The sequence below is a fragment of the Allofournierella sp. genome, from assembly GCF_048388525.1.
GTDB lineage: Bacteria > Bacillota > Clostridia > Oscillospirales > Ruminococcaceae > BQOK01.
The window spans coordinates 1-56,822 of the sequence record NZ_DBGCTQ010000092.1 but is presented as its reverse complement, the minus strand read 5'-3'; the positions used below and the strand labels follow the sequence as shown (position 1 = coordinate 56,822).

49 protein-coding genes, 1 tRNA gene and 2 pseudogenes (1 of these 52 running past the window's edge) are annotated in these 56,822 nt (G+C 59.8%); 15 read left to right on the top strand and 37 right to left on the bottom strand.

The window, feature by feature from the left end; translation table 11 throughout:
• From rplD to ACMLHZ_RS10965, 12 genes are all read right to left on the bottom strand, one after another.
• On the bottom strand, positions 1 to 623 hold the 5' portion of the coding sequence (gene rplD / locus ACMLHZ_RS11020; protein WP_177564698.1) for a 50S ribosomal protein L4. Its footprint begins 1 nt before the window's first position; only the first 623 of its 624 coding nucleotides appear in the window; its start codon is at positions 621 to 623; the stop codon is cut by the window's left edge — 2 of its three bases fall inside, at positions 1 to 2.
• Positions 624 to 637: 14 nt separating this feature from the next.
• Entirely contained in the window at positions 638 to 1,270 is a 633-nt protein-coding gene (gene rplC / locus ACMLHZ_RS11015) for a 50S ribosomal protein L3 (protein ID WP_177564696.1), read from the bottom strand.
• 157 nt (positions 1,271 to 1,427) lie between these two features.
• On the bottom strand, positions 1,428 to 1,739 hold the full coding sequence (gene rpsJ, locus ACMLHZ_RS11010) for a 30S ribosomal protein S10 (RefSeq protein ID WP_177564694.1): 312 nt from the start codon (positions 1,737 to 1,739) through the stop codon (positions 1,428 to 1,430).
• Positions 1,740 to 2,235: 496 nt separating this feature from the next.
• Positions 2,236 to 2,832 carry a zinc ribbon domain-containing protein gene (locus ACMLHZ_RS11005; RefSeq protein ID WP_418667764.1) on the bottom strand — a complete coding sequence of 199 codons (597 nt, stop codon included), beginning with the start codon at positions 2,830 to 2,832 and terminating at the stop codon, positions 2,236 to 2,238.
• Between the two features lie 77 nt (positions 2,833 to 2,909).
• The gene (locus ACMLHZ_RS11000; protein ID WP_418667763.1) at positions 2,910 to 4,649 is read right to left on the bottom strand and encodes an Rqc2 family fibronectin-binding protein; all 1,740 of its coding nucleotides are present in this window, start codon (positions 4,647 to 4,649) and stop codon (positions 2,910 to 2,912) included.
• Positions 4,650 to 4,753: 104 nt separating this feature from the next.
• Positions 4,754 to 5,389 carry a hypothetical protein gene (locus ACMLHZ_RS10995; RefSeq protein WP_418667762.1) on the bottom strand — a complete coding sequence of 212 codons (636 nt, stop codon included), beginning with the start codon at positions 5,387 to 5,389 and terminating at the stop codon, positions 4,754 to 4,756.
• Between the two features lie 15 nt (positions 5,390 to 5,404).
• Entirely contained in the window at positions 5,405 to 6,154 is a 750-nt protein-coding gene (locus ACMLHZ_RS10990; RefSeq protein WP_418667761.1) for a Nif3-like dinuclear metal center hexameric protein, read from the bottom strand.
• Positions 6,155 to 6,158: 4 nt separating this feature from the next.
• Positions 6,159 to 6,842, bottom strand: a complete 684-nt coding sequence (locus ACMLHZ_RS10985; RefSeq protein WP_418667772.1) for a class I SAM-dependent methyltransferase — start codon at positions 6,840 to 6,842, stop codon at positions 6,159 to 6,161.
• Positions 6,835 to 7,035, bottom strand: coding sequence for a DUF1858 domain-containing protein (locus ACMLHZ_RS10980; RefSeq protein ID WP_177562924.1), 201 nt, complete (start codon positions 7,033 to 7,035; stop codon positions 6,835 to 6,837). The genes ACMLHZ_RS10985 and ACMLHZ_RS10980 overlap by 8 nt, the downstream gene beginning before the upstream one ends.
• 120 nt (positions 7,036 to 7,155) lie before the next feature.
• Positions 7,156 to 9,420, bottom strand: a complete 2,265-nt coding sequence (locus ACMLHZ_RS10975) for a DUF2142 domain-containing protein (RefSeq protein ID WP_418667760.1) — start codon at positions 9,418 to 9,420, stop codon at positions 7,156 to 7,158.
• Between the two features lie 114 nt (positions 9,421 to 9,534).
• Positions 9,535 to 9,813: a zinc-ribbon domain containing protein gene (locus ACMLHZ_RS10970; RefSeq protein ID WP_177562922.1), complete on the bottom strand. Its 279-nt coding sequence runs from the start codon at positions 9,811 to 9,813 to the stop codon at positions 9,535 to 9,537.
• Positions 9,814 to 9,937: 124 nt separating this feature from the next.
• Positions 9,938 to 10,495 carry a sigma-70 family RNA polymerase sigma factor gene (locus ACMLHZ_RS10965; RefSeq protein WP_418667759.1) on the bottom strand — a complete coding sequence of 186 codons (558 nt, stop codon included), beginning with the start codon at positions 10,493 to 10,495 and terminating at the stop codon, positions 9,938 to 9,940.
• A 310-nt stretch (positions 10,496 to 10,805) separates the two neighbouring features.
• Here ACMLHZ_RS10965 and ACMLHZ_RS10960 point away from each other — a divergent pair.
• Both ACMLHZ_RS10960 and ACMLHZ_RS10955 read left to right on the top strand, forming a co-directional pair.
• Positions 10,806 to 10,892: transfer RNA gene (locus tag ACMLHZ_RS10960), tRNA-Leu, on the top strand.
• A 370-nt stretch (positions 10,893 to 11,262) separates the two neighbouring features.
• Complete coding sequence (locus ACMLHZ_RS10955; protein WP_418667758.1) at positions 11,263 to 14,199, top strand: AAA domain-containing protein; 2,937 nt, start codon at positions 11,263 to 11,265, stop codon at positions 14,197 to 14,199.
• Positions 14,200 to 14,476: 277 nt separating this feature from the next.
• Here the strand turns inward: ACMLHZ_RS10955 and ACMLHZ_RS10950 are convergent, their stop codons facing one another.
• The 6 genes from ACMLHZ_RS10950 to ACMLHZ_RS10925 form a co-directional block, all read right to left on the bottom strand.
• The gene (locus ACMLHZ_RS10950; protein ID WP_418667757.1) at positions 14,477 to 16,009 is read right to left on the bottom strand and encodes a glycoside hydrolase family 31 protein; all 1,533 of its coding nucleotides are present in this window, start codon (positions 16,007 to 16,009) and stop codon (positions 14,477 to 14,479) included.
• 115 nt (positions 16,010 to 16,124) lie between these two features.
• The gene (locus ACMLHZ_RS10945) at positions 16,125 to 17,360 is read right to left on the bottom strand and encodes a Gfo/Idh/MocA family oxidoreductase (protein WP_418667756.1); all 1,236 of its coding nucleotides are present in this window, start codon (positions 17,358 to 17,360) and stop codon (positions 16,125 to 16,127) included.
• Entirely contained in the window at positions 17,357 to 19,003 is a 1,647-nt protein-coding gene (locus ACMLHZ_RS10940) for a DUF4091 domain-containing protein (protein ID WP_418667755.1), read from the bottom strand. The genes ACMLHZ_RS10945 and ACMLHZ_RS10940 overlap by 4 nt, the downstream gene beginning before the upstream one ends.
• A gap of 95 nt (positions 19,004 to 19,098) precedes the next feature.
• Entirely contained in the window at positions 19,099 to 20,712 is a 1,614-nt protein-coding gene (locus tag ACMLHZ_RS10935) for an extracellular solute-binding protein (RefSeq protein ID WP_418667754.1), read from the bottom strand.
• An 88-nt stretch (positions 20,713 to 20,800) separates the two neighbouring features.
• A complete protein-coding gene (locus ACMLHZ_RS10930; RefSeq protein ID WP_418667753.1) occupies positions 20,801 to 21,679 on the bottom strand; it encodes a carbohydrate ABC transporter permease in 879 nt (292 codons plus the stop codon).
• A gap of 19 nt (positions 21,680 to 21,698) precedes the next feature.
• Complete coding sequence (locus ACMLHZ_RS10925) at positions 21,699 to 22,640, bottom strand: ABC transporter permease (RefSeq protein ID WP_418667752.1); 942 nt, start codon at positions 22,638 to 22,640, stop codon at positions 21,699 to 21,701.
• Positions 22,641 to 22,877: 237 nt separating this feature from the next.
• Between ACMLHZ_RS10925 and ACMLHZ_RS10920 the strand changes: the two genes are divergently transcribed.
• The gene (locus ACMLHZ_RS10920) at positions 22,878 to 24,665 is read left to right on the top strand and encodes a sensor histidine kinase (RefSeq protein WP_418667751.1); all 1,788 of its coding nucleotides are present in this window, start codon (positions 22,878 to 22,880) and stop codon (positions 24,663 to 24,665) included.
• Complete coding sequence (locus ACMLHZ_RS10915) at positions 24,659 to 26,044, top strand: response regulator transcription factor (protein ID WP_418667750.1); 1,386 nt, start codon at positions 24,659 to 24,661, stop codon at positions 26,042 to 26,044. The genes ACMLHZ_RS10920 and ACMLHZ_RS10915 overlap by 7 nt, the downstream gene beginning before the upstream one ends.
• A gap of 99 nt (positions 26,045 to 26,143) precedes the next feature.
• Here ACMLHZ_RS10915 and ACMLHZ_RS10910 read toward each other — a convergent pair whose 3' ends face one another.
• From ACMLHZ_RS10910 to ACMLHZ_RS10885, 6 genes are all read right to left on the bottom strand, one after another.
• Positions 26,144 to 28,093 (bottom strand): FtsX-like permease family protein, encoded by a 1,950-nt coding sequence (locus ACMLHZ_RS10910; RefSeq protein WP_418667749.1) that lies wholly within the window; start codon positions 28,091 to 28,093, stop codon positions 26,144 to 26,146.
• Positions 28,080 to 28,838 carry an ABC transporter ATP-binding protein gene (locus tag ACMLHZ_RS10905; protein ID WP_418667748.1) on the bottom strand — a complete coding sequence of 253 codons (759 nt, stop codon included), beginning with the start codon at positions 28,836 to 28,838 and terminating at the stop codon, positions 28,080 to 28,082. Before ACMLHZ_RS10905 ends, ACMLHZ_RS10910 begins: the two co-directional genes overlap by 14 nt.
• Positions 28,839 to 28,915: 77 nt before the next feature.
• Positions 28,916 to 29,926 carry a sensor histidine kinase gene (locus tag ACMLHZ_RS10900; RefSeq protein WP_418667747.1) on the bottom strand — a complete coding sequence of 337 codons (1,011 nt, stop codon included), beginning with the start codon at positions 29,924 to 29,926 and terminating at the stop codon, positions 28,916 to 28,918.
• Complete coding sequence (locus tag ACMLHZ_RS10895) at positions 29,923 to 30,588, bottom strand: response regulator transcription factor (RefSeq protein ID WP_418667746.1); 666 nt, start codon at positions 30,586 to 30,588, stop codon at positions 29,923 to 29,925. The genes ACMLHZ_RS10900 and ACMLHZ_RS10895 overlap by 4 nt, the downstream gene beginning before the upstream one ends.
• A 181-nt stretch (positions 30,589 to 30,769) precedes the next feature.
• Complete coding sequence (locus ACMLHZ_RS10890) at positions 30,770 to 31,345, bottom strand: hypothetical protein (protein WP_418667745.1); 576 nt, start codon at positions 31,343 to 31,345, stop codon at positions 30,770 to 30,772.
• Entirely contained in the window at positions 31,342 to 31,899 is a 558-nt protein-coding gene (locus tag ACMLHZ_RS10885) for a DUF1836 domain-containing protein (RefSeq protein ID WP_418667744.1), read from the bottom strand. Before ACMLHZ_RS10885 ends, ACMLHZ_RS10890 begins: the two co-directional genes overlap by 4 nt.
• Positions 31,900 to 32,056: 157 nt before the next feature.
• On the opposite strand from ACMLHZ_RS10885, the gene ACMLHZ_RS10880 reads away from it, so the two are divergent.
• Entirely contained in the window at positions 32,057 to 33,325 is a 1,269-nt protein-coding gene (locus ACMLHZ_RS10880) for a chloride channel protein (protein WP_418667743.1), read from the top strand.
• A gap of 59 nt (positions 33,326 to 33,384) precedes the next feature.
• Here ACMLHZ_RS10880 and ruvX read toward each other — a convergent pair whose 3' ends face one another.
• The 7 genes from ruvX to ACMLHZ_RS10845 form a co-directional block, all read right to left on the bottom strand.
• A complete protein-coding gene (gene ruvX, locus ACMLHZ_RS10875; RefSeq protein ID WP_418667742.1) occupies positions 33,385 to 33,813 on the bottom strand; it encodes a Holliday junction resolvase RuvX in 429 nt (142 codons plus the stop codon).
• A 90-nt stretch (positions 33,814 to 33,903) separates the two neighbouring features.
• On the bottom strand, positions 33,904 to 34,569 hold the full coding sequence (gene pgmB, locus ACMLHZ_RS10870; RefSeq protein WP_418667741.1) for a beta-phosphoglucomutase: 666 nt from the start codon (positions 34,567 to 34,569) through the stop codon (positions 33,904 to 33,906).
• A 50-nt stretch (positions 34,570 to 34,619) separates the two neighbouring features.
• On the bottom strand, positions 34,620 to 36,614 hold the full coding sequence (locus ACMLHZ_RS10865; protein WP_418667740.1) for a TIM-barrel domain-containing protein: 1,995 nt from the start codon (positions 36,612 to 36,614) through the stop codon (positions 34,620 to 34,622).
• A gap of 5 nt (positions 36,615 to 36,619) precedes the next feature.
• Positions 36,620 to 37,462 (bottom strand): carbohydrate ABC transporter permease, encoded by an 843-nt coding sequence (locus tag ACMLHZ_RS10860; protein WP_418667739.1) that lies wholly within the window; start codon positions 37,460 to 37,462, stop codon positions 36,620 to 36,622.
• Positions 37,452 to 38,372 (bottom strand): carbohydrate ABC transporter permease, encoded by a 921-nt coding sequence (locus ACMLHZ_RS10855; RefSeq protein WP_418667738.1) that lies wholly within the window; start codon positions 38,370 to 38,372, stop codon positions 37,452 to 37,454. The genes ACMLHZ_RS10860 and ACMLHZ_RS10855 overlap by 11 nt, the downstream gene beginning before the upstream one ends.
• 59 nt (positions 38,373 to 38,431) lie before the next feature.
• On the bottom strand, positions 38,432 to 39,751 hold the full coding sequence (locus ACMLHZ_RS10850) for an ABC transporter substrate-binding protein (RefSeq protein WP_418667737.1): 1,320 nt from the start codon (positions 39,749 to 39,751) through the stop codon (positions 38,432 to 38,434).
• A gap of 155 nt (positions 39,752 to 39,906) precedes the next feature.
• Positions 39,907 to 40,929 (bottom strand): LacI family DNA-binding transcriptional regulator, encoded by a 1,023-nt coding sequence (locus ACMLHZ_RS10845; protein WP_418667736.1) that lies wholly within the window; start codon positions 40,927 to 40,929, stop codon positions 39,907 to 39,909.
• 209 nt (positions 40,930 to 41,138) lie between these two features.
• On the opposite strand from ACMLHZ_RS10845, the gene ACMLHZ_RS10840 reads away from it, so the two are divergent.
• From ACMLHZ_RS10840 to ACMLHZ_RS10795, 10 genes and pseudogenes are all read left to right on the top strand, one after another.
• Complete coding sequence (locus ACMLHZ_RS10840; protein ID WP_418667735.1) at positions 41,139 to 42,935, top strand: glycoside hydrolase family 125 protein; 1,797 nt, start codon at positions 41,139 to 41,141, stop codon at positions 42,933 to 42,935.
• Entirely contained in the window at positions 42,928 to 45,090 is a 2,163-nt protein-coding gene (locus ACMLHZ_RS10835) for a glycosyl hydrolase family 65 protein (RefSeq protein WP_418667734.1), read from the top strand. Before ACMLHZ_RS10840 ends, ACMLHZ_RS10835 begins: the two co-directional genes overlap by 8 nt.
• 142 nt (positions 45,091 to 45,232) lie before the next feature.
• Positions 45,233 to 45,358, top strand: a complete 126-nt coding sequence (locus tag ACMLHZ_RS10830) for a hypothetical protein (protein ID WP_418667733.1) — start codon at positions 45,233 to 45,235, stop codon at positions 45,356 to 45,358.
• Positions 45,309 to 45,782, top strand: coding sequence for a hypothetical protein (locus ACMLHZ_RS10825; protein WP_418667771.1), 474 nt, complete (start codon positions 45,309 to 45,311; stop codon positions 45,780 to 45,782). Before ACMLHZ_RS10830 ends, ACMLHZ_RS10825 begins: the two co-directional genes overlap by 50 nt.
• A 458-nt stretch (positions 45,783 to 46,240) precedes the next feature.
• Positions 46,241 to 46,978 (top strand): helix-turn-helix domain-containing protein, encoded by a 738-nt coding sequence (locus ACMLHZ_RS10820; RefSeq protein WP_418667732.1) that lies wholly within the window; start codon positions 46,241 to 46,243, stop codon positions 46,976 to 46,978.
• Between the two features lie 92 nt (positions 46,979 to 47,070).
• Positions 47,071 to 47,481, top strand: a complete 411-nt coding sequence (locus tag ACMLHZ_RS10815; RefSeq protein WP_418667731.1) for a DUF3788 family protein — start codon at positions 47,071 to 47,073, stop codon at positions 47,479 to 47,481.
• A gap of 25 nt (positions 47,482 to 47,506) precedes the next feature.
• On the top strand, positions 47,507 to 48,331 hold the full coding sequence (locus ACMLHZ_RS10810) for a nitroreductase family protein (RefSeq protein WP_418667730.1): 825 nt from the start codon (positions 47,507 to 47,509) through the stop codon (positions 48,329 to 48,331).
• 88 nt (positions 48,332 to 48,419) lie between these two features.
• Positions 48,420 to 48,719 (top strand): hypothetical protein, encoded by a 300-nt coding sequence (locus ACMLHZ_RS10805; RefSeq protein WP_418667729.1) that lies wholly within the window; start codon positions 48,420 to 48,422, stop codon positions 48,717 to 48,719.
• A gap of 315 nt (positions 48,720 to 49,034) precedes the next feature.
• A complete protein-coding gene (locus tag ACMLHZ_RS10800; RefSeq protein WP_418667728.1) occupies positions 49,035 to 49,397 on the top strand; it encodes a serine hydrolase in 363 nt (120 codons plus the stop codon).
• Positions 49,396 to 49,896, top strand: a pseudogene (locus ACMLHZ_RS10795) (site-specific integrase); the annotation flags it as partial. The gene ACMLHZ_RS10800 and the pseudogene ACMLHZ_RS10795, both read left to right, overlap by 2 nt.
• Positions 49,897 to 50,063: 167 nt before the next feature.
• On the opposite strand, the gene ACMLHZ_RS10790 reads toward ACMLHZ_RS10795, so the two are convergent.
• The 6 genes and pseudogenes from ACMLHZ_RS10790 to ACMLHZ_RS10765 all read right to left on the bottom strand — a co-directional run.
• Positions 50,064 to 50,300, bottom strand: a complete 237-nt coding sequence (locus ACMLHZ_RS10790; protein ID WP_418667727.1) for a hypothetical protein — start codon at positions 50,298 to 50,300, stop codon at positions 50,064 to 50,066.
• The gene (locus ACMLHZ_RS10785; RefSeq protein ID WP_418667726.1) at positions 50,287 to 50,571 is read right to left on the bottom strand and encodes a hypothetical protein; all 285 of its coding nucleotides are present in this window, start codon (positions 50,569 to 50,571) and stop codon (positions 50,287 to 50,289) included. Before ACMLHZ_RS10785 ends, ACMLHZ_RS10790 begins: the two co-directional genes overlap by 14 nt.
• A gap of 420 nt (positions 50,572 to 50,991) precedes the next feature.
• Positions 50,992 to 52,527: a lysine--tRNA ligase gene (gene lysS, locus ACMLHZ_RS10780; RefSeq protein WP_418667725.1), complete on the bottom strand. Its 1,536-nt coding sequence runs from the start codon at positions 52,525 to 52,527 to the stop codon at positions 50,992 to 50,994.
• 149 nt (positions 52,528 to 52,676) lie between these two features.
• Positions 52,677 to 53,162 (bottom strand): transcription elongation factor GreA, encoded by a 486-nt coding sequence (gene greA, locus ACMLHZ_RS10775; protein WP_418456044.1) that lies wholly within the window; start codon positions 53,160 to 53,162, stop codon positions 52,677 to 52,679.
• A 256-nt stretch (positions 53,163 to 53,418) separates the two neighbouring features.
• Positions 53,419 to 55,500, bottom strand: a complete 2,082-nt coding sequence (locus ACMLHZ_RS10770; protein ID WP_418667724.1) for an elongation factor G — start codon at positions 55,498 to 55,500, stop codon at positions 53,419 to 53,421.
• A gap of 291 nt (positions 55,501 to 55,791) precedes the next feature.
• Positions 55,792 to 56,822 (bottom strand): annotated as a pseudogene (locus ACMLHZ_RS10765) (cell envelope biogenesis protein OmpA); the annotation flags it as partial.

The window sequence follows — 56,822 nt, the reverse complement described above, 5'->3', positions numbered from 1 at the left end:
TAGCCCAGAACCTCCTCAAGTTTCTTGGCCGCGTCCACGCTCAGGATGAACTTGTCGGCGTTTACCACGTCGTAGGTGTTCACGCTGGTGGCAACGGTGGTGGCCACGCCGGGGATGTTGGCGGCGCTCTTCACAAGCTTTGCCTCCACCTCAGGGGTGACGATCAGGTTCTTTTTGCCGGCGCCCACGGCGGCCAGCATGCCGATCACGGCTTTGGTCTTGTACTCGGCCACGGCCAGGCTGTCGATCAGGATCATGTCGCCCGCGGCGGCCTTGGCGCTGATGGCGCTCAGGATAGCCAGGCGCTTGACCTTGCGGTTCAGCCGGTAGCTGTAGTCGCGGGGCTTGGGACCCAGCGCAACGCCGCCGTGCGTCCACTGGGGGGCGCGGGTGGAACCCTGCCGTGCATGGCCGGTGCCCTTCTGGCGCCAGGGCTTGCGGCCGCCGCCGGAAACCTCGCTGCGGGTCTTGGTGCTCTGGGTGCCCTGGCGCTGGTTGGCCAGGAAGTTCACCACAGCGGCGTGGACGGCCTTCTCGTTGGGGGTGATACCGAATACGGCGTCGGAAAGCTCTACGGTGGAAACTTTCTTGCCGTTCATATCCAAAACGTCAAATTGTGCCATTGTGCTTTCCCTCCTTACGCCTTCACGCTATCGCTGATGCAGACCACGGCGCCCTTGGGGCCGGGGACCGCGCCTTTGATGGCGATCAGATTGTTCTCGGGGTCGACCTTGACGACGGTCAGGTTCTGAATGGTGACCCGCTCAGCGCCCAGGTGACCGGGCAGCTTTTTGCCTTTGAACACGCGGCTCGGCGTGGAGCAGGAGCCCATGGAGCCGGCGTGACGGGAAACGGGGCCGGTGCCGTGCGATTCGCGCAGGCGATGGCCGTTCCAGCGCTTGATGGTGCCGGCGTAACCCTTGCCCTTGCTCACACCCACCACGTCGATGTGCTCGCCGGTGGCGAAAACGTCGGCCTTCAGGATGTCGCCCACATTCAGGGCGCTGATGTCGGCCAGGCGAAACTCCCGCAGGGTGCGCTTGGGGGCGACGTCGGCCTTGTCGAAGTGCCCCTTGAGAGGCTTTGTGACCTTCTTGGCCGCAATGTCGCCATAGCCCAGCTGCACGGCCTGGTAGCCGTCGCTCTCGAGGGTCTTCTTCTGCACCACGGTGCAGGGTCCGGCCTCGATCACGGTCACGGGCACGACTTTGCCGTTTTCATCAAACAGCTGGGTCATACCGAGCTTTTTGCCGATGATACCTTTTTGCATTTTTCTTTCCTCCTGTAAAAGGTTATTGGTTGACGCCGCGAGTAACTTTACAGCGCCAACATGACCTCTCCGCAGCTTTCGGCAGCGGGATCGGTTCTGCAAACTCCCTCAGCAGTTGGCGGCTCGGGGGCCGCCCTTACTGATTTAAAAGGTGGGGTTACAGTTTGATCTCGATGTCTACGCCGGCGGGGAGCTGCAGGCTCGTAAGAGCCTCGACCGTCTTGTTCGACGGCTTCAGGATGTCGATCAGGCGCTTGTGGGTACGGTTCTCAAACTGTTCGCGGCTGTCCTTATACTTGTGAACAGCGCGCAGGATGGTCACCACTTCCTTGTCGGTGGGGAGAGGAATGGGGCCGGACACGCGGGCGCCGGTGCGCTTCGCGGTCTCCACGATCTTCTCCGCAGCGGCGTCGACCAGCTGATGATCGTAGCTCTGCAAACGAATCCTGATTTTTTCCTTGACTGCCATTTTGTTCGCCTCCTATATTTTTTGGTGCCTAGGCGAGCCGACAAATTACTGAACACAGCGCCGGGTGTTTCACAATTTGGCACGAGAAAATCCGGTGAACCGCATCCGCAGTTCCCCCGGACAGACCTGTGGCAAATTAAGTTGGACATTGGTACGCCGCGCGGAATGCGACAGAGTACGTATCCCTTTGCTCTCAGTAATTCTTTCGCCCGGTTCTAGATCGGACATACTCCGCGGAAAAACCCGTATTACTACGGCAACCTCCCGCATCAACGCATATCGCGGCTTGCGCAGCTTGCTACACAAGCCATTTGCAGCCAAGTGCTATTGTAACACACAGGCCCGGGCGTTGCAAGGCTTTTTTGTAAAAAAGTTAGAATTTTTTTGGCACTTTTCTCTGTTTTGCTCAAAAGCGCCGTCCGCTGATTTTTCAGCGCCGCAAGGCGCCAAACGCCCCCTCCGGCCCTGGCCGGAAGGGGCAGCGTCCGTGTTTTTTTCAGAAATAATATCCCGTGCCCACGCCCACCAGCGCAATAATGAACACTAGGATGTAAAACGCCACGGCTGCGGCACTGAAAATCAGCATGGCCCGCGCCCAGTTGCGCTTGCCGATCTTGGTGTTCCCCCCAAACGCCCAGACGAGCAGCAAAACCAGCCCCACCAGCGGGATCACGCTCACAAGGATGGTCCACACCCATTCCCCGGTTCCCACCGGCTCCTCTGGAGGCGGCGGCGCGTAGGCGTGGCGCGCATAGGCGGGCGCCTGGTAGCCCTGCGGCGGGTAAGCGCCCTGCTGGTAGACCGGCGGCTGGCCGGCGGGCGCGGGGCCCGGCCGCTGCTGGTACGCCGGTCCGGCGCCCTGGGGCTGCGGGGCGGGCGGCGGCGCTGCCTCGGGCGCAGTGGGCAGCGGCGGCGCTGCCGGGGCCGGCGCGTGGCCCGCAAAGGGGTCGCCGGGGGCAGCCGCAGGCGGGGCGGCGGGCGGCACAGCCGCCCCCTCCCCGGGCCGCGCGGCGGGGGCGCTCACGGGTGCGCCGCAGGCGGTGCACACCAGGGCGTCGTCGGGTAAGTACGCGCCGCATTTTTTACAGTACATACTGGTTCACTCCTCTTTTGGGGCGGCTTTCTCCCCTTTTTTTCAGTATACCAGATAAAGGGGCGGTTTGTCATCCGCTATTTGAGCCGCAGCTTTTCCTGCAGGCCCTCCTCCGGGGTCACGTAAGCGGTCTCGTAGCTGTCATACAAAACCATGCCGGGTTTCAGATCGCCGGTTTTGCGGATGTTCTTCACAATCGTGTAGTCCACCGGCACCTTTACCCCGCCCGCAAGGCTGGAATGCAGCACCGCCAGCTGCGCCGCCTCGTTCCGGGTGGCCAGCGGGATTTCCTTTCCCTCGCTCATCACCACCGTGTGGCTGCCGGGGGCGTTCTTCACATGAAACCACAAATCCCTGCCCCGCGCGGTATGCAGGGTGAGCTTTTCGTTTTGCAGGTTGTTGCGGCCCACCAGAATCAAAAAACCTTCGGTGGAGCGGTAGCGGTAAAAATCGGCGGGCTTTTGCTTTTTGTCCCGCAGCTTATAGTATTTCAGGTATCCCTGGCTCTTGAGCTCGGCCCGGATCTCGCCCAGCGCCTGCTCGCCCGGCGCCGATTCCACCTCGTACAGCACGGTGGCCAGGTACTCGATCTCCTGCTCGCCCTGCTCCAGCAGCTTTACCAGCATCTTTGCGGCGGTCTGCTTTTTCTTGTACTCCTTAAAGTATTTCTGGGCGTTGGCATTGGCAGGCAGCCGCGGGTCCAGCCGGATCTCCAGGGGCTGGCCGTCGTAATAATTGGTCACGGTAACGCTGCGCGCGCCCTTTTCCACCGCCCACAGGTTTGCCTGCAGCAGCTCCCCGCACAGGCGCAGCTGATCTGCTCTGCCGCTTTGGGCCAGTTCTTCTTTGCGGGCGGCCTGCTTGCGGATGGCGCGCTCGTGCAGGTTTTTCACGGTTTTCTGCAGATCCTTGCTTTTTTGCCGCAGCCGTTCTGCCCGGTCCTTCTGGCAATAGTAAGCCTCCAGCATGCCGCTGAAAGAATCGAAGCTGTGCAGCCGCTCCTGCCCGTACTGGGTCAGGGGGGTAAAGCTGAACTCCACCGGGCGGCCGGTGTCATCCGCCGCAAGGCAGGGCCGGCCGCCGGCCTCGTAATCGGCCCGGATGGCCCGCAGCGCCGCGATCAGTGCCTCCCGCTGGCCTTCGCTCAGCGCGTCGGCCAGGTGCGCGCCTTCTCCCAATGCCCGGTAGGCCGCCTCGCGGCAAACCACCGGCCCCACCCCGGCGCAGCTGCGCATCAGCGCGTCGGCCACGGGCAGGTCCTTTTGGCAGGCCGCCGCCGCCAGCTCCTCGGCGCTCACCGAAAAGAAGTCGGGCTTCGCGGGCTTTGGCGGCAGAGTATAGGCCAGGCCCGGCAGCAGCTGGCGGATCTCCGAGTCCTCAAAATCCACCCGTTTCAGCGCGTCCACAATTCGCCCCTCCCGGGTGAGCACCAGGTTGGAATACCGGCCCATCAGTTCCACCGCCAGCACATTCTGCACCAGATCCCCCATCTCATTGGTGCACTGAAACCGAAAAAACAGCAGCCGGTCGCCCGGCTCCACCCACAGGTCCATCAGGCGGCCCCCGGTGAGGTGCTTGCGCAGCAGCATGCAGAAGCTGGGCGGCGTTTGGGGGTTTTCAAAGCTCTCGCCGGTCAGGCAGGCCCGGGCCGACCCGCTGCGGGCCGACAGCAGCAGCCGGTGGGTGTCGGTCCGGGTGCGCAGGGTAAGCACCACCTCGTCGCGGGTCGGCTCAAAGATCTTGTCGATCCGGCAGTCCCGCAGGGCGGCCTTGAGTTCCCGGGCACACAGGTCCAAAAGCGCGGCGTCCAGCGCCATAAACGATCACCTCTCTATATAATAAGGTATAACAGGCCGCCGGCCCCCCCGGCAGCAAAATACAAAAAGCGCCGTGCCGAAACAAAGGGCACGGCGCAAAGCGATCAAACCATCAGCTGGCTGCGCAGCGCGGCCTCGGCGGCGTCCACGTCCGCCAGGCCCAAAAGGTCCAGCGTCACGCTGCGGGTGTGGGCGTGCCCGTCGTTCCAGGTGGTGCGGGTCTGGCCGCCGTCCAGCACCAGATCACCGGTGCCGTCGCTGTAGTAGCGCTTCTCCACACCCTCAATGCTGCTCACAGGCCAAGCGGTCACCCGGCTCTCGGTAACGACCAGCACCCGCCGGTTGGTCACGGCATACACCGTACCGGCAAGGCGCCGTTTGCCAAGCAGATTCGGAAACACCAGCTTCAGGCCAATCAGGACAAAGGGGATCCCAAACAGTGGGAACAGCAGGCCCACAATCCCGGTGCGCAGCAGCACGGTGAGGGCGATCAGCTCCCAAAAGCAGGCAAATCCCAGCCAGACCCAGCCGAACAGCCTGCCAAAGGCGCCGCCCGCCGGGTGCAGCTTTTGCGGTTTGCCCCGCCAGATCACGGTCTCGCCGGGCCCCAGCTGCCGCTCCAGCAGATCGCTCTCCGGCACTCCGGGCAGCGGCGCGGCTTCCTCTCCCCGCCCCGGCGCAGGTTCGCCGAACATCTCTCGGTTGTAGCCAAGCTGATCTTCCTTTTTGTGACGCAGCATAGGGCACGCTCCTGTTTACAGATAGGTAAAGGGCTCCTTGTTGCGGCGGCTGCACAGCACCCGCACGCCGTTAAAGCGCTTGGCCAGCTTGTCGGCCAGCACCGGTACAATGGGGAATTCCGTCGAGTAGTGCCCGGCGGCGATCAGGCTCACGCCCAGGCGCTTTGCCTCCAGCGCGTCGTGGTGCTTCGCCTCGCCGGTCAGCAGCGCGTCGGCCCCCGCGGCCGCCGCCGCGGCCAGCATATCACCGCCGCTGCCGCCCACCACCGCCAGGGTGGAGATGGGCCGGCCGGTATCCACCAGCTTTACGCTGGGGGCGTTCAGGGTCGCCTTGCACTGGGCCGCCAGCTGCGCCGCGCCGGTGGTGCGCACCTGCCCCACCCGGCCCAGATCCCCCTCGCCAAAGGGGCGCGCGGAACCCACGCCGAACAGTTTGCACAGGATGTCGTTCACGCCGCCCTCGGCCGCGTCCAGGTTGGTGTGGGCGCACAGGGCGGAAATATTCTTCTTGATCATGCGGAAGGGCACGTCGCCCCGGCCGATGCGGCTCATGGGCTTAAAGATCACCGGGTGGTGCGCCACGATCAGCTGGCAGCCCTGGATCTCGGCCTCGGCCACCACCTCGTCGGTGATGTCCAGCGAGACCAGGATGCTGGTCACGTCGGCCGCGCAGTCCACCAATACCCCCACGTTGTCCCAGGGGGCGGCAAGGCCTGCCGGGGCAAGCTGCTGCAAAAACTGCTGCACTTCTTCGATCTTCGCCATCGCTTTATCTCTCTCCTCGCTCTTGTTGCCGCAACTCACACAGCAGCGCGTCCACCTCTGCCGCCCGGGCGGGGTAGTGCGAAAGGCCCCTGCGGTACTTCTGCAGTTTTTCGGTCTCCTGCCGCCGGTATTCATCCGCACCCGGCTGGCCGTATGTAAGCCCCAGCAGGCATTCCATTCCGCCCGGCTCGCGGGGCGTGCCGCAGTATTCGGCGCACATAGCGGTGTACCAGCGGCCCGCCGCGCGGGCCAGGGTTTCCTGCCGCAGCGCGAACCCCTGCCGCCACAGCCAACCGCGCAGCACGGGCGCCTTGGTGGCGGGCACGCACACCAGCCGAACGGCCGCGCTGCGCACCCAAGGGGCCGCCTGCAGAATCTCGATGATGGTCTGTGCGCTGATGCCGGCCAGCACCACCGTGCCCACCTCGCCGGGGCGCACCACCTCCAGCCCGCTGCCCAGCCGCAGCTCCACCCTGTCGGCGCAGCCGCTGCCCTCGCAGGTGGCTTTTGCCGCCGCAAGGGGCCCCGGGCGTAAATCGCAGGCGATCACTTTCGGGCAGGTCCCGGTGCAGGCCAGCCACGCCGCCAGCTTGCCGTGGTCGCAGCCCACGTCCGCCGCGGGCAGCCCCGGCTTTACCAGCCGGGCGGCCGCCAGCAGGCGCGCGTCCAGCCGGGGGGCTTCAGGCATTGCCAAAATGGGCGTTCAGCCGGGCCACCAGCTCGTCCGGGTCGGTGCCGTGCACCGCGCAGGCCTGTTCAATGGTTTCGCCCCGGCTGGCAGGGCAGCCCAGGCAGTGCATCCCGATGGCCAGGAACAGCGGGGCCACCGAATTGTCGGTATCCAGAATATCGCCGATGATGGTCTGTTTGGTAATGGTCATGGTACTTATCTCTCTTTCTCTCAAAAGCTGATCCAGCGGCCCGTTTCAGGGCCTCGGGCCGCCTGTTCCAGGCGCGTCCCGTTCTTATTACTATAGCCGATTTGCGCCATTTTTGCAACCTCACGCAGTGGCAAATAAAACCAGGCTTTCCAGCGCCGTGGCCGCCGCCAGCGCCGCGCTGCAAAAGCGCAGCCCGCGCGAGGAATCCCGTTTCAGGCAAACGGTGTCGCACTCGCCCAGCAGCAGCAGCGCCAGCGGCAGCACGGGCAGCAGATACCGCCCCTGAATCCCAAAAACGGTCGCGCTGTTGATGGGGGTCCAGCTCACGTTCGCCAGCACCATCAGCGCTGTCACCCCCAGGCACACCCCGCCCAGCAGCCAGCGGCCCCGGCCGTGCAGCCGGGGGGGCCGGCCCTGTTGCCGCAGGCAGCTGGCCAGCAGTACCAGCAGCAGCCCCAGCGTCAGGGTCCAGCTGATCTCCAGGCCGTACACGATGGGTTCGCCCGGCAGCGCCCCCACCAACCCCTGAAGGTAGGTGGGCAGCTCCCTGCCCAGGGTGTTTGCCAGCAGCTTGAAGGTCTGGGGCAGGTGTGAAACGATGTAGCCCGCGCTGAACACGTAGACCGATTCGCCGTTGGGCTGAATGCCGGCGGCATACTCCTCGGGGGTGAGCGTCTCGCCGCTGTTGCCCGCGACCCACACGGCCACCGCCGCCAGCACCGCCGCCAGCACCGCGCCGCCGATCACCGCGCCCCGGCGAAAGGCCGGGCTTTTTTTCCACCGCAGCCAGGCGGCCGCCGCCAGGACCCCCAGCACCGCCAGGGGCGCCGCTGCCAGCGCCAGCCGCTCCACATCCACACTGCGGAACATATATGCCACGGTGGCGCCGTTCGCCAACACCCAGCCCCCCAGGGCCGCCGCACATACCAGGCCCTTGTACGCCCGGCTGCGCGCCCGCCCCCCCAGGTTTTCGGGCCGGATGAAAAAGCACAGGCTCACCAGCAGGATATAAATCGCCTTGGCCGGTGCCAGCAGCGCCGCCAGCACCAGCACGCACGCCTGCGCCCCAAGGCTCATCGCCCGCTGCTCACAGGCCCCCCGCAGGCACAGCGCGCTCAGCAAAAACGCCAGGCCCAGCACCGCCGTGTCCGCCGAAAGGCTGCCTGCCAGCGCCAGGCACATGGGCAGCAGCCCCACCGCAAAGAAAATGTTCTTGCCCGCCGGGGCAAAGCGCACGGCCAGCGCTGCCAGCGCCACATAAGCCGCCAGGTTGGCAAGCCGCCCCAGCAGCAGCATGGCATAAAAGCCCAGCCCCAGCGTCCGCGCCAGCAGCATCCCCAGCGCCTGCGGCAGATACTGTACCGGCTGCACATTGTAGGGCGCCCGCACCGCCGCCGCGGCGGTCAGTGCGCCGCTGTTGCCGGCGCTGAACAGGCCGTCCGCCATTTCCTTGTAGGCAATGGCGCCGATCTCGCCCGAAACCGCGCGCATGTGGGGCGCATCGCAGGCGCGCATGGCCAGCCGGGAACGGTAGACGCCGTCTTCATCGTACGCGCTCTCCACCCCGGGCTGGCCGGTCAGCTGGCTGGCCAGAGCATAGGCTCCCGCCGCGTGCACATATTCGTCCGGCCCCGCCAGCGGCGGCGTGACCAGTGCAAAGGCCAGCCCCAGCAGCGCGGCCAGGTACGCAAAGCTCCAATGGGCCTTGGCCCGTTTCACGAACAGCAGCCACCAGCCGCCCGCCACCGCCAGCAGCACCAGGGCCGCCAGGGGCGCGAAGGCTTTCAGGGCAAAGCGCGTACCGGTGTAGTTGGTGATATACTGCAGTGCCGCTGTGCGGCCCGGCCGGTCGGGGGAAAGCGCGTCCACAAGAGGCAGCGCCGGGTCGGCCATGCTCCCCTCGCCGTATACCAGCCCCACCGCATCCTCCGGCGCTGCGGGCGCCGCGGTGACGGCAAGGCTGTAGGCCTGCCCCTGCTGCATCACCACCGGCCGGTCAAACAGAATATCCACAAACGCGCCGTCCAGCAGCGCGGTCATGTCGCTCACGCTCGTGGCCAGCAGCGTTTCTCCGCTCAGCAGCCGCACGGTCAGGCTCCCCTGCGCCACCCGGCCCCCTGTCACGAACATCAGCCGCACCCCGTACAGCGTCACCCCCGGCTCGGTGCGCAGCACCTGGGTAAGGCCCGCCGCCGGGTCTGCGGGGTACAGGCCCTGCTTTTCCACATAGCCGTCGTGCACGATCTCATACTGGCTCACGTTCTTGCAGGCGTGGTGCAGGCTGTACCCCACCCACGCCAGGCACAGGGCAGCCGCCAGGGTCACAGCGGCCCCGGCAACCAGGCGGCGGTGCGCCCGGATCCAATCGTGAACAGGCTGTTTCATCGCGTCAGGCTCCCTTTTTTGAAAGAGTTTGGTCTGGTTTATTGTACCGCAAAGCACACAAAAACACAAGAAAAGAGCGCCCCCTGGCGGGAGCGCTCTTTTTGCTTGCAAAGATTACTGCTCTTCCTTCATCTTGGCGAAGCACTCGCTGCAATACACAGGACGGTCTTCACGGGGCTGGAAGGGCACGCGGGCAACCTTGCCGCAGGCGGCGCAGGTGGCTTCGTACATCTCACGGGTACCGCGGGTGGCGTTCTTGCGGGCGTCGCGGCAGCTCTTGCAGCGCTGAGGCTCATTCTCAAAGCCACGGCTGGCGTAGAATTCCTGCTCACCGGCGGTGAACACAAACTCGTTGCCGCACTCTTTGCATACCAGGGTCTTGTCTTCGAACATGCTAGATATCTCCTCTGCATTTTGTTTTTTTGCCCGCGGAAGGATTTCAACCGTCACCTTTGGTCAGGACCAATGCTCTAAATGTTAAGCTACAGGGGCATATATGGTAAACCCAAAACCGGGTTTACAGCTTGGAAATAGGTTGTTCCTGGCGCAGCTTGCGGCGCAGACGGAACAGCGCGTTTTCCACCGCCTTGGGGGTGCGGCCCAACTGCCGGGCGATCTGCTCGTAGCTGTTGCCGTCTATAAATAGGGCGAGCACTTCCTGCTCAAAACCGGAAAGGCGGGTGTGAATGGCCTGAAAGGTGGCGTTCATCTGCTCGTTGCGGATGGCGATCTCCTCGGGACCGGGGGCGGGATGGTTTTCTTCCAGGGGCACGCTTTGATTCAGGGGGCCGTGCTTTTTGCGGCCCGCGGCCCGCTGCGCGGCAATGACCGCGTTTTGAATGCAGGTGGAGGCATAGGTCTCGAAAGCAGCGCCCCTGGAGGCGTCGAACATTTTGACCGCGCTGAACAGGCCGATGATCCCCTCCTGCACCGCGTCATCGTACTCAAGGCCAGGGCATACTCCCTGGGCGGCACAGCGGCGGAGCATGGGCATCATGTGGGCCAGCACCGCCGCAATGGCGGTTTCCTGCCCGGCCTGGGCCTGCTGCAAAAGCAAAGGCGTGAGATGCGGCATAAAGAAAACTCCGGCAAACGGCGCCTCAAAACAGCGCTCGCTGCAAAACCTTTATATTCCTTTATAGTTTACCCCCGAAAGTTCGGTTTGTCAACAGAAACTTGCCCGATCTTTCGCAAAAAAACAGACAAAATCACGGTGTCCGTCCCTGCCCGCCCCTGTCCGCCCCTGCGCCGCCCCTCCCGGGCCCATGGGTAAAAAGGCGTCTGTGCGCCCCGCAAAAGCGAAATGCTGCAGGCGGCGGCGCGCCACAAACAAATTCCCACTTGATTTTGCCGGGCGTCCATATTATAATAATACCGTTACACGCGCCGCTGTGGCGGAATTGGCAGACGCAGCAGACTCAAAATCTGCCGGTGGCAACATCGTGCCGGTTCGACCCCGGCCAGCGGCACCATGTGAAAAGAGACCGAAATTTGGAACTCAAAAGTGAGATATCCAAATTTCGGTCTCTTTTTCTATGCTATAGGCCTAGCATTTAAGCCATTTTTGAAGGTTTGTCTTTTTTCTCCAAGAGATATCTTTTATGTCAACGCTTCCCCCAAATCAAAGAATCTGTTGCACGATACACAACAGATTCTTTGTTTTTATATCAACTCTTTTTGTTAGGTTGATCGTACATCCAGATCCTAGCAGAGATCGCTATCCGAAGCCTGCCGGATACAGGTTGAAATTTCAGTTAAAATTTGGTAAAATTACAATATATACTAAAAGAGTTCAATTTCTGCGCTTTCGATATCATTTCAAACGACAAAAGGTGACCAAGCATGACAGAAAAAGGTCCGATAACTCCCAACGACTATATTCAGGAATTTATTGAAGTCTTAAAAGTCGAGCTTGAGGAGCTGAAACAATCAAAAGATAACAATATTATCTTGATGAATGGTATACTCTGTGAAAGCAAAAATGGGTACAACACCTACCAATTTGACACAGAGCAGCCATTTTTCCCTCAGGACAATGTTGTGTACAAAATAATAACGAGTTCTGCCCAATTTGATTGTGAGTATATCTCATCTGACAACTGCCGAATTCTTTTAAAAACATTTCACACTCTATCTTTGAGCCAAGAAATAAAACTCTTTCTCGACCGTACCGCTCTCCCTAAGAAACTTCTGCAATGTTTTCAGGAGAACCTGCATAACGCCGATCAGCGGTATACGATCGCGGCACGACTGTTTAATGGTCAGTTGCAGACCGGGACTAAATCTTTACCGGACTTAGCAGAATATAGTCGGATAAACGAATACCAGAAAGCCGCTGTAGTGCGTTCATTTCAGGGTGACGCCATCATTTGGGGGCCTCCGGGCACGGGAAAAACACACACAATAGCGATAGCGATCAATGAACAAATAAAGCGGGGGCGTCGCGTCCTGCTCCTTTCTCACGCAAATACTGCGGTGGATGGTGCAATGGAAGAACTGGCAGATCTTCTCCATAATGAGCCTGTTTATACAGAAGGCCATTTGGTTCGAATGGGCGTTTCACAACTGGATAAGTATCCAATGCTGTCCTTGGATGAGATTGTTCGGGTAAGATCGGAGGAGCTTAGCGTTCAAATAGAAGGTCTTGAAACAAAATTGCTGCCGATGCAGGACAAGCTCTCCGATTTTTTGAAAATACAATCTATGCGGGATGGCTACCGGCAAAAGCAGGGTGATTTATCAGAGAAAAAAGCAATATACAATCAGCAGAAGAAAGAACTCACGCAATATATGGCAGAGATTGGGCAGGATGAAACGACGTTACAATCTTTGAAAGCGGAACTATCCCGGCTGGAAACCAAAATGTTTCAAACCGGGCGTACAAAGAAGAAAATTTTATTAGCAAGGCAAAAGATTTATAAAGTGGAAAACTCCTGTGAAGAAAGGCGAAATGCTATCAAATTGCTGCAAAGCAAACAAACTGCCCTTTCTTTGGAAATTGCCGATTTGGAGAAAGTTATACAATCCGAAGCATTGAAAATCGAGTCTGCACTCACGATTGTCGGGCTTACTGAGTCAGTCTTAGAAAAAGAAATCGGAGAGCTGTCCAAGAAAGCAGATGCGATTGAACAACAAATCAGGGAGTTGGAGCGACGGATCGCTGTTGTGCGCAAGCAGGTGATCGAAGAGGCAGTGGTAATCGGCGCTACGCTGTCGATGACGTATATGTCTACCGATTTGCAGGCACAACAATATGACGTGTTGTTCATCGACGAGGTCAGTATGGCTCCATTACTGCCTATGTTTTTCGCAATGGGCCTGATCAGTTCATCCTGCACCTTCATTGGGGATTTCTTACAGCTTCCTCCAATCGGCACACAAAGTAAAACTGAATTGCTGAAAAATTGGCAGAATAGAAGTTTTTTCGACATTATTGGAATGAACTCGGTCGGCAAGGCCAGAAGCAGCGAATTCGTGAAACCGTTGAGCATTCAATACCGTATGAACCCTGCCATTGCTTCGATCCCCAACAAATTGTTTTATGGAGGTATTTTACAAAGCGGGGACAATACGAAGACCAGGGTTTTATCCGATCGTTGGGTGCAGGATCAGCCGTTGATTTTGGTGGATACTTCAGAGGGCGCTCCCTGGATGAATCGAGGGCCTAATGGGCAAAGTCGGTGCAATTTGTATCATGCAGCACTGGCAGCGGCCATGGCGCAGAACTATTTAGCGAACGAAACACAGGACAGGAAAGAAATCACAGTTGGAATAGTCGTTCCGTATCGTCCACAAAAGGAATTAATCAGTGATATTTTAGATGAATCTTTGGGGAAAAACAGCCCGGAAAGAAAACGAATCGAAGTAAATACGGTACATAGTTTTCAGGGTGGCGAAAAAGATGTTATCATCTGCGATTCTGTAGAGAGCGAAGGCACGGATGCAAAATGGTTCTTTTTTGACGAAGGTAGCAGAAAAAACCAGAGCGCTCCGCTCATGTTGAATGTCGCGGTCACACGGGCAAAATCCAAGTTCATTTTATTGGCAAATGTGAAATTCGTACAACAGAATTTCAAAGGGCATATTTTCAAGGATTTTCTGGATATTCTGCATCAACATGGAGCAACCTTATCCGTTTCCGAATTGGGAATTGGTTTCCAAACTACAGATGAAGAAAACGAAATCAAGCGGTTGAGTAAAGGAGTACCAGTTGAAGAACTGGGTCAATATAATCAAAATAGCTTCTGGGCCAAAATGATTCCGGATTTAAAAAATGCCAGTAAACGAGTGATCATTTTCTGTCCCTTTGTCCGAGAAGGCCGGATTGAAGTTTTACTGCCTGTATTTAAGGGAATCATCGAAGCAGGCGGAGAGGTGGTCGTATATACTCGGTCGGTAAGCGAACACGTAAGGCTTTATCAAAAGAAAGCCCGAGCCTTGATCGATAATTTGCGAAGGGACGGAGTCATCGTACGGATTCGCAAAAACATGCACGAAAAGGTAATACTGATTGATGACACTCTGGTTTGGCAAGGCAGCCTAAATTTGTTGAGTCACAGATCCACAACGGAACAAATGCAGCGTATGGTAAGTAAAAAGATGCAGAAAGAGGTTTCCGAACTGCTTGATCTGAATTATTATAAGAAAATTAAGATGGTCGATGATCCGGCAATGAGATGCGAATTCTGCAAGGGTCTACTGGTAAAAAGGGGAGGCGTGAACGGGGATTTTTATGGTTGCATCTCTTTCCCAGACTGTGGTTTCACAAAAGCTCTGTAAGAGTCAATAGAGGGCTGGATTCGCGTTCAAAAATAAGACATCTAAGTGTCGCCCCTTTATTGCAAGTCCATTTTACATTCATTTTTGAGGATAAAAATTCGCTTCAATTATTCCTGGGCAGTAATAGCTGAAATAATTTCCCGAATTTTTAATAGACCCAGCGGAAAAGCAGCGGTAAAAGGCCGTATGCTTCTCAAATAAGGGCAGGGGCCCGCCGCGCTGTTTTTTAAGCGAGCGGCGGGCCCCTGCCCACTTATTTTTCATTTTTTCTTCCGGCTCAATTTCCCCGCTCGAACACCAGCGGGCCCTGCTGTGCATCAAAAACCTGCCATGCGCCGCCGCTCGCAATACTTTGCGCGTTTTGCTTCCACACGCCCTTGGGAAGATACACCGTTCTCTCCTCCGCGCCCTTGCGCAGCAGAGGCGCCACCAGCAGCTCTTCCCCCAGCATGAACTGGTCCGTGACCGCATCGCACGGCTCATTGGGAAATTCGTACGCCATAGGCCGCAGGATGGGTTCGCCTGTGCGGGCACAGTGCTCCCACGCCGTGCGCAGCGCGGGCAAAAAGCGGGCGCGGGTCTCCACGGCGCGCAGCACTGCCGCAAAGTCCCGCTTCCCCAACACCCGCCAGGGCGCGGCCGAAAACTGCATCACCGGCATCAGGCAGGCCGCTTCGGCCCACCGCACGAACAGCTCCCCGTCCAATGCGCCCTGGCCGTAAAAATTCCGGTACTCCCCTCCGCCGATCATGTCCGGGCACAGGAACGGGTGCCCGGTAAGGCCCTGCACCAGCGCATCGGGCACCAGCGCCGCAAGCCCGGTTTCGCCCCAGCTGTGGTCCTTGTCGCACAGCCGCTGCAAAAGCGGCCGCCCCCCCGCGCCGGCGGTCACCCGGAATTCGTTCAGGGCATATTGTTCTCCAAAGCGCGCCCAGGCCCGCGAGTGCGCGTCGGGGCTCTCCTCGCCGCCCTCGGGGTAGTACAGGCTGTCGCCCCCGTCAAACTTGAAGCCCTCCACACCCAGGGCCGCAAGGGCGTCCAGCCGCTCTTTCAGCCAGGCGCATGCCTGGGGGCGGGTCATATCCAAAATGGCCGACCAGCCGTTCCACCAGTGGGCGATGTGTACCTCGCCCTGGCCGTTTTTTACCAGCAGCCCCTTCTGCTCCAGCTCCCGGTATTCCAGGGTGTCCGGCGTGATAAACGGGCATACCCACAGCATCACCGCAAACCCCAGCCGCCGCAGCTCGGCCAGCAGGGCGCCGGGGCTGGGGAACCTTTCGGCGGAAAAGCTCCATTTTCCATAATAGTCGCTCCAGCCGTCGTCGATCATCAGCACCCCGGCGGGCAGGCCGTGGGCCAGAATGTCCCCGGCATACCGCAGCACCGCCTGCTGGGTCTGGTGAAAGGTCAGTTCGATCCAGGTGTTGTATACCGGGGCCTCCCTCAGCTTTTCCGAGGGACCCGCCCCGCAAAAGGGGAAAAACCGCCGCATTGCGCCAAGGTACGCCCCGCGCAGGCCCCCCTGCTCCTGCCCCGCCAGGGTGCCGGCGCTGCACCAAATGCATCCGCTGCCCATCCGCACCAGCATCCCAGCGCCGTTCCACAGCCACCGCCCTTTGGTCGAGACCAGCAGCGGCATGGCCTGGTTCGGTGTGCGGTTGCAGCGCAGCTCCAGGGTACGGCAGCTCTGCGCGGTATAAGGCTGGCAAATACCGTCGGTCACCGCGCCGCCAAACCAAACCTCTCCCGGCAGAAACTCCACCGTCGGCCCGGCGCTTGTCTGCGCCGCAGGGCGCATGATACGCTTCATCAGGCCTCATTCCCCCTTTCCCACAGCTTCCTGCGGCGCTCCGGCGGCCGCCGCGCTCTGCAAACCGCGGCGCCAGCCTCCCGCCTTTTCTTTCCTGTCAGGTCTCTGCGCACTTTTACAATTCCTCCACAGTGTGCTGCCGGCGTGAGCGCTCGGCTGCAAAACAGATCAGGTGCCCCTGCAGCGAGGCCTGCGCCGAAGAAAGCGTCTGCGCTCCCCCCTGCCGCACGGCCCGCACAAAATCCCGCATCAGGTAATAATCGCCGCCGCCATGGCCGTAATTGTTGGTCTCGGGCGGCGCTTCCACAGGGATCACCTGTGGCTCCGCCTGCCCAAAGCGGTGCAGGCTGACCCGCCCGGTGTTCATGTCCGCCGTGATCTGCCCCCCGGTGCCCGTGATTTTCAGCTGGCGGGCCATGTCCGTGGTAAACGCGGTCATGGCAAAACTGGCCACGGCCCCGCCCTCAAACTCCAGGTTCACCACCTGCCGGTCCACCACGTCGTTGTCGCACCGGTACACACACCGGCCGTACGGCCCCTCCCGCAGCGCCTTTTCCCTGCCCTCGCAGCTCAGGTCGGTGGTGAGCATGTCCGTGGGCCAGCCCACGTTTTCGGTCAAATAGATGCGCGGCGCGTAATAAGGGCAGCTGCCGCTGGCCGGGCAGCCGTCCAGGCAGCGGGCGGGCGCGCCCTTGGGGGCGTGGGCCGCGTCGAAGTGCCGCAGGCTGCCAAAGCTCGCCACCCGCTCACAGCGCCGCCCCACCAGCCACAGCAGAATGTCCATGTCGTGGCAGCTCTTTTGCAGGATCATGGGCGAGACCGCCCCGCTGCGCCAGTTGCCCCGCACAAAGCTGTGGGCGTGGTGCCAATACCCCACGTTCTCGATCTGCGCCAGGGCCGCCACCTCGCCCACCGCCCCTTCGTCCACCAGGCGTTTCAGTGCGGCATAAAACGGGGTATAGCGCAGCACATGGCACACGCACAGCACCCGGTTTGCCCGCTCGGCTGCGGCGGCAATGGCCCTGCACTCCGCCTCAGAATTGCTCATGGGCTTTTCCAGCAAAACGTGGTAGCCCTTTTCCAGCGCCGCCAGGGCCGGGGCGGTGTGCAGCCCGTCCAGGGTGCAGATCAGCGCCGCGTCCGCCATGCGGGGCTTTTCCAGCAGGGGCTCCCAGCTGGAAAAGCTGTGCTCCGGCCCAACACCGTGCGCCCGGCACGCCAGCTCCCGCCGGTCCTGCCGCGGCTCGGCCACCGCCACGATCCTGAGCTCCTCCGGGTGCTGCCGGGCATATTCGGCATAGATCTGCCCCCGCGCCCCCGCGCCGACCAGCACCGCCGTTACCTGCTTCATGCCCTTGCCTCCTGCTTTTCCAGCGCCCGCAGCAGCTCCTCGTACACCCGCTCAAACACCGCCGGGTCGTCGTTGTATTGGTGGTTGTTTACAAACACCCGGGCTGCCAGCGCGTCGTGCGCCGCCGGGTCCCGCCCGCGCAGCAGCGCCAGCAGGGCTGCGTCCTCTGCGCCCCGCCGGGCCGCCTCCATGCGCATGCCCGGCCAGGGTCCGTCCGTGCCCGGATACACCACAAAGGCATCCCCGCACGGAAAATTCGTGCCGATTCCCGTGGGGTTTGGGCAGCTGGTGGCCCGGAAAGGGTCCATGCCCGGGGCGAACTGGTTGAAGCCCCAGTGCAGAAAGCCCCCCAGGCGGTTCGCCGCGCAGCCCCAGAACAGCAGCCGCCCCTTAAGCAGCGCAAAATCCAAAAAGCGGTTCAGCCAGTTCCCCTCGGGCCCGCAGCACACATACCCCCAGACCTCCTCGCCCAGCGCGGCCAGCCCGTCGAAGGCGGCCTGGTTCTCCTCGTAGCCGGGGGTGCCCGGCACCCAGATGTCCACGCCGCCCCGGAATTCGGCCGAGCCCACCGCTTCGATCACCCGCACCCCGGGCAGATACTTGCGCAGAATGCCTGCCGCAAGATAATACTGCCGCTTGCGGGCGTTCAGGGTATGCTGATCCTTAAAGTGGATGTCCGGCTCGTCGTGGATGTGAAAGAGCACCTTGTCCTGCCAGCCGTGCCGGGTCAAAAACTCCGCCAGCGCCTGCACGAACCGCACAGTCACCACATACCCCTCGGGGCTGTCGATGGGCAGCTCGGGCGCCATGGCGCATTTGAACGAGTCGGTGTACATGTCCGGCGCGCCGCCCGGCAAAAAGCCGCGGCTCAACAGGGTTCCCAGCTCCATGCGCTGCATCCCCTCGGCAAAAAAGCTCTCGATCATGGGGCACAGGTACTCAAAGTCGAATCGGTACGGCTCCCGTGCGGCAACGCAGGCGTCGTCCAGCTCAATGTAAAACATGGTTTGGTGCATCCGCCGCATGGCCCGGGCGTACCGCCGCACCATGTCGTAAAAGGCCGGGGTGCCCTTTTCCACCCCGTGGAAGCGGCAGATCGCCTCCTGGCTGAACCAGTTGGTCACGGGGAACGCGTCCTGCGGGATCGCCGTCCCGTACACCCGCACGCGCAGGGTGCACCGGTATTCCCCAAAGCGCAGCACCGCCGTGTGTTCCCCCGCCGCAAGCCCCGGCTTGGGGCACAGGCAAACATACAGCGCCGCAAGCCCGTTTTCAGGCTCGATCTCCCCCGTTGGCGCGGGTTTCAGGCAGTCGTACACCCAAAAAGGCGCCAGCCGGGTGGCATAGGCCGGTTTTTCGCCGGGGCGTTCGGCCAGCACCATGGCGCCCCCCTGCTGGATGCCGTCGCCGGTGTTATACTCCACGGGAACGGCCTTCATCGCAAAAAACTCCGGCGTAAAGCTGTCGCTTTCCAGCGCGGCTTTCACCGCTATCTTGCCGGCCGCCAGCAAAAGCTGCACCCCCGGCCGGCCGTTCAGGGGCATGGCCAGCCGCAGCCCGGCCGGCAGCGGGCCGCGGGCGGTGTCCGGGTAAAAAAACTCCTCCCGGGCGCTGATCGCGCCCTCAAACACGGTTTGTTCCATACGCGTTTCTCTCCATAAAACAGCGTGGGCAGGGCCGGCAGCCCTGCCCACGCTCTCATTCTTTTTTAGTGGCGGGTTTTTAAAGGATATCCTTTTTACTTCGCCTTGATCCCCAACTCGGCGGCCTTGGCGTTCACCTCGTCCAGCATGGCGGACAGACCCTTGCCCTCATAAGAGGCCAGCAGATCATCCACCATCTTTTCCACGGGGTCGGTGCCCATCATGATCTGCAGCAGGTCGTCGTTGGTGCTGTAGGTAAAAGCGTCCTTCAGAGGGGTCGAAAGGAACAGCACGCCGTCGTAATAGGCGGGCAGGGTGCCGTTCTTCACCGCGTCTTCGTGGCGCGCCTCGTTCAGGGCGCGGTACGCGGGCGAAATGGCCGAGGGGAAGCTGGTATCCCAGGATTCCGGGTTCCACATGGCCAGGCTGGTCAGGTTGGAGTTCGAGTTGCAGTAGGTATACTTCTCGGTGGGGTTCACGCCCTCGCGCATGACCACCTTGCCGTCCTTCACATCGTAGTCCTCGCCCTCAAAGCCACAGAACACAAGGCGGCTCCCCTCTTCGGAGTACAGGTAGTCGAACAAACGGCAGATTGCGGCCATCTTTTCGTCGTCCACCTTGGCGGAGATATAGCTCTCGGACCAGGATTCGGTGTCCACAAAGTAGTAGCGGTTGCCGTCGGCCGAGGGATACAGCTTGGCAATGCGGTTGTTTTCCAAAAAGCTGCCCGCGCCGTAAAGCTCATCGTAATCGCGGCCGATGTTGCTCTCCAGGCCGGCGGGGCCGGACCAGGCGAACACCATGGCGGCGCTTTGGCCCTGCAGGTACTTCTCCTTGCTGGTTTCCAGCTTCGCCAGGGCGATGTCTTTCTCGATCACGCCCTCGGTGTACATATCACGGGCAAACTGCATGGCGCTCACCAAAGCGTCCCGGTCTGCAAAATAGCTGGGGGCAAATTTGCCGCTCGCGTCGGCCACCCATTTTTTGTCGATGATGCCGGCATACGGATACACAAACCCGCCGATCAGTTCGGGCAGTGCCTGGGTCATGCCGGAAATGTGCTTGCCCTCGGGGTCGGCGGCCACGATCCGTTTGATCATGTCGGCAAACTCCTCATAGGTCTCGGGCTCCTTGGTCACGCCGGCGGCCTGGGCCAGGTCCCAGCGATACACCACGTTGCGGTCCAGCACGCTGTAGCTGATGTCGCCGTAGGTGGTGCGGGGGATCATGTACAGCTTGCCGTCACGGGCGGCGGCCTGGGCGCGCTCCATCTGCATGTGCTCGGCCAGGTTGGGGTAGGCCGAAAGATCCTCCGGCAGCGCGCGGATCACGCCCTGCTCGATCCAGTTGCCATAGAAGGATTTTGCCACAAAGTCGCCGGCAAAAATGTCGGGCAGCTGGCCGTTGGTGGCCCACAGCTGGATCTTTTGTTCCGAGTCGTCCCAGGTAACGTTCTGGGGCACCAGCTTCACGCCGGTCTTCTCCTCGATCTGCTTGAGCACGGGGTCGTCCGGGTTGGAAAGTGCTTCCTCCACGCCCCAAATGGCGATGGACACCTCAACAGGCGCTTTGCTTCCGGCATCTGTGCCGGAAGCAGGGTCTGCCGCAGACCCTGCGGGGGTCGGGCCGGCGCCGCCGCAGCCGGCCAGCAGCCCGGCAGCCATGGCTACGCTCAGGCCAAGCGCAAGAAAACGATTTGCTTTTTTCATGGTTCTTCTCCTTTTCTTATGGTCAGTATATCACACCACCGCGCTGGTGTGCGCGGCGAAAGCCGTTGAAAACCGCCCGCACCGGGCGTTACTCCTTCACCGAGCCGATCATTACCCCTTTTACAAAATATTTCTGCAGGAAGGGGTACACGCAGATGATGGGCACCATGGTCACAATAATGGCTGCCATCTGCACCGACTGCACGAACACTTTGGTGCCGCTCAGCATGGACTGCGCCTGGCTGCCCAGCTGGGTATTAAAGCTCACCAGCACATCCCGCAGATAAATTTGCAGGGGCTTGATGTTCTTGTCGTTGATGTAAAGGAAGGCCTCCCACCAGCCGTTCCACCGCTCCACCGCGTAAAACAGCGCAAAGGTGGCCATGAAAGGCTTCGAAATGGGCACATAAATGCGCGCCAGCACCGTGAATTCGTTGGCCCCGTCAATGCGGGCCGCCTCCTCCAGGCTGGGGGGCAGGCTTGCGAAGTAGTTTTTCATAATAATCAGGTAATAGGTGCTGATCATGGTGGGCAGGATCATGCACCACACCGTGTTGTCCAGATGCAGCTGGCACACCACCAGGTAGGTGGGGATCAGCCCGCCCGAGAACAGCATGGTAAACAGGATCATGCTTAAAAAGAAGTTTCGCCCCGCCAGCCGCTTTTTGCTCAGCACATAGGCGGCCACCACCGAAAAGGTCATGTTCAGCGCAACGCCCACAACGGTCACGAACACGGTGGTGCCCAGCGATTTGAAAAAGTACATGTCTTTCACAATGGCCTTGTAGCCGGTAAAGTCGAGCACATGGGGGTATAAGTAGGGGGAATACCGGGCGCTGGTTACCGTGTTGGAAAGCGACACGATCAGCACGTTGTAAAACGGGTACAGGGTCACAAGGGCCAGCACCCCAAACACCGCGTATAACACGACCTCAAAGGCCGAAAGCTTTTTCTTCTTTTTTATCATGGATCTTTGCGGCCTCCTTTCAGAACAACCCGTCCTCGCCCATTTTGGTGGTGATTTTGTTGGCGCCCCAGATCATGCCCACCCCGATCACCGACTTCAGCAGCCCCACCGCGGTGGTGTAGCCAAAGTTTGTACCCAGCATAAACGACTTGCGGTACACAAAGGTGTCGATGGTGTCGGCCACCGGGTATACCGGCGCGCTGTAAAGGTTGAACACCTGGTCAAACGAGGCCCCGCTCATAATGCCGCCGACCTGCAGGATCAGCATGATGCACACGGTGCTGCGGATGCCCGGCCAGGTGATGTGCAGCATTTTTTGCAGCCGGTTCGCGCCGTCGATGCCCGCCGCCTCGTAAAGCTGGGGGTCAATGCCGGTGAGCGCCGCCATGTAGATGATCGAGTCCCAGCCGAACTCCTTCCAGATATTCGACACCCAGATGAACGGCCGGAAGGAGCTCAGGCTCATCAGCGGCGCCACCTGCTCCAGCCCCAGCGTGCCCAAAAGCTGGTTCACAATGCCGTTGCTGGCAAACATGTTGATTAAAATGCCGGACAGCACTACCCAGGAGATAAAGTGCGGAAAGGTAAACACCGTCTGAAAAAACCTCTTCACCCGCGGGTGGCGGATCTCGTTCAGCAAAATCGCCACAATAATGGGCACCGGAAAGTGGAACGCCAGCTTGCCTAGGCTGAAAACAATGGTATTCTTGAAGGCCTGCCAGAACTCCGCGTCGCCGAACATGGTTTTAAAATGGTCAAAGCCCACCCAGGGGCTGTGCCACAGGCCGGTGTCGTAGCGGTAGTTGCGGAACGCCAGGGTAATGCCCCCCATGGGCAGATAACAAAAGATCAGGTACCACGCCAGTATGGGGATCAGCATCAAATACAGCAGTCGATCGTTTTTGATCCGCTTCCACAGCTGTGCGCGGCGCAGCTTTCTTTCCAGTGTCTGTTCTCTCATTGCGACCCGGCCCTTTCGTTGTTCTCACAATTGCAGTATACCTGCCCGGCCGCAGAATTGGTATGGACGAAACCAAACACTTTTCCCTGTTTATTTTTCATTTTGAGCACAATTTATGTTCAAAACTTATATTTCTCCTGCATTTATGGAGAATTTTTAGGTGGCGGACCGGCTTTTTCCATATTCCCGGCCTCAGTCCTGTGTTATACTTTTTACCAGAGCGAAAGGGGTGTGCCCATGAAAAAAATCTTTCAGCAATCCATCCTCAAGCAGTTCAAGCTGGTGCTGTATTGCCTGCTCACCCTTACCCTGGTGCTCGCGGTGATCTGCTACGGCTTCATCTACCGGCTCATGACCAAAAGCGCCGCCGCCTACGCGCAGGACACCGCAGGCCGCTTTGAGTCCGAGATCCAGTACATCCTGCGCCGGGCCGACTCTATTTTTGTAAATCTCATGTTCGATCCCAACATCGAGCGGCTGCTGCTCTCGCCCTATTCCGAGAACACGCCCGAATACATCAACTCCCTGCTGGTTCAGTTTTCCTCCTATTCCATCATGAACGAGGACATTGCCGACATCGCCCTCGTCTCGCCCGAGATCAGCTGGTCCAACTACTTTGACCCCGCCACCCTGCGCGGTTTCTGCGCCCAGATGGAAAACACCTACGACACCCGCTGCTTCGGGCTGCAGCCCTCGCCCCTTACCTCGCTGAAAAGAAACGACGAGGTGCGCCTGGTCTTTGCCCGCAACATGTACGGCATGCACAACAACCGCTCCTACGGGCGCTTTCTGGGCACAATCTTTCTTTCGCTGGACCTGCGCAAATCCCCGGTCACCCTGCCCACAGATGAAACGCTGGGCACATACTTTATCCTGAAAAGCGCCAGCGGCGCTTCCTTTTCCTTCAACTGCCCGCAGGCCCAGTGCCGGGAGATCCTGTCCCAATGGCATGACGGCGGCCCCGCCGCAGGCGGCGCCTACCTGCAAAAGCTCCAGGGCTACGACGTATACACCACCCGCATCGAGGGCACCGACCTGTACATCATCAGCGCGCTGGACCAGGCCCTGCTCACCCGCGATGTGAACCGGGCCATCACCGTGTTTCTTGCCATCTCCGCCGCGGTGTTCCTTTTGCTGGCGCTGCTCATGCGCTTTCTGCTCAAAAGCATGGTCACCCCGCTTCAAAAGCTGGCCGATTACATCGTGCGCATCCGTAACAGCCCCCCCGCCGCCCCCAAACAGGCGCTTGCGCTGCAGGGCTGCGAGGAAGTGCAGAACCTCAACCGCTCGTTTTACGAGCTGCTCCAGCGCCAGGCCCAGCTTTCCCAGGAGCTGCACGAAACCACCGTGACCCTGTACGAAACCGAGCTGGGCAAAAAGCAGGCCGAACTGGATTTTCTGCGCAGCCAGATCAACCCCCACTTTTTGTACAACGCACTGGAATCCATCAACGCCCTGGCCGCCGAGCGGGGCGTCGGCGAGATCAGCGACGCGGTGAACGCCCTGGGCAAGCTGTTCCGGTACAACGTAAAGGGCGGCGCCATTGTGCCGCTGGGCCAGGAACTGGAAACGGTAAAAGCCTACCTCACGGTGCAGCAGCTGCGCTTTGCCGACCGGCTGAACGTGATCTGCAGCGCCCGTGAAAACGCCCTGGCCGTGCCGGTCATGAAGCTGTTGGTGCAGCCGCTTGTGGAAAATGCAGTCCGCCACGGCATCGAGCCAAAAGCCGGTGCCGGCACCCTGTACATCGGCGCCCGCATCCAGGGGGCCGCCCTGGTGGTAAGCGTATACGACGACGGCGTGGGCATCCCCCCGGCCGAGCTGGCCCGGCTGCAGGCGCTCCTGCAAAGCCCGCCCGCCGGCGCCCAGGGCGATCACATCGGCCTTTTGAACGTGGCCTGCCGGGTTCGGCTTCGCTATGGCGCGGGCTACGGGCTGCAGATCGAGAGCGGACCGGGCGGGGGTACGCGGCAGATCCTCACCCTGCCCGCGGCCCTGCCGGAAAAGGAGGAACCACCATGCTGAAAGTATTGCTTGCCGACGACGAGGCCAAGGTGCTGCGCCACCTGCAAACGGCGATTCCCTGGCTGCAGCTGGGGCTCGAGATTGCGGGCACCGCTCAAACCGGGGCCGAGGCCCTCAGCCTTGCCCGCCGCCTTCCGGTGGACGTGGTCATCACCGATATCCGCATGCCCGGCATGGACGGCCTGGCCCTCTGCCAAAAGCTGCGCGAACAAAACCCCCGCACCCAGCTTATCATTCTCAGCGGCTACCAGGATTTCGCCTATGCCAAAAAGGCCATTGAGCTCCAGGTGCTGGGCTACTGTTTAAAGCCCATCGACACCGGCGACCTGATCGGCCTTTTGCGTGCCGCGGTGCGCAGCGCGCTGCAAAGCAAAGCTTCGGACGGCGACGCGCTGCTGGACCTGATCGAGGACGGTGCCCCGCACGAGATCCGCGCCGCGTTCCGTGAGCTGGGGCTCTGCTCTGCCGGGATCCATGTGGCCGCCTCGGTGGGGGTGCACAACATCGAAAAACCGCTTGCCGCCCAGCTGAGCTACAAGCTCGGCAAGCACAAGTACCTCTATTTTTCCTCCCGCCCCTTCGACCAGGCAGCCGCCGAGCGCATCATCGCCTATGCCGAGGGGCGCGGCGGGATCGGCATGCTTCCGGAGCCCTGCGGGTTTGAGCGCCTGAACGGCGCGGTGGAAAATGCGCTGGCCATGGCCTTTCAGTTTTTTGTCAGCGGGCGCCCCACTCTGTGCGGCGCCCTGGTCGCCGGCCCCCTGGCGGCCGAGGCTTTTGCCCGGCTTGAAAGCGCTTCCCAGCACCCGGGGCAGCTCAAAGCCCTGCTGGAAGAGCTTGCCCATGCCGATTGCAGCCTGATTTTCAACATCCAGTCTGCGTTCGTTTTCTGCAACCGGGTGGCCGCCTGCCCCGCCTTCGGCGGCGCGGCCGAGCACGGCGAGCGCATGCTCTACGGCTTTGAACAGCTGGCGGCCGACCACGAAAACCTCTCCTGCCTGCTGCAAAGTCTTGCGGCCGAGATCTCCCCCGCGGCGCTGCCCCGCGCGGAACCGGCCCCCTCCGGTGCCTCCGGCAGCTTTCTGCCCATCCTGCGGTATCTCGAGGAAAATTACGAGAAGGATCTCTCGCTGAAAAAAATCGCGGAACACTTTCATCTGAACGCCTCTTACGTCAGCCAGCTCATCCGCGGCGAAACCGGCCTCACCTATACCCAATACGTCACCGAATTGCGCATCAACAAGGCCAAAGAGCTACTCAAGACCACCTCCCTCAGCCTTGCCGAGATCAGCGAAGCGGTGGGCTTCAACGATTATTTCTACTTCATCAAAAAGTTCAAAAAGGAAGTGGGCGTGACCCCCGGCAAATACCTGCCCTGAACGCTTCCCCTCTCCGCTTTTTCTATCACAAACGGAAGGCCGGCCCCTTTTCAGGGGCCGGCCTTCCGTTTGTGTGTGCAGTCTCTCCGCGCCTTTTTCTTATTCTTCAGGCAGTACATTGCGCTGCAGGGTAATATACGCCATCAGGATATATACCAGATAGATAAAAAAGAACAGCCCAAGGGTCGTTCCCAGCACGGCCAAAAGGTGCCACGGGCCGGCCAGCGTGCCCGGGTCAAACGCGCTTCCCAGCGCCAGGATGAAGGGAATGGTGATGAGCACCGGGGGCAGGGAGGGCATGGTGTAAAAGATCGCGAACTGCCGGCGCAGCGTCCGCTTCATCTCGCACCGGTCCGTGCCCAGCTTTTGCAAAAGCTCGAACTGGCGGCGGTAGCGCCCGCTCTCGCTGAGCTGCTGGATGGTCAGAATGGTGGCGGCCACCATGGTGAGCACCAGCGCCAGATAAAACAGCGGGAATACCAGTATGGCGTACTGGGAGGCGTTCTCGGCCTCAACGGCGGCCTTGGTAAAGATCGTGTCGTAGCCGTCGATCGACTTGTCCCTTTCGTCCCGGATGGCGCGCAGCCCGTCGTAGGCCTCCCGCGCCACGGGCTCCGCGGTCATGGCGGCATAGATCCTGTGGCTCACGGGCCGGCTCTCAGCCACCTCGTCCGGCACCACCAGGATGAACCCACGGCCGTTGCCGTCCCAAAGGGATTGGGTAAAATTCTCGGTGCACACGCCCGCCGGCGCGAGGGTCCGGCCTCCCACCTGCACGGGTTCGGCGTAGCCCTGCAGCAGCTTTTCCAGGTATGCCATGCAGTGGATTCGGTACTGCCCGGGGCCCGGCGCGGGCACTTCCGGGTAGCCCAGCATGGCCCGCAGGGCCGCGTAATCGCTGGCTTTCATCAGGGTATCGTATTCAAAATCGCTCCAGTACTCGGCGTTCGCGGCAACAAAATCGGCCACCTGCAGGTTTTCCCCCTGGTAGACCTGGTAGAGCCTGGCTTCGCGCACCGGAACGTTTTCGTCGATGCAAGCCAGATACTCGTCAAAATACCCCTCCTCGTCGGCGGTGGAGCCGATGAACAGGTCATAACAGGTGGTCTGCTCATTCCTGCTCTGGAACATGGTGTGGAACAGCAGCCCCGTGCCCTCGCTCAAAAGCGTGGCCGTGAACAGCAGGGCGATGGTGGCCATCACCACCCCCATGGTGGCCAGCTTTGCCGAGAGGGTGCGGAAGATCAGCAGGGTGTTCCCCGCATACTTTTTTTCCGCCCGCTTTTCAAAGTAGGCGGGCACCCCGGAGGAAAAGCTGATGAAAAAGCCGAACAGGAACACAATGATGAGCGCCGCGCCCAGGATGCCCGTGGGCAGGCTGCGCAAGAGCAGCAGCGCGGTGCCCGCCACGCCGCACACGATGGAGCCGGTAAAGATCTTTTTGCGGCTGCGGCTTTTGGTCAGTATCTCCCGCTCGTTCTTCCGGTCGTACTGCAAAAGCTCGCAGATCTTCATTTTGCGGATCCGGCCGCGGCTTTTCAACAGCGCAAACAGATAGATCAGCGCAAAATACAGCAATGTCAGCCCCACCGCCGGCAGCGAAAAAGCGAAGCGGAAGGTATAGGGCGTGTGGAACAAGGCCAGCAGCACGGCCCGCAGCGCCTGGAAGATCAGGTTGCCCAGCAGCGTTCCCAGCACCAGGGCGACCCCGCCCACGGCCAGGTTCTCCAGAAAGAAAAGCCGGGCCACCTGCCCGTTTTCCAGGCCGATCAGCACATAAGTGCCCAGTTCCCGGCTGCGCCGCGCCAGCATAAAGCCGGTGGTGTAGTGCACCAGCCAGCCGATGATGCACACCACCACCGCGCTGGCCAGCACGATCACCAGCGGCAGGCTTTCCATCAGGGTGGACAGCTCGCGGATCTCCTGCGAGAAGACCAGGCCGTTGAAGGCATACATCAGCGCCGCCGCCATCACAATGGTCACAAAGTAGACCAGATAATCCCGCGCCTGGCGCCGGGCGTTGCGCATGGAAAGCTCAGATAACGTCACTCACGTCACCCCCCAACAGCGCCAGCACGTCCAGGATCTCGTGGTAGATCACAGGCCGCGTGCGCTCCCCGCGGATCAGCTCGTTGAACAAACGCCCGTCCTTGAGAAACAGCACCCGGGAGGCATAGCTGGCACTGTAGGCGTCGTGGGTCACCATCAAAATGGTGGCGCCCATCTCCCGGTTCATGCTTGTCATGATCTCCAGCAGGTTTTTCGACGCCTTCGAGTCCAGCGCCCCGGTGGGCTCATCCGCCAAAATCATCGACTGGCCGGCCACCATCGCCCGGGCGCAGGCCGCCCGCTGCTTTTGGCCGCCCGAGACCTGGTAGGGGAACTTTTCCAGCACTTCCCCGATGCCCAGCTGCCCTGCCACCTTCCGCACCCTGCTCTGCACCGTGCCGGGGTCGGCGTGGTTGATGGTGAGCGCAAGGCCGATGTTTTCTTCCAGGGTCAGGGTGTCCAGCAAATTGAAATCCTGAAACACAAACCCCAGCTTCTCACGGCGAAAACGCGCCAGCTCCTTGGGGGGCAGTTCGGCAATGTTTTCGCCGTTCAGCAAAATATTCCCTGCGCTGGGCGAGTCGATGGTGGAAATGCAGTTCAGCAGCGTGGTCTTGCCGCTGCCCGAGGCGCCCATAATGGCGATAAACTCCCCGTCCTGCACCTCAAAGCTGATCCGATCCAGCGCTTTTGTCACGTTATTTCTGTTTCCGTAGTATTTCTCGACGTTCTGTACCTGCAGCATATTGCAGCCTCCTTTGCTTATGACTCCATGATACACCAAAAGCAAAGCCGGCGGTATCGAAGCGGTATCGGTCTGCCTTACAGTTTTGTAAGGTTTTCCTTCGCGGGGAAGGTCAGGGTCACGGCCGTGCCCCGCTCCACCTCGGACTTCACCTGTACCTCGATCTGCAAAAAGCCGGCCAGCCGGCGGCAGAGATACAGCCCCATGCCCGTTGAGCCGCCGCGCCGGCGGCCGTTGCTTCCGGTGAAGCCCCGTTCAAAAATGCGCGGCAGCTCCTGCGCGGGGATGCCGATGCCATTGTCCTGCACGGTCAGCTGCACCCGGCGGCCCAGCTGCCGGCCGCTTAAAACAAGCTCCGGCGCCTCGCCCCGGTAGCGCACCGCGTTCTGCAAAAGCTGCCCCAGCATAAAGCACACCCATTTTTCGTCGGTATAAACGGTGTGATCGAGATCCTGTGTGCGGATGCGCACGCCGCTCTGGATCAGCAGCGTCTGGTGGCGCGCGATCACCCCGGCCGCAAGCTCCGCCAGGTCGGTCTGCCGGATGATAAAATCCTTTTCCGGGCTACCGGCCCGGGCGTAAAACAGGGCCCGCTCCACCTGGTTTTCGATCTGGGCCAGCTCCTGGGCCAGCTTGCGCCGGGTCTTCCCGTCGGCGCTGCGGCAGACCAGCTGGGCCGCGGTGATGGGGGTCTTGATCTCGTGCACCCAGCTCTCAATGTATTCCCGGTATTCCTGCTGGGCGGCCCGCGCGTCCGACACCTGTTCGACCATGGCCCGGCCGGAGCGGCGCATCAGCGCAAGGAGCCTGCGCTCATACAGCCCCTGGGGCTTTGGCACGCACTCGAAAAACAGGTGTTTTTGATCCAGGCCCTCCATAATGGCCTCCAGCTCCTCCAGGTGGGCGCGGCGGCGGTGATAAATAAGCACCTGCACGCCCCCCAAGCCCGCGCACCAGGCGATCGCCAGGATCGCCAGCACGCCCGGCGCCGTGCCGGTCGCAAACAGAAAGGCCACGGTGACCGCCAGCGCCGCCGCCCCGGCGACCATGCTCCCCAGCCGGTCGGCCAAAAATTCGCCAAACGTCATATCTGATACCCCATTCCGCGTCGGGTCTTGATGTAGTCGGGCAGCCCCAGCCCCCCGAGCTTTGCCCGCAGTCGGGTCATGTTGACGCTCAGGGTGTTGTCGTCGATGTAAATGCGGCTGTTCCACAAAGCCTCGATCAGATCCTCCCGCGGCACGATCCTGCCCGCGTGGTTCATCAGGTACGCCAGGATCCTGATCTCGTTGCGGCTCAGCTCGGCCGTGCCCCCGCCGCAGGAAACGGTCCCCTCGGCCAGGTGCAGCGAAAGGCCGCCCACCTGCAGCGTGTCCGGCTCCGGGGCGCTGCCGGCCCGCCGCAGCACCGCCTTCACCCGGGCCAGCAGCACGGGGATGTTATAGGGCTTGGTGATATAGTCGTCGCCGCCCAGGCTCAGCGCCCTCAGCTCGTCCATCGCGCCGTCCCGGCTGGTCACAAAAATGATCGGCGCGCCGCAGGCCCGGCGGATCTCGGCGCACAGCGAAAAGCCGTCACGCCCGGGCAGCCCCAGATCCAGCAGGATCAGGTCCGGCCCGGCGCGCCGCACCTGATCCGGGACCCCGGCAAACTCAGTGACCGGCATGGTCTGGTAGCCCTCGTTGCCCAGCAGCAGGGCCAGCTCGTCGCGGATGGCGGGGTCGTCCTCAATGATCATGATCTTTTGCATGCTGCGCCCCCTTCGCTTTATATGCCTCTATCTTAGCACAGGCCCAGGCCTCTGTCTATTCCGCTGTCCATAAGGAGCTTTTTGCCGCTGGCGGCCTCTTTTTGCGTTTCAATTCCCTTTCCACGGCAAAACCCCCGGGCCGCATGGCCCGGGGGTTTCTCTGTAAGGCATACTTCCCGGCTCAGCCGCCAGGCTTTGTGTGCTTAAACTGGTAGGCCGCGCCAAGGGCTGTCAGCACAAGGCTCACTGCCAGCCATGCCGCACCCAAAGCGATTTCCGGCAAAAGCGCGGCCGCTATCTCTGCCAGCGCGCGCCCCGCCGAAAGGCCACCGCCCACGGCTGTTGCCAGAATCAGCACCGGCCTGGCAAATTTGATTCCCAGCATTCCCAGCGTCAGACCGGCAGCCACACATACCAGGGCGCCCCACCCTCCGTACAATTTGAAAAACGGCAGGGTGATGACCCAGCCCAGCATAAAGCACAGCACAAAAATGCCGCCCAGATACAACTTAAAAGAAAGGCAGGCGAACACTACACCCAGCAGCAAGGCCACACCCGCCCAAGCCAGCGGATTTTCTTGGAACAGCAGCGCCCCCAAACCGGCCCCAAGCGCGCCGCCCAGTGCAAAACACCCCAGGGCGATCCACACCTTTTTTAATTGATAGCCCAAAAAACAATTAAGCAAGGCAAGCGCGATGCCAAAGGTCCCCCCCGCCGCCGCGCTTAGAATGGGCGCGGGCTGCCCAAAACCACTCATGGCTCGCTCTCCCTTTTTTGCGGGCGGGCCGCTTCTTCCCGCTGTGCCTCGTACGCCAGCCGTTTTTGAATATACACCTTGTCCGCGTAGGCCTGGGCCACCCGCATCACCAGCAGCGCGCCGTCGTCCTGCGGGGCCTGCTGGGCGGGCGCGCCCTCAATGGCCAGGCGCAGCGCGCGTTCCAGCTGCTCGCAAAAATAGTCGTAGGCCTGCTCCACCGGGCAGTGGTCGACCTGGCTGCGGATGAGCTGCGCGATCTCAGGGATGCTGAACACCTGCTTGAGCGCGCAGATCGCCACCAGGTACGCCACATGCGCCTTGCTGTATTTTTTGTTTTGCGGCGGCCCCATCACCCGCTGCTTCACATAGTTGTTCACCATCGCCTTGGTGAGCATCTTCTCCTGCGGGTCGGGGCACAGGGGGGCGAATATCTCGTTGATATAGCCCGTCACCTGATCCATATACAGCTCGATGCCGGGCAGCTGCGCCCAGCGGGGGCAGTGAAACGCCCGCGCCTGCCGGGCCTGCTCGCTGTTTTGAAAGCCTTGTTTCATCGTGTGTCATACCTCAATGGTTCGTTTTGCACATTGGATGCCGTAATTGTACCACGTTTTCCTTTTTATTTCAAATTCCTTGACTGCCCCGCCCCGCGTGCTATAATGCTATACGTGTGTTCACGGAAACTTCATATTCTAAGGAGTGCAACCTGTTTTGACAGAGTATCGCAACAAGATACGGCAGAATTTTGCCGAGGCGCTGTTCCCCTACAGCGAAACGTTCCTGCGCTGGGTCGTCTGTTCCAGCCTGATGGGCTTTTTGTGCGGCCTGGTGGGGGCCGTGTTTTTCCACATGGTGCGCTGGGCCACCGACACGCGCCTGGCCCACCCCTGGCTTTTATACCTGCTGCCGGTGGGCGGCGTAGTGATCGTTTTCGTATACGAGATCTGCCGCATGAGCACCGATCGCGGCACCAACGCGGTGATCGAGAGCGCCCGCGAGGGCAAGCGCGCGCCGCTGCGCCTCACCCCCCTGATCATTATGGCCACGTTTATCACACACCTGCTGGGCGGCAGCGCGGGCCGCGAGGGCGCGGCCCTGCAGATCGGCGGCAGCATGGGCGGCTGGCTGGGCGAAAAGCTGCGTCTCAACCAGGCGAGCCAGCATTTCATGGTGCTGGCAGGCATGAGCGGCGTGTTCAGCGCGCTGTTCGGCACCCCCCTCACCGCCTCCATCTTCAGCATCGAGGTCATCTGCGTGGGGGTGATCTATCACGCGGCCCTGCTGCCCTGCACCCTTTCAAGCCTGGTGGCCTACGGCACGGCCCTTTTGCTGGGCACCACGCCCGAGCGCTTTGTGATCCATGCCCCGGCCGCCCTGAGCTGGGGCAACTCCTGGCGGGCCATGCTGCTGGGCGTGGGCTGCGCGCTGGTGGGGATCCTGTTCTGCACGGTGATGCACCTGTCGAGCCACCTGTACCAGACCCACCTGAAAAATCAGTACGCCCGCATTCTGGTGGGCGCGGGGCTCATCATTCTGCTCACCCTTGTGTTCGGCACCCGGGATTACAACGGCGCGGGCATGAGCGTGATCGAAGCCGCCATTACCGAAGGTGTGCTGGCCCACCCCCTGGCGTTTGTGTTCAAGCTGCTGCTCACCGGCGTGACCCTGGGGTGCGGCTTCCGCGGCGGCGAGATCGTGCCCACCTTCTTTATCGGCTCCACCTTCGGCTGCCTGGTGGGCCCTCTGCTGGGCCTCGACCCGGGCCTTGCCGCCGCCCTGGCTCTGGTGGCCACCTTCTGCGCGGTCACCAACTGCCCCTTTGCCAGCATTGCCCTGGGCATCGAGCTGTTCGGCGCAGAGCCTCTTCTGCTCTACCTGTTGGTGTGCGCGGTGAGCTACCTGCTCAGCGGCTATTCCAGCCTTTATTCCAGCCAGACCATCATGTTCTCCAAGCTGGACCATCGGCCGCGGGAAAGCTGAGCTTTCGCGGCAAAAAAGCAGGGAGGGCCGCCCCGGATGGGGCGGCCCTCCCTGCTTTTTTAGTTTTCCTCCGGGTGGTTCTTGCGCCAGGCCAAAAAGCTTTCCAAAATCACCGCCGCGCTCACCGCGTCCAGCTTTTGTTTGCGCTTTTTGCCAAAGGTGCCCGCCTCGGTCAACTGCGCCGCCGCCGTAACGGTGCTGCGGCGTTCGTCCCAAAAGCGGATGGGCACGCTGGCCCCCAGCTCCACCAGCTTCCCCAGCTTGCGGGTCTTTTCCGCGCGGGCGCCCTCGGTGCCGTCCATATTTCTGGGCAGCCCGATCACGATCATCCCCACCTCGAATTCCCGGCTGGCGTAGATGATCTTTTCCGCCACCTTGGCCATGCTTTTCTCCTCGATCTGGCCCACCGGGCTGGCCAAAAATTCCGTGCGGTCACACACCGCCAGGCCCGTGCGCGCGTCGCCGTAATCCACTGCCATGATCTTCATATCGCCTGCTCCTCCACCTGTGCCAAGCGGGCTCCGCGCGCCGCGGCGGCCCACTTTCTCTGTGTGGTTGAGTATATCACACGCCGCCTTTCAATTCAAGTGCGCCGTCGCCGGCCCCTGCGCCTCCCCCACCAGCGCCAGCAGCTCCCGGAAATCCGTCAGCGCAAAATCGGCCTCCGGGCTTTTGCAGGCGTCGCCCAGGGCCGCGGCAGCAAATCCCCCGGCCTTTGCGGCCCGGATGCCGGTCTGGGCGTCCTCCACCACCAGGCAGTCGGCGGGGGCGAGCCCAAGCTTTCGGGCCGCCAGCAAAAACACCTCCGGGTCGGGCTTCGAGCGGGCGATCTGGGCGCCGTCCGCCACCGCGTCAAAAAAGCGCTCCAGCCCCAGCCGCTGTAAAATAAGCGGCGCGTTTTTGCTGGAGGAACCGATCGCCAGCCGCAGGCCCCGGGCCCGCAGGGCCTGCAGCGTTTGTTTTACCTCTTGGGGCAGATCGGCCGGGCTCATCGCTTGCAGCAGCTTGCAGTAAGCCCGGTTTTTTTGGTCGGCCAGGGCCTGTTTTTCCGGCTCGCTGTAGGCCGCGCTACTCCTTTCCAGCAGGATGTTCAGGCTCTCGGCCCGGCTCACCCCCCGCAGCCGGTGGTTCACCGCCGCGTCAAAGGGGATGCCCAGTCGGTCGGCCAGCTGTTTCCAGGCCTGGTAGTGATATTCGTCGGTGCGGCAGATCACACCGTCCAGATCAAAAATGATCCCTTTCATAAAAACTCCCTCCCGTAAAAAAGGCCGCCTGCGGGCGGCCTTTTTTTGTGTTACCCAAGTATTTTAAAGGTGTAAGGGGTGCCTGCGCTCCCCTCGGCGGTCACCCGGCCGTCCTGCCAGCGCAGGGTGAGCGCACCGCCCGTCTCGTCGGCAAAATGGCAACTGCCCTCGGGGCCCGCCAGCAAAAAGCACAGGTGATCATACCCCTCCACCCGGTTGCCCACCGGGCTTCCCAGCGAAAGGCTCTCATCCAGGTTTAACGCCACGCCCTGCCCGCCTTTTACAAACACCGGCAGCCGCTCGGCGCTGCCCGCCAGGATGGTTTGCAGCCCCGCAAAGCGCCCGCCGCTAAACAGCTCGTACCAGTCCCCCTCCGGCAGCCACACGGGGCGCCGGGTCTGGTTTTCCCCCAGCAGCGGCGCCACCAGCAGGCTCTCCCCCAGCATGAACTCGTCCCAGTGGGCCACCGCCTCGGGCCTTTGGGGCCACAGGTAGGCCAGCGGCCGCAGCATGGGCTGGTTTTGCACTGCGCAGTCCAAGGCCGTACTGTATAAATAGGGGATCAGGTTCATGCGCAGGCGGTGCCAAAAGCGCAGCTCGTCCACCAAATCCGGCTCGCCCCAGGCGGCGGCCAGGTTCCAGGGGCTGCGCTCGTTGTTGCCCTCGGCGCCGGGCATCAGCTCCTTGAACTGCCCCCCGTCCGGCTCCGAGTGCCACTGCATGATGGGGCAAAAGCAGGCCAGCTGGGTGGCCCGGCGGTAAAGGTCGGGGGTGGGCAGCGGCCCGGCAAACCCCGCGATGTCAAAGCCCCAAAAGGGGATGCCGCTCATGGCCGCCGAAAGCCCGGCGGTCAGGGCGTGCGCCAGCTCCTCGTTTGTGGATTGCTGGTCGCCGCCCCAGTGGCAGGGCACGGTGTGCTGGCCCGCCCAGCCCGCCCGGCTGAACAGCACCCGCTGCCCGCCCAAAAAGCGGCTGTAGGCCGCGGTGTAGTCGCGGGCGTAGCGGTTTTTGCCCTCCCGGCCGGTGGCGCCGTCGGCAAAGGTCAGGTCCGGCCGGTAGATAAACTCGCCCCCGTCGGTCTTAAAGCCGTCCACGCCCATGTCCAAGAGATACTGCCGCTTGCCAAACCAGCTTTTCACGGTGTCGGGGTTTGTGAAGTCCGGGATCATCGAGCCGGCAAACCAGTTGCCCTCGGGGATGGTGTAGGGCGTGCCGTCGGCATTTTTCACACACAGGCCCCGGGCGGCCGCGTCGGCCCGGTCCAGCTCGTTCTGGGGGCAGGGCGCCTGGTCCGGCCCCTGCTTTTTGTACACCGGGATCTGCCACAGCACCAGGTGCAGCCCCGCGCCGTGCAGCCGCCGGATCATGGCTTTGGGGTCCGGCCACTGGCGGCTCTGGCTGAAGTCCATATCCTCACAGCGCAGAGCCCCGCCGCCCGGCACGGCGGCGTACCGCGCCCCGTTCCACGCATAAAAGGTCGCCTCGTCGCTCCATGCCTCCACCACCAGAACGGTGGCGGGGTAACCGTGCTCTGCCAGCCTGCCGATCTGCTCCTCCACCTGGCTCTGGGTGCTCCAGTGGTTGGCCGAGATCCAGGGGCCAAAGGCCCACTTCGGGGGCAGCTTTGCCGGCCCGAACAGGCGCATGTACTCGCCCACCAGCTGCCGGGGGCTGCCCGCCCCCACATACACCGGCGCGCCGGCGGGCAGGGTGATCACGATCTCCCCGCCGCTGAAGTCGAACACGGTGCGCCGGTCGGTGGCCACGTACAGGCCAAGGCCGCTGTCGGTAAAGAAAAAGGGCGCGGGGCAATAGGTTTTCCCGCCCTGGCAGCAGAATTTTTCCTCCACCTGGTTCACCGCCACCCGGCCCTTCTGGTTCAGGGCGTTGAATTTTTCGCCCATGCCGTAGGCTGCGGCGTAGGCAAGCCGCACCGTAAGCTGCGCCTCTTCCCCGTTCCGCCGCCACAAAAACCGGGCGGTCTGCCCGGCCAGCGGCAGTTCAAACCGGTCGTTTGTGCTGCTGAAATCGATCACTTGCATCATACTCCTCAGCCCTTTACACCGCCCACGGTGAGGCCCTCCTTAAAATATTTCTGCGCGCAGATATACACCGCCAGGATGGGCAGGATCGACACCAGCGATCCGGCCATCATCAGGTTGTACTGGTTTTTGTATTGGCCGGAAAGGGTGCTCAACAGCAGTGGCAGGGTGTATTTGGCCCGGTCGGTCAGCAGCACCAGCGGCAGCAGGTAGTCGTTCCACAGGTCCATAAAGGCCAGAATGGCCAGGGTGGCCAGGGTGCCCGAGCACAGGGGCATCATGATCCTGTAAAAGATCTTCCACATGCTGGCCCCGTCGATCACCGCCGCCTCAATGTAGGCATTGTTGATGGTCATCATGCGCTGGCGCAGCATAAAAATGGCAAAGGCGTTGAACAGCTGCAGCATCAAAAAAGCGTTGAGGCTGTTGGTCAGGTGCAGCTTGGTCATCACGATGAACAGGGGGATAAAGGTGATCTGCACCGGGATCATCAGGGCCGTCACATAGATTTTGAAGGTGAGCTCCCGCCCCTTAAAGCTGATCTTGGTCAGTGCAAAGGCGGCCATGGCGGCGCAGACCAGCCGCACCACAGTGCACACTACCGAAAGATAAAAGCTGTTGAACACCGAGCCGGCAAACCCCGGCAGCGAAAAAAGCTTTCTGTAAGCTTCCAGCGTGGGCTCTTTGGGCAGCCACTCCACCGGGACGCTCATGATCGCGCCCCGGCTCTTGAGGCTGGTCACCAGCATCCAGAAAAACGGCACGCACACAACAAAGGCGATCAGCAGCGCAAACAGGTAAAAGCACGCCTTTCCCGCGATCCTGCGGGCCTTCAAGCTTTCATTCATCATAGTTCACCCACTTGTTTTGAAGCTTCATCTGCACGCCGGTAAGCGCCAGCAGGATCACGAACAGCACCCAGCTGTAGGCCGAGGCGTAGCCCATCTCGTAATATTTGAAGCCGTATTTGTAAATGCGCTCCACCATCACCATGGTGGCCCCGGAGGGGCCGCCGTCCGGCGTCATGATCATCACCTGGGGAAACAGCTGGAACGAGGAGATCAGGCTGATAATCATTACAAAGAACAGGGTGGGGGTGAGCAGCGGCAGGGTGATGCGGAAAAACTGCTTCAGCTTGCCCGCCCCGTCGATCTGGGCGGCCTCGTAGTACCCCTGGTCGATGCTTTGCAGGCCGGCCATCAGCATCAGGCCAAAATAGCCCATGTCCTTCCACACCGAGGCCAGCACGATGGCCGGCATGGCCCACACCGGGCTTTGCAGCCAGCTGGGCCCCTGGATGCCAAAGACCCGCAAAATTTCGTTGATGATGCCGTATTCCGGGCTGAGGACCCATTTCCAGATCAGCGAACCCGCCACCCAGGAGGTGATCACCGGGATGTAATACACCACCCGGAAAAAGCCCACGCCCCGCACCTTGCTGCTCAGCACCAGGGCCACTGCCAGGGCGGCCAAAAGCATAAGGGGTATGTAAAGCGCCACAAAGCCCAGGGTGTTTCCCAGCACCTGATACAATTCTTTTGTGGTAAATATTTCCATATAGTTTTTCAGCCCCACGAAAAACCGCCCCATAAAACCGGAAAAATCCGAAAACAGGGTAAGCTCACTGAGGCCGTCCCAATCGGTAACGCTGATGCCCAACAGGGTGATCATGGGCAGAATGCTGAACACCGCAAAGCCGACAAGGCTGGGAGCCAAAAAGGGCAGGGCGATTTTCCAGCCTGCCTGGCGGGAATGTTTCACCGGCGGTTCCTCCTTCTTAAAAGGAGGGCAGGCGCCGCCTGCCCTCCCCTGTGGGTCGCTTATTTGCTCAGATCGATCTTGCTCTCGCACTCGGCCTGCATGTTCTGCAGGGCCTCTTCGGGGGTCACGGTGCCCGCGGCCGCCTCGCTCAAATGGCGGCCCACAATGTCCTGCAATTCGGCAAATTGGGTGATCACCGGCGGGGTCACCAGGTAGTCCAGGCTCTTGAACACGGCCTCCCGGTTGTCGGGTGGGGTAACGGCCTTGTACTGGCTGATGATGGCTTCATCGATCACCGGGGGCAGCTCCCAGGCGGCGTCCAGGCGGATCTGAGTGGCCTCCTTGTCGGACGAGATAAAGGCGATGAACTTGGCCGCCTCCTCGGCTGCCTTGCTGTCCTTGGAGATCACATAGCCGTTGGAGAAGAAGTGGGTGGCCTTTTGGGTGTGGCCGGGCTCCACCGCGATGTCCCAGTTAAAGTCGCAGTTGGCGGTGTAATCGGGGAAGGCCCAAATGCCGGTCACGATCATGCCCAGCCGGCCGGACTTGAACAAATCCCAGTCGCCCATGCCGCCCATCTGCGCGGGGGTGGGCATCACGTTGGTTTTCAGCTGCATATCCACCAGATATTGCAGGGTCTCCACATTTTTGGGGTCGGTCATGGTAAATTCGGTGTAGTCCCCATTGAACAGGCTGCCGCCGTTCTGTTTTACCGTTTTATAAAACTCATTGAAGGAGATGGGGTGGTAGTAGCCAAAGATGTCGTCGCCCAACGCGCGGATCTTTTCGGCGGCGGCCATGGCGTCCTCCCAGGTCCAATCGTCGGTGGGGTAGTCTGCCTTGGCCTGGTCGAACAGGTCCTTGTTGTAGATCAGCACCACGTTGGAAAAGCTGTTGGGTACGCCGTATTGCTTGCCGTCGGCGTTGAAGGCCGCAAGGGCCATTTTGTTGTAGCGCCCGGTATCGATGCCCTGACTGGCAATGATCTCGTCCAGCGGCATCAGCGCGCCCTTTTTGGCGTAGGAAACAAAGTTTTCGTAGTTCAGTTCAAACACGTCCGGGGCCTGCCCGCCCGATACCTTGGCGGTGAGCTGCTGAAAATAATCGTCGTAACCATAAGATTGCAGCTTGATGGTCACATGCGGGTTTTGGGCGGTGTATGCGTCGATCATCTGCTGTAAGTAGGCTTCGTTGTCGCCCGAGCCGGAGAACTGCTCAAAGGTGATGGTGACCGGCTCCGCCTGGGCCGCCTGCGCAGCAGTCTGGCTGCCGGAGCTGCCGGCCGTGCCGGCGGGCGCGCTGGCAGGAGCGCCGCCGCAGGCGGTAAACACAAGCGAAAAGGCCAAAATCGCTGCGAGAATGGAAAAGCGTTTTTTCATGGTCGTCCTCCTTATATTCAGTGGTTGCTTTTTCGGCCTTTTTCGCTTACACTTAATTTAAGCAAAAAAGGCTGCTTCCAGTGGCGTTTTTTGCCGCGGCTCACCGTGCTGTCCAGGCGGGTGTGGGCCGCTTTTTTCATTCCCCCTTTTATTTTTTACCCAAGGCGTTTTACCGACCCGCGTGTGATCAGGCTCACCGGCAAAACCAGCTCGTGCTTTGTGAGGGTCTCGTCGTTGATGCTGTCCAGCAGCAGCTCCACCGCGCGCTCGCCCTTCAGCGGGATCTCCTGTTTGATGGTGGAAAGCCCGGGCGTCATATATTGGGCCAGCTCCAGGTCGTCAAAGCCTATGATCGAGATGTCGTCGGGCACGTGCAGTCCCTCGTCGTAAAAGCCCTTCATCGCGCCAACCGCCAAAATGTCGGCGGTGGCCACCACGGCGGTGGCCTCTGTGGCCGAACGCGCCAGCTGGCGGGCCAGCTGCACCCCGCTCTCGTAGTCGATCTTGCCCTCAAACACCAGCGCCGGGTCGTAGGCGATCCCCCGCTCCTCCAGCGCCTGCCGGTAGCCGGTCAGCCGCTTTTTGATCACGCCGTTCTCCTTGATGAGGCCGCAGAAAAAGGCGATGCGCTTGTGGCCGTATTCCAAAACATGGCGGGTGGCAAGGTAGCTGCCATAGGCGTCGTCGATGCGCACGCTGTGGTAATAGTGGTCGTTGCAGTAGCTGTCGATCAGCACGATGGGGATCTGGGTCTTTTTCATCTGCTGGTAAAACTCGTCCGGGTACATGCCAATCACAATGATCCCGTCCAGGTTGCGCTCCTTTGCCAGGGTAAGGTAGCTCTCGCTCACATCGGTGGCCGAGATGATCACGTGGTACCCGTGCTGGCGCGCATGATACTCGATGCTGCCCACAATCTCGCTGTAAAAATTGTTCTGCAGCATCAGCTTGCTGCCCGGCTCGGTTTGGGGCACCACCACCCCGATAAGCTTGGAGTCGCGGCTGGAAAGGCTGCGGGCGCTCAGGTCGGGCACATAGCCCAGCTCCTCGATCGCCTGGCGCACCCGCTCCTTGGTCTGCCGTGAAATGGTGCGCTTGCCGTTTAAAACGTAGGAGACCGTGGCCGGGCTCACCCTCGCTTTGGCGGCTACGTCTTTTAAGGTCGCTCGCTTGGACATCGCGCTGACTTCCTTTCCTCGGGAGGGCTTAAATCGTTTAAACGATTAACTCATGATTACAGTTTTATCATACTCATAACAGCAGTATATGTCAACACATTTTTAAAATTTTGTGCAAAATAGTGTTGACACTCACGATTTTTATGTTATATTTGACTTATAAATCGTTTAATCGTTTCACTTATACAATTTAAAGAAGAGGAAATGCTATGACAGAGCGATATCTGCCCACCGGCAACGAGATGGTCTCCCTGCCCCGCATCGACCAGGCCACCGCCGGCATCGAAGATTTTACCTTTCTGCACATGAATTACAAGGGCCTTGTGGACGTGCGGGGCGGCGGCCTGCCGCTGATCCTGCCCTTCGTGGAAACAGAGGGCGGGCAGGCGCCCCTGTGCGGGCTGCGCTGGCAGAGGCTGGGCCATTGGGTGCCCCAATTTCATGCCCGGGCGGGGGCCGCGGCGCTCACCGGAACATATCTCGCCCCGGTGGAGGAGCGCGGCTTCGCCCTCCGGCTGGAAATTCACAATCCCACCGCCGCTCCCCTCTCTCTCACCCTCGGTGTAAAAGGGGAATGGGCCGAAAGCTGGCACTGCGTCAACGAGGACAAGCCCATCGACGGCGTCAAGCACTGCTTCCAGAGCCCCTGGAACGGGGGGCTCGTGTTCGATCTGCGCTGCGGCGTGCCCATGTTCTGCTTTGCCCCCATGGCCGACCGGCCCTGCCGTTCCACCCATACAGCGGAAAACGGCGCGGTGCAATATGAGATCGGGTGCGATCTCACCCTCGCCCCGGGCCAAGAGGCCGCGCTCACCCTGTATTGGGGGCTCGGCTTTGAGGAGGTGGCCGCCGCCACCAGTGCCAAGGAGATGCTGCGCCAGGGCTACGAGGCCGAGCTGGCCCGCACCCTGGCCTGGCTGGGGGCGCGCACTCTCGATTTGGGCGACGAGGCTCTCACCCGGCTTTACAATTTAAACCTGTTCTTCTGCATTTTTTACTCCACCGGCGTCACGCTGGACACCGAGGAGCTGGTGCTCGTCACCAGCCGCAGCCCCCGCTACTACGTGAGCGCCGCCTATTGGGACCGGGACAGCCTGTTTTGGAGCTTTCCCGCCATTCTGGACGCCGACCCGCCGCTCGCCCGCCGCATGCTGGAATATGTGTTCGGCCGCCAGCGGCGCAACCTGGGGGTTCACTCCCGCTTTATCGACGGCACGGTGCTGGAACCCGGGTTTGAGCTGGATGAGCTGATGGCCCCTGTGCTGGCGCTGGAGCGGTATGTCGGCGCCACCGGAGACACGGCCTTTGCCGCCGAGCCCCAGGTGCAGAAGGGGCTCGGGGAGGTGCTGCAAAAGCTGGCCACCAAAAAGGCCTCGCAGGCCGACCTGTACGAGACCTTTTTGCAGCCCACCGACGACGAGCGGGTCCACCCCTACCTCACCTACGATAACGTGCTGGTGTGGCGCGGCCTGCGCGCCCTGGCCAAGCTGCTGCCCGGCCGGCAGGACCTCGCGTGCCAGGCCGGGCAGGTGCGCGCCGCCATCGGGGCCCACTGCGTAAAAACCGATGCGGCGGGCAGGCCCTATTACGCCTGGTCGGTGGATCTTTCCGGCGGCCACGATGTGTACGACGAGCCCCCGGGCAGCCTGCAGCTGCTGCCGTATCTGGGCTTTTGCAGCCCGCAGGATGAGGTCTACCAGAACACCGTGGCCATGATCCGCTCGCCGGAATACAAATACAGCTTTGCCGCCAGCCCCATTGCCGAGATCGGCTGCCCCCACGCGCCCCATCCCTGGATCCTCAGCGTGGCCAACAGCCTGCTGTGCGGCCGGGTCGGGCACAGCCTTGCCATCCTGCGCAAAGCCTCCATGGACAACGGCATCGTCTGCGAAAGCATCCACGAGGTGACCGGCGAGGCCGCCACCGGCCAGGCCTTCGCCACCTGCGCGGGCTTTTTGTGCCACAGCCTGCGCACCGCGCTGAAAGGGGCTGCCCCTCATGCGTGACGACATTGTTTTGAACGGCTGGCTGGTGCGTGGCAAAAGTTCCGGGTTTGGCGACCCCTTTTTCGAAAGCCTGTTTTTCACCGGCAACGGCCGCATGGGTCTGCGGGGCTATGTGGCGGGCGAGCCCGCCGCCCGCCCGGCGGAAAAAGGCCTGTTTGTGGCGGGCATGTTCGCCGGCATCAAGCCCGGCATCACCGATCTCGTCAACCTGCCCACCCCGGCCTGGCACCGCCTCCTGTTGGGCGGCGAGCCCGGTATTCCGGAGGGCGGGGTGACCTACACGCTGGATCTGGCCTGCGGTTTGCTCACCCAGCAATATACCCTGCTGGCGGGTGGCGCGCGGGTGGCGGTCACCGAACAGCGCTTTTTCGACCCTGACCGCCCCGCCCTGCTGGCCCAGCGCCTCACCCTGTGCAGCGACAGGGCGATCACCGCGGTCGTGATCACCGGCCTCTTCAGTGCCAGCTGCAACCGCCCGGTGCCGGACGACCAGGTGAAGGAAAGCACCGAAACGGTGCAGCTGATGGCCGCGCTCGGCGCGGAATTTGTGCCGGGCGGCCTGACCGCCCGCTACCGGGCCCGCGCCACCGGGCTGGAGCTTGTCCAGCAGCTGCTGTTACGGCAGCCCGCGGCTTGGCAGGCGGAAGAGCTGCGCCGCCCCGGCGAGGCGTGGGGTTACACCTTTACGGGCGAGCTGCGCCCCGGCAGGGCCGCCTGCTTTGACAAGCTGTGCGGTGTTTACACCAGCCGCGATAAAGACCCCCTCCTCGCGCCGCTCCCCGCCCGGGCCGGGTTCGACGAGCTTCTGGCCCAGGCCCGGTCCGCCTGGCAGGCCCGCTGGCAGGAGAGCGACCTGCGCATCGAGGGCGACAAGGCCAGCGAGGCGGCCCTGCGCTACTGCGTCTACCAGCTCATGGCCAACTGCAGCCCGCGCGACGACACCGTCAGCATCGGGGCCCGTGGCCTCACTCACACCCGCTATAAGGGCTGCTATTTCTGGGACACCGACCTGTTTATGATGCCTTTTTACCTGCTCACCCACCCCCAGGCCGCCCAAAGCCTGGAGCGCTACCGGGTGGGCTGCCTGCCGGCGGCCCGGGCCCACGCACAAAAAATGAACGGCGCCGGCGCGCGTTACCCCTGGATGGCCGCCTTCGACGGCAGCGAACAGTGCGAAAGCTGGGACATCGGGGCAAGCGAAGTTCACATCACGGCGGACGTGGTGTTCGCGCTGGAGCAATACCTGCAGATCTCGGGCGACCAGGCGCTGGCCCCCGCCGCCCGGGAGGTCTATGTGGAGACCGCCCGCTTTTGGGCCAGCCGCTGCACCCCCGACCCCGCCGGGGGGTACAACCTGCTGTTCTGCAAAGGGCCCGACGAATACTGCGGCATCACCAGCAACAACCTGTTCACCGGCTGGCTGGTGCGGCACAACCTGCGCCTTGCGCTGGCCGCCGCGCGATACCTGCAATCGCAAGAGCCCGCCCGCTGGCAGGCCCTCAGCCTCTCGGAACAGGAGCTGCAAGGCTGGCAGGCCCTGCACGACGGGCTCAAGCTGCCCAAGGACCCCCTCACCGGCCACTGGCGCACCGACGACACCTTCCATCTGCTGGAGCCGGTGGACCCGGCCGGCTTAAAGCAGGGATCCGAGGCCAGCTATCACCGGGTGTGCTTCGACCGGCTGCAGCGTTACCGGGTCATCAAGCAGGCCGACGTGCTGCTGCTCATGACCCGCCTGCCGCAGGATTTCACCCCGCAGGAAAAGCTGGCCGCCTGGCAGGAGTTCGAGCCCCTGTGCCTGCACGATTCCACCCTCAGCTTCGCCACCCATGCCCTGTTTGCCGCGCAAAACGGCCTGGCCGCCGCGGCGTGGAGCTATTTTGAAAAGGCTTTATACCTGGACCTGCGCGATATCATGGGCAACACCGGCAAGGAAGGCCTGCATCTGGCGTGCCTGGGCGAAAGCTGGCAGGCCGTGGTGTTCGGCTTTGCGGGGCTGCACTTCACCCCCGATGGCCCCCGCCTGGCGCCGCATCTGCCCCAGGGGTGGAAGTGCCTTCGCTTCCGGTTTTATTGGCACGGGGTCCAGTACGAGGCCCGCGTCACCCCCGAAGGGGGCGATTGTCGTCCCCGGCAAACCGGGGCCGCTTTTTGACCCGCGCTTTTTAAAAGCCCCCACCCCGCGCTCTTACGCAGCGAACCCCCGCCGCTGAAAAACCAGCGGCGGGGGTTCGCCTTATCACATAATTTTATTGACATTTCATGTTTCTGTTATTGATTATTCTCCGGCAACAGTGATGATTGAAAGCGTCCAAACAGAAAACCGTAACAATGACTTAATCACCTTATTGGGAAAATACTATGCAAACCGCATTGAAATTGTCCGCGGAGGTAGCGTTGCTATTGAAACATTGCTACAATAGTCTTTACGATGGGCGGCCCACGGAGAAATCACATCTCTCCATTCGTAAAGAAAACTTATACACGGGTATGGGCACCTTTTACAGAAAGGCGGAATATAAAACTGAGGAAAGCTGGAAAGGGGTTGTGGGCAAAGAAATCTCCTATCAAGGGAATGATGTTGAAGTCTATTTTGAAGAAGGTGATTTTGATCAATTTCTGGATAAACTTAGTTCTATCAACACGGTTGAATATGTCCATCCGGTTATGGAGCACGCATGGGGACAAAGAGTCGTGCGCTTTTATGATCCCGATCATCACATCATAGAGGTTGGCGAAAATATGAAAGCCGTTTGCAAGCGGTTTTCGGATGAAGGAATGACAATGGAAGAGATTTCTGAGAGGATGGGAATACCGCTCAAGGCAGTGAAAGCATATATGCGTTAAATTTGTGTTTCGTGGACGATGGAAACACAGAAATCAAAGCGGCTTATATGGCGCGTTACCCGTATTCGTTCGGAAAAGACGATGGATTTATTCAGTCGGATGAAGTGTTCTTTGAGCTGACGATGGAAACCGTATCGGAATGGATTTTTGACAATGGGAATCCCACCGGCTTTGCGGAACAGTGTTTTTGTACGGAGGCATTGGGGCAGTGACGGAAAAGCTGATAAAGACGTTTTAGTATCAGCATTCAAGCAGGCGGACGAAGAATGCGGAAGCTGTGGTTGTGGGAATTTTTATTTTAATGCAACATGCGGCGTTGCATTAAAATGTGAAAAAGCGCACATGGGTTGGTGGTTTTGCAACGCTCCGTATGTCATAATTACATACAGAAAGGACAGTGTACTGACTGAAAATAAGCATGTTAGAATGCTGAAAAAATGCATGTGGAGATGAAAAATATGAGCTTAGGGACAAACATCAGTTATTTGAGAAAACAAAAAAAATTAACCCAGGAACAGCTTGCAGAAAGAATGGGTGTTACCAGACAGACGGTATCAAGATGGGAAACGGATGAAGTGATTCCGGAGCTTGCGAAGCTGGTTGATATGTGTTCAGTCTTTTCCTGTAAATTGGATACACTTGTGAAAGAGAAGCTTTCTGCACAAAGTGAGATATATTCAGACATACAGATAAAAAGAGTGGCCGCCTTTAAGATGGCAAGTTACGTTATTATTTCTCCGAATCCGGAAACTGACGTAAACGGATATATGGAAACATGGGCCATAAACAGTGGGCTTAGAGCTGCTTGTCCGGAGGCAAAGCTTATTGGATGGGATTTTCCTTATGTATCTCCGGAACAACAAAACAGATTCGGAATGCGCGGATATGCAGCTGCTTATGTGATCCCGGAGAGATTTGAAACGGAATGTCCGGGAGTACAGTATTCAGAAAATATTGAAGCGGATTATGCGGTAATAACAATTAAAGAACCTTTTGTTCAGGCTTTTGAAAGAATTCCGACTGCGTATAAGAGGATAATGGAATATCTTCAGGCAAACAACTTTAAGGGGAAACAGCAGGAAAATATTCTTAGCTGCTTTGAGCATGTATATAAAAAAGGTGAAGTGACCTATATGGACGTATATATTCATGTGGATGGTGTAACGAAAGCAGACGCATTTACACAATTTATTTAGCCGGGAACTTCCAGTTTGTAGGGGAATTGAACGGAGCGGCAAATCCCAATTTGGAGGAACGATTGTGGCTATGGAAACAAGTGGAGAATTGTATGTACGAGAGAATGTTGAACAAACAAGAAGAACCGACCATTGCGCAGATGATGGCGTACTGCGGGGCCTGTGCGGAGTTGTTTACACAGTTGAATGAGTGGCTGTCCGGCACATTTGGAACAACGCAGGCGGTCACATTTCCCTATGGGAACGGATATGGCTGGGGAGTCGTCCATCGGAAAAACAAAAAGCTGATCTGTCATGTTTTCGCCGAGGAGAGCGCGTTTACCGTGATGGTGAGGCTGTCAAACAAGCAGTTTGATTCCATCTATGGCAAGGTGCAAACGGGGACGCGGGAACAGATCGACCATAAGTATCCCTGCGGCGACGGCGGGTGGCTTCACTACCGCGTCACATGCAGGGAGCAGCTTGATGATATTCAAACGCTTTTAACGGTCAAATGCACATAGGCCGGCCAGGATGGAGGGAATCGCAATGGAAATATTTGAGGCGCTTATTCAAAAGGACAATGCAGGCAGACTGACCTTTTTTGAAATTCCGTTCCATGCAAGGGAGCGGTTTTGTAAACCGAAGGGCACGATCTATGTCAGCGGTACGATCAATGGTGTCAAGTACCGCAGCAAATTACTATCCCGTGGCGGCGGAAAATTTCTGATGGTCATAGATAAGGGGCTGCAAAAGTCCATCGGATTTGACGGGCAGGCCATGACCGCGCGGGTTGTCATGGCACTCGAAGATATAGAGCCTGCCGGTAACAAACAGGAAGAACCTGCCTCCGTCAGCAGTGGGATGGATGTACTGACCGCAATCAAGACGCGTCAAAGCATACGAAAATTTACCTCCAGGCCAGTCGGAGACGAGTTGGTCACGGCAATGCTGTGCTGCGGGTTGTATGCGCCTACGGCCCAAAATAAGCGGCCTTATCATTTTATCGTGATCAGGAACAGACAGCTTCTGGCAGAACTTGCCTCACGAAATTCACATGCGGCTATGCTTGCGGAGGCCGCGGGTGCCATCGTCGTTTGTGGTGATAAAAATATAGAGGGCATAAAGGAGTTTTTGTATGCGGACTGCGCCGCTACCACGCAGAATATCCTGCTGGGCATTCATGGCCTGGGCCTGGGAGGCGTCTGGTGCGGTGTGGCGTCAAGCTCTGATTGGCGGAAGCTGCTGATTGATCTATTGGAACTTCCCTCCAAGCTGGAGCCTGCCTCGGTGATCGCGTTTGGCTGGCCGGATGAGGAAAAGGAATTATGCCACCGCTGGGAACCGGGGAAGATCCATTATGATAAATGGTAACGATTTGCAAAAAAACGGCCTTGTTGGAAAAGCGCATCTTAGGCGGAAAAGGCACACCAACACATCTTAGTTTACGGAGGAAAGACCTGTGAATAAAAGCAAATATGTATTCGTCGGAATTGTAGCCATCATCATATTGATTATAGCGTTATGGATTACTGGTGTAATTCCAAAAATGATTGGAAAACAGACTGCGATAAGTTATGTGAACGAAAATTACAGTGGAATTGGCCTGACATATAAAAACATTGAGTTTTCAACCGTATATGATGATTATATTGTTGGCTTTTCCGATGAATCGGGGACTACTTATAATTTCAGATTAAGCTCAAAGTATTTCCCGACATCTGTGGCATATGACAGTGTTAAACAGAGCAATGTAGATTAGTACCTGTTTATTGGTACTTGGCCTGTTTCACTACGTCTTATTGGAATAAGGTGAACAACGACCAATTTTATGGTGATAGAAAATGATAATAAACAAAAAGTGCCCTTGTAAAAAAACAAAATGTGAGTTTCACGGCAAATGTGAAGAATGCAGAAAACATCATGCTGATTCTAAAAGGCAAAGACCCTGTGAAAGAAAGACAACAGGGTTAAAGAGCATAATCAGCAGATAAATCCAGATTTGTAGGGCTGGTATTGCTGCGCCTTATTGGACAAGGGCGCCTTTGGCGGAAAATGCGTACCAGAAAATAAGCACATGAAAGCGAGTAAGAATATGAGTGATAAAGAATTTCATAACTTTATTTCCACGACACAAGACAACATCTGCCAGATCACCGCGCTGAAAAACGGCGTTACGCTCATCAATGACACATGGCATGATCACAAAACGACTGATACCGTACACGTCATGTCGGCAACAAAAAGCGTTGTTTCTCTGCTGCTTGGGATTGCGCTTGACAAAGGTTTCATAAAAAGTATCGATCAGTCAGTACTGGACTTTTTCCCGGACTACACTATAAAACGGGGAGAAAAGACCATACAGCAGGTGACAATCAGGCACCTGCTGACCATGACCGCGCCGTATAAATACAGGTCGGAGCCATGGACAAAGGTTTGATTTTGAAAAAAGCTATGTCAAAGTAGATCATCAGCTTTTACGGAGCGCAGAGGACGGTTTCTACATTGAGACACCCAAGACGGAAAGCGGCATCAGGCAGATACCAATGACCGCAGCCGCCAGCGAAGCGTTCAAGCGTGTCCTGAAGAACCGCAAGGGTGCCAAACCTATCATCATTGATGGATATGCGCATTTCCTGTTCCTGAACCGGGACGGCCTGCCAAAAACGGCGGCAAACTACGATGCCATGTTCAAGTGCCTGTTGAAAAAGCACAACAAGTGCCATGAGGCACCTCTGCCAAAGGTAATGACCCCTCACACCATGAGGCATACATTCTGCACGAAGAAGGCCAATGCAGGCATGAACCCCAAGGCATTGCAATACATCATGGGCCACGCAAACATCGTCATGACGCTCAACTATTATGCCCACGCCAATTTCGATTCGGCCAAGGCAGAAATGGACCGCCTGGACACTGGAATGAACATTGCGGCATAGTAGTAAGATTGTATTTTACTACTCAATCTACTACTTTTCAGAGCAAAGACATAAGCGGTTATGGGGGTATATGTGAGGTTCTTCCAATACACAGTAAGCCGGGAAAGCCCGGGGTTACGGGCTTTCCCGGCATTTAAAAAGAAATAAAGAGATAATCAAAAATCTATTCAGATATTTACAGGAATATTCAAACAATCTTGTCTCTGATAATAAAATCTGCCAGTGTCCGTTTCCTCAGCAATTAAACTTTGCAGAAACGGGTGCGCTTTTTGAAGGGTGTCTATGCTTTGTCTGAGCTGCCCTTCATCATAATTACTTTCTATTTTTGCCATAATTCCAAAGTGCATATTAGGGCACATAAAATGCGCACGTTCTGTATACATATAATTTTTAACCGCTTCCATATTTTTTCTCCCATTCATTATTTTCCCGCATAGCAATATCATTCAACACCTTGTCCTGATGTGCTTCAATGGCTAACAAGATTAGCAAAACAGCAAATACGGCTCCTGCCAAAAACAAAGCAATTGAAGAAAGCCAATGCCACCCTGCCGCCCAAAATAGAATACCAGTTACAAATACTATTCCCATGAGTTTCATCATGATAAGCCCCGGTTCAAGCATATTCAGTTTGTATTTATAGCGGTTATCGTAGCACATATTCTTATGTTTCATGTGCCGAACCTCCCTTGTTTTCATTGTGATATAATTTGAAACCGGCACATGCTTCTATAAGTAACTACCTTATTTCTTCGGGTGCAATGTTCGTTGTGTTCGTAGAAACAATCGTTGCTGTACCATGCGTAAACATCCATGTTTTCACAAACCCTTCCGGTTCAGTTCAGAGAAGAAACTATGCAGAGCAAGGTCAAAAACATCAGCGGGCAATTCAAGCTGCTGTAAATAAGCAGGACCGTAAATAGTCAAAGGGCTGACCACGACAGATCCTTGTCGGGCCAGCCCTTCGTACCCAGCCGTCCTGTTTCGCAGGGTTCGGCGCAAAAGTTGTAGTAAAAGTTGTAGTTGCAGCGGGTGAATCCCATATTCAGCCCCGTCTTGTTCCACAACCGCTACATATTGTGCTTTTTGGGGTGTTTACTTGTCCAGCGGTTTCATCGTGGGGAACAGCAGCACGTCCCGGATCGAGGCCGAGTCGGTGAGCAGCATGATCAGCCGGTCCACGCCAAAGCCCAGGCCGCCCGTGGGGGGCAGGCCGTATTCCAGCGCGTTCACATAATCGTAGTCCACCTGGCAGGTGTCGGCGGGGTTCGCGGCCTTGCGGGCCGCCACCTGCCGCTCGAACCGCTCCTTCTGGTCGATGGGATCGTTCAGCTCGCTGAAGGCGTTGCCGAACTCGGTGGCGTTGATGAAATACTCAAACCGCTCGGTAAAAGCCGGGTCGTCCGCCTTGCGCTTGGCAAGGGGGCTGTTCTCCACCGGGTAGTCGTAAATAAAGGTGGGCTGGATCAGATGCTCCTCCACATAGGCGTCGAAGAATTCCACCAGCACCGCGCCTCTGGTGGCGCCGGCCGGCACCTCCACATGGTGTTCTTTGGCGGCGGCGCGGGCGGCCTCGTCGCTTTCCCAGGCATAATAGTCCACCCCGGCGTACTTTTTCACGGCCTCCGCCATGGTCAGCCGCTCCCAATGGCCCATATCGATCTGCTTGCCCTGGTAAGGGATCACCAGGCTGCCGCACACGGTCTGTGCCAGGTGCTTGTACAGATCCTCCACCAGGTCCATGATCCCCTTATAATCCGTATAGGCCTGATACAGCTCGATGCTGGTGAACTCGGGGTTGTGGCGGGTATCCATGCCCTCGTTGCGGAAAATGCGCCCCACCTCGTATACCCGGTCAAAGCCGCCCACGATCAGGCGCTTCAGGGCCAGCTCGGTCTCCACCCGCAGGTACATATCAATATCCAGGGTGTTGTGGTGGGTCACAAAGGGCCGGGCCGCGGCCCCGATCTCCAGCGGCAGCAGGATGGGGGTGTCCACCTCCAAAAAGCCTCTGCCGTCCAGGTAGTCGCGGATCTCCCGCAAAATCTGGCTGCGCCGCACAAAGGTGTCTTTCACCTCGGGGTTCACGATCAGGTCCACATACCGCTGGCGGTAGCGCATCTCCTGGTCCTTCAGGCCGTGAAATTTCTCGGGCAGGGGCAAAAGGCTCTTGGCCAGCAGCAGCACCTCGGTGCACCGCACGCTGATCTCGCCCATCTTGGTGCGGAACACCTCGCCCTTCACGCCGATCACGTCGCCGATATCGCACTTTTTAAAGGCGGCGTACTCCTCCTCGCCCACCACGTCCCGGCGCACATACAGCTGGATATCGCCCGAGTGGTCGCGCAGGTCGGCAAAGCTGGCCTTGCCCATCACCCGCTTGCTCATCATGCGGCCCGCCAGGCACACGGCCTTGCCGGTTTCCTGCTCCGGCTCCAGGTGCGCAAACTCTGCCTTAATGTCGGCCGCATAGGAATCCTGGGGGTATTTTGTGCGCTGGAAAGGGTCGCACCCCGCTTCCTGCAAACATTTGAGCTTGTCACGGCGCACGGTCACCAGCTCGTTATAGGCCTTTTCGGTGAGCTCCTCAGCCACTTCGGCCGCCTTGTTCTTCACTTCATTTGGCTCCATCGTTTTATCCTCCCGCGCGCCCACCGGGGCGCCGATTTTCTGTTCCAGCCGCCGGGGCGGCTTACGCCTTGCTATTATAGCACAAAAACAGGTGCCATGGCACCTGTTTTTGCATGAAAACTTCGTATTTACGCCGTTTTACAGCGTTTTTACAGCGCCGCGCGGCCGATCTCCAGGATTTTGTACTGAACCGTCCCGCCGTTGGGCAGCACCACCTCAGCCGTTTCGCCCACCTTTTTGCCGATCAGCGCGGCGCCCACCGGGCTTTCGTCGCTGATCTTGCCGTTCAGGGGGTCTGCCTCGGTGGATCCGGTCATATCGTATTCCTCGGCTTCGCCGTCCTCGTCCACAATCTTTATATGGGTGCCCACCGAAACCACGCTCAGGTCCAGATCGTCGTCGTCGATCACGCGGGCGTGCTTCAGGGTGGCCTCCAGCTGCACGATACGGCTCTCGATAAAGCCCTGCTCGTTCTTGGCCTCGTCGTACTCGCTGTTTTCCGACAGGTCGCCAAAGCCGCGGGCCACCTTTATTTTTTCCGCCACATCCTTGCGGCGGACGGTCTTGAGTTCTTCCAGTTCGTCCTCCAGGGCCTTGAGGCCCGCGCGGGTCATGACGACTTCTTTGTTGCTCATGATACTGCAATTCTCCCCAATATAATAATACGCGCGCACGCGCGCGCTTGGAACCATGTGTGGGTCATCCACTTAATTTCGATAGTATATCGGATTCCACTTTGCTTGTCAATATAAGCGCCGTTTTTTCGGCTGATTCGCCAAAAGAGCACCGCTTTTTTTGGCACCCGCCCAAAATTTGGGCCCACAGGCGGGGCGCCGTGCCCTGCCTGTGGGTCCGCCTGCGTTAATTCAGTTTATGCCGCGGGGGGTTCTTTTATTCCTCCTCCTCCGCGCCATTGCCCAGTTTCTTTGCTTCCTCGATCACCTTGCCCTCCAGGTTGGCGGGCAGGGGCTCGTAGCGCACGAATTCCAGGGTAAAATGCCCGCGGCCTTGGGTGAGCTGCCGCATAAAGGTGGTGAAGTCCTGCATTTCGGCCATGGGGACCTCGGCCTCCACCACCTGCTGGCCGTCCTCGTCCGGGCTCATGCCCAGCACGCGGCCGCGCCGCTTGGTCACATCGCCCATAATATCGCCGGTGTTGTCGCCGGGAACGTGGGCTTTCAGGGTGCCGAAAGGCTCCAGCAGCACCGGGCCCGCCTCGGGCAGGGCCGCCTTGTAGGCGATCTTGGCAGCCATCACAAACGCCATCTCGCTGGAATCCACCGGGTGATAGCTGCCGTCCAGCAGGGTGGCTTTCAGGCCCACCACCGGATAACCGGCCAGCACCCCGTGCTGCGCGGCCTGCCGCAGGCCTTTTTCCACCGCCGGGAAGTAGTTCCGGGGCACGCTGCCACCGAACACCTTTTCCTCAAATACCAGTTCCTCGCTGTCGCAGGGCTCGAACTCGATCCACACATCGCCGAACTGGCCATGGCCGCCGGTCTGTTTTTTGTGGCGGCCCTGCGCCTTGCACTTTTTACGCACCGACTCGCGGTAAGCCACACGGGGGGCGCTCAGCTCCACCTCCACGCCGAACTTCGCCTTGAGCTTGGCTACCACCACGTCCAGGTGCTGTTCGCCCAGGCCGCTGATGATCTGCTGCGCGGTCTCGGGGTCCACCCGGTAGCTCAGGGTACGGTCCTCTTCCATCAGGCGGGCCAGCGCCGCGCCGATCTTACCCTCGTCTCCCTTTTTCACCACCCGCAGCGCCATGGCCAGGGTGGGGTTCGGGAAAGCGGCGGCCGGCAGCGCGGCCACCCGGGCGGGGTCGCACAGGGTATCGCCGGTCTGGGCGGCGGGCAGCTTGGTCACCGCGCCAATGTCGCCCGCGCCAATGCTGCCTGCGTCGGTCTGGCGCTTGCCGCGCAGCGCCAGCAGCTTGCCAAAGCGCTCGGTCTCGCCCGTGCGGGCATTCACCAGGGCGGTGTCCGCCTTCAGGGTGCCGCTGAACACCTTCACGTAGCTCAGCTTGCCAACAAACGGGTCGGCCACCGTGCGGAACACATAGGCCGCCGCCGGGGCCGCCGGGTCGCAGGCCAGCTCCACCTCGGTGCCCTCTTTTGTGCGGGCCACCGGGGGCGTCACCTCGGCAGGGCTCGGCAGCAGCACTTTCAGGTTATACAGCAGCATATCCAGCGCCTGCAGGTTCACGGCGCTGCCGCAGAACACCGGGGTGATCATGCCGCTCTTGCAGCCCTTGGCCAGCCCCTGCACGATCTCCTCGGTGGTAAAGGGCTCGCCCGAGAAAAACTTCTCCATCAGCGCGTCGTCGGTCTCGGCCACCGCCTCGCTCATGGCCTCCACCAGGCCGTCCAGCCGGTGGGCCATGTCCGGCATGGCCACCTGCACCTGCTTGCCGCCCTCATACTTAAAGGCCTTCTGGCTGAACAGGTTGATGTACAGCACCGTGCCGTCCGGCGTGCGGAAGGGCACCACGCAGGGACAGACCGACGGGCCGAACTTGCTCTTAAGCTCTTCCAGGATCTTGTAAAAGTTCGCGTTTTCCAGATCCATCTTGCTCACAAAGACCACCCGGCTGCGGCCTTTTTTCTCGGCCAGATGGTACGCCTTCTCGGCGCCAACGGTCACACCCGACCGGGCCGACACCGTGATCAGCACGCTGCCGGCGGCCTGAATGCCCTCATATTCGCCCAGCTCAAAATCGAACAGGCCGGGAACGTCCAAAAAATTCAGCTTGGTCCCGGCATACTCCACCGGGGCCACCGCCAGGTTCAGCGAAGCCTGGCGCTTTGCCTCTTCGGGGTCGTAATCGCATGTGGTATTGCCATCTTCCACACGCCCCATGCGCTCCATGGCGCCGGTGGTATAGAGCAGCGCTTCCACCAGGGTGGTTTTGCCGCAGCCGGCGTGACCGGCCACCAATATGTTGCGGATGTCTGTGTTGGCGTAATTCATGATCGTAAACAACCTCTCTTCTGCCGCTTGTTTTTGCCCTTGTGCCGCAGCGGCAGCAACCTATACAAAAATACTACCACAAAGGAGGGCTTTTTAAAAGAACTGTCCAATCAAATTTCCCCTTTGCCCTCACAGAAAATCCCCGTCCAGCTTTGTACAAATTGCCCATTGACATTCCTCCGTTTGCACAAACAGCGCTGAGCCGGCGCCCCTGCGGCCATTTTTTGCCGTGCCGGCGTCAAAAAAGGCGGCCCCGAACATCGGGGCCGCCCGCGCGGCACGCGGCCGCTTTTAATATTTTTTCAGCAGAGGCATGGCCAGCGCCAGCACGCCCCAGGCCGCCTGATACAGCAGCAGGGCCGGCAGCGCCAGCTGTGCAAAACCGCCGGTAAACGCCAGCAGCAGGGCCAAAGCGCAGCTGAACGCCACCCCAGCCGCCTGCACCAGGCTGGCGGCGCGCTCGCCCCAGGCGGCGCCCGCCGCGGCGGTCAGCCCCCCCACAAAAGACGAGAAGGTGCCCAGGTGGGTCATGCAGCCCTCGCTCTCGCGCAGGTAGGCGCTCGCGGGATCCAGTGCCTTGCGGTCGGCGCCGGTCAGAACCTTCACGCTGTCCTCGGGCAGGCCATACACCCCCGCCACCAGCGCGCCGGTCAGCGAGAAGTCGTCGCTGTGCACCAGCACCGAAACGCCCTGCCGCCGCAGGGTGTCCAGCACCTCGGCCGCCTGGGGGTCCGCCCGGTAGCTCACCAGGAACATGGCGAACAGGCGGCCGCTCACCGCAAGGTAAATGGGCTCCTTGCTGCCCTTGGTATAGCGCTGCTCGTAATCCAGGCTGGGGATCTCGACCCCCTGCTTTTGCATCATGGCGCGGTTGCCCACCAGCACCCGGTTGTTGTTCACCCAGGCGGTAAACCCATAGCCCGGCAGATTTTCCAGGTTTTCCACCGGGTACAAAAAATCGGTGCGGTCCTGGATGATGGTGAGAAATACTTCCCGCAGGGTATCGCAGCCCTTGATCAGCACCGAAGCCGCGTACAGAATGGCCAGGTCGATGCGCTGCTTGTCAAAGGTTTTAATACCGTGCAGCCGCACGCTCTTGGCCGGGAACAGGTCCTTTGCGCCGGCCACCACCATGTTGGCGCGGCCCAGCTCGGCCACGGCGCTCCAGCCGGGAATCACCGCCCCCACCCGGGCTGCGCTCTTCTGCATCAGCATGCCGGGCACCGCGCTCACCAGCGTGGCGGCCAGGGGGCCGCCCAGGCACAGGGTTCCCGCCAGGCTGGTCAGGGCCGCGGCCGCGCCCTTGCCGGTAAACAGGCACA

Excerpts from the sequence above, each read along its gene's own strand:
- rplC (WP_177564696.1), bottom strand. The coding sequence starts at position 1,270 with ATGCAAAAAGGTATCATCGGCAAAAAGCTCGGTATGACCCAGCTGTTT.
- ACMLHZ_RS10800 (WP_418667728.1), top strand. The coding sequence starts at position 49,035 with ATGAAAGCGAGTAAGAATATGAGTGATAAAGAATTTCATAACTTTATT.
- ACMLHZ_RS10890 (WP_418667745.1), bottom strand. The coding sequence starts at position 31,345 with ATGAGTGGTTTTGGGCAGCCCGCGCCCATTCTAAGCGCGGCGGCGGGG.
- ACMLHZ_RS10980 (WP_177562924.1), bottom strand. The coding sequence starts at position 7,035 with ATGACCATTACCAAACAGACCATCATCGGCGATATTCTGGATACCGAC.
- ACMLHZ_RS10990 (WP_418667761.1), bottom strand. The coding sequence starts at position 6,154 with ATGGCGAAGATCGAAGAAGTGCAGCAGTTTTTGCAGCAGCTTGCCCCG.
- ACMLHZ_RS10935 (WP_418667754.1), bottom strand. The coding sequence starts at position 20,712 with ATGAAAAAAGCAAATCGTTTTCTTGCGCTTGGCCTGAGCGTAGCCATG.
- ACMLHZ_RS10815 (WP_418667731.1), top strand. The coding sequence starts at position 47,071 with ATGTACGAGAGAATGTTGAACAAACAAGAAGAACCGACCATTGCGCAG.
- ACMLHZ_RS10885 (WP_418667744.1), bottom strand. The coding sequence starts at position 31,899 with ATGAAACAAGGCTTTCAAAACAGCGAGCAGGCCCGGCAGGCGCGGGCG.
- ruvX (WP_418667742.1), bottom strand. The coding sequence starts at position 33,813 with ATGAAGATCATGGCAGTGGATTACGGCGACGCGCGCACGGGCCTGGCG.
- ACMLHZ_RS10785 (WP_418667726.1), bottom strand. The coding sequence starts at position 50,571 with ATGAAACATAAGAATATGTGCTACGATAACCGCTATAAATACAAACTG.
- ACMLHZ_RS10860 (WP_418667739.1), bottom strand. The coding sequence starts at position 37,462 with ATGATGAATGAAAGCTTGAAGGCCCGCAGGATCGCGGGAAAGGCGTGC.
- ACMLHZ_RS10865 (WP_418667740.1), bottom strand. The coding sequence starts at position 36,614 with ATGATGCAAGTGATCGATTTCAGCAGCACAAACGACCGGTTTGAACTG.
- ACMLHZ_RS10770 (WP_418667724.1), bottom strand. The coding sequence starts at position 55,500 with ATGAATTACGCCAACACAGACATCCGCAACATATTGGTGGCCGGTCAC.
- ACMLHZ_RS10985 (WP_418667772.1), bottom strand. The coding sequence starts at position 6,842 with ATGCCTGAAGCCCCCCGGCTGGACGCGCGCCTGCTGGCGGCCGCCCGG.
- pgmB (WP_418667741.1), bottom strand. The coding sequence starts at position 34,569 with ATGAAAGGGATCATTTTTGATCTGGACGGTGTGATCTGCCGCACCGAC.
- lysS (WP_418667725.1), bottom strand. The coding sequence starts at position 52,527 with ATGGAGCCAAATGAAGTGAAGAACAAGGCGGCCGAAGTGGCTGAGGAG.
- ACMLHZ_RS10840 (WP_418667735.1), top strand. The coding sequence starts at position 41,139 with ATGACAGAGCGATATCTGCCCACCGGCAACGAGATGGTCTCCCTGCCC.
- ACMLHZ_RS10835 (WP_418667734.1), top strand. The coding sequence starts at position 42,928 with ATGCGTGACGACATTGTTTTGAACGGCTGGCTGGTGCGTGGCAAAAGT.
- ACMLHZ_RS10945 (WP_418667756.1), bottom strand. The coding sequence starts at position 17,360 with ATGAAGCAGGTAACGGCGGTGCTGGTCGGCGCGGGGGCGCGGGGGCAG.
- ACMLHZ_RS10940 (WP_418667755.1), bottom strand. The coding sequence starts at position 19,003 with ATGGAACAAACCGTGTTTGAGGGCGCGATCAGCGCCCGGGAGGAGTTT.
- ACMLHZ_RS10970 (WP_177562922.1), bottom strand. The coding sequence starts at position 9,813 with ATGTTCGAAGACAAGACCCTGGTATGCAAAGAGTGCGGCAACGAGTTT.
- ACMLHZ_RS10965 (WP_418667759.1), bottom strand. The coding sequence starts at position 10,495 with ATGCCGCATCTCACGCCTTTGCTTTTGCAGCAGGCCCAGGCCGGGCAG.
- ACMLHZ_RS10830 (WP_418667733.1), top strand. The coding sequence starts at position 45,233 with ATGATTGAAAGCGTCCAAACAGAAAACCGTAACAATGACTTAATCACC.
- rpsJ (WP_177564694.1), bottom strand. The coding sequence starts at position 1,739 with ATGGCAGTCAAGGAAAAAATCAGGATTCGTTTGCAGAGCTACGATCAT.
- ACMLHZ_RS11005 (WP_418667764.1), bottom strand. The coding sequence starts at position 2,832 with ATGTACTGTAAAAAATGCGGCGCGTACTTACCCGACGACGCCCTGGTG.
- ACMLHZ_RS10790 (WP_418667727.1), bottom strand. The coding sequence starts at position 50,300 with ATGGAAGCGGTTAAAAATTATATGTATACAGAACGTGCGCATTTTATG.
- ACMLHZ_RS10845 (WP_418667736.1), bottom strand. The coding sequence starts at position 40,929 with ATGTCCAAGCGAGCGACCTTAAAAGACGTAGCCGCCAAAGCGAGGGTG.
- ACMLHZ_RS10930 (WP_418667753.1), bottom strand. The coding sequence starts at position 21,679 with ATGATAAAAAAGAAGAAAAAGCTTTCGGCCTTTGAGGTCGTGTTATAC.
- ACMLHZ_RS10810 (WP_418667730.1), top strand. The coding sequence starts at position 47,507 with ATGGAAATATTTGAGGCGCTTATTCAAAAGGACAATGCAGGCAGACTG.
- ACMLHZ_RS10995 (WP_418667762.1), bottom strand. The coding sequence starts at position 5,389 with ATGCTGCGTCACAAAAAGGAAGATCAGCTTGGCTACAACCGAGAGATG.
- ACMLHZ_RS10820 (WP_418667732.1), top strand. The coding sequence starts at position 46,241 with ATGAGCTTAGGGACAAACATCAGTTATTTGAGAAAACAAAAAAAATTA.
- ACMLHZ_RS10920 (WP_418667751.1), top strand. The coding sequence starts at position 22,878 with ATGAAAAAAATCTTTCAGCAATCCATCCTCAAGCAGTTCAAGCTGGTG.
- ACMLHZ_RS11000 (WP_418667763.1), bottom strand. The coding sequence starts at position 4,649 with ATGGCGCTGGACGCCGCGCTTTTGGACCTGTGTGCCCGGGAACTCAAG.
- ACMLHZ_RS10905 (WP_418667748.1), bottom strand. The coding sequence starts at position 28,838 with ATGCTGCAGGTACAGAACGTCGAGAAATACTACGGAAACAGAAATAAC.
- ACMLHZ_RS10850 (WP_418667737.1), bottom strand. The coding sequence starts at position 39,751 with ATGAAAAAACGCTTTTCCATTCTCGCAGCGATTTTGGCCTTTTCGCTT.
- ACMLHZ_RS10975 (WP_418667760.1), bottom strand. The coding sequence starts at position 9,420 with ATGAAACAGCCTGTTCACGATTGGATCCGGGCGCACCGCCGCCTGGTT.
- ACMLHZ_RS10950 (WP_418667757.1), bottom strand. The coding sequence starts at position 16,009 with ATGAAGCGTATCATGCGCCCTGCGGCGCAGACAAGCGCCGGGCCGACG.
- ACMLHZ_RS10915 (WP_418667750.1), top strand. The coding sequence starts at position 24,659 with ATGCTGAAAGTATTGCTTGCCGACGACGAGGCCAAGGTGCTGCGCCAC.
- greA (WP_418456044.1), bottom strand. The coding sequence starts at position 53,162 with ATGAGCAACAAAGAAGTCGTCATGACCCGCGCGGGCCTCAAGGCCCTG.
- ACMLHZ_RS10955 (WP_418667758.1), top strand. The coding sequence starts at position 11,263 with ATGACAGAAAAAGGTCCGATAACTCCCAACGACTATATTCAGGAATTT.
- ACMLHZ_RS10925 (WP_418667752.1), bottom strand. The coding sequence starts at position 22,640 with ATGAGAGAACAGACACTGGAAAGAAAGCTGCGCCGCGCACAGCTGTGG.
- ACMLHZ_RS10895 (WP_418667746.1), bottom strand. The coding sequence starts at position 30,588 with ATGCAAAAGATCATGATCATTGAGGACGACCCCGCCATCCGCGACGAG.
- ACMLHZ_RS10900 (WP_418667747.1), bottom strand. The coding sequence starts at position 29,926 with ATGACGTTTGGCGAATTTTTGGCCGACCGGCTGGGGAGCATGGTCGCC.